Raw genomic sequence first — 57,671 nt, 5'->3', positions numbered from 1 at the left:
GAGGATCAATGCAGATTACGGAAAGTCAATTCCAATGCGGCTTTAGGAATCAGTTCACATAACTATGGAGCGGCATTCGATATCTCTTATGTTCGTTTTGATCACGTTTTGAAAGTCAATACAAAGCTCGAAAAAGAATTGGAAAAAGTACTTTTGTATTATAAAAATCTAGGGCATATTTTTTACATTAAAGAAAAACAACAAAGCTGTTATCACGTGACAGTACGCAGATATTAAATCAAATTAATGATGCTTAAAATAGAAGAACTTGTTCATAGCTTTATCAATACCAATTGTGATTTTGATAAGGAAATTGTTCTGACCAATTTTTTTCATTCGGATTGGGAAGCAGATATTTTGTCGATCAATAATGAAGGTTTCAGCCACGAAATTGAAATTAAATTATCAAAATCAGATTTCAAAAACGATTTCAGAAAGAAATATACCAATCAGAAAACCGGAGAAAAGTTCCTGAAACACGACAAAATTGGCTGCGGCGATTATATCTGTAATTCATTCAGTTTTCTTTTACCAATGGGAATGATCGATCATCAGACAATTCCTGAACATTGTGGCATTATAGAATTTTATCACGACGAGGACAACTGGGAAACCACTTTCTATAAAATCCGAGAACCGAAAACAATTCATCAGGATTCTTACTGGAAACTCTGCGACAAAGATCATTTTATGAGAAACCTTGCCAGAAGTCTGCTTTTCAAAAAGTTTGAATTAAAGGGAAAGAAGGAAGAATTAATCTTTAAAAATTTCTTCGAAGCCAAAAACAAAAAATAAATCCTGCCAATAGTATTGACAGGATTTTTAATTTTATACTGAAATTGAAATTAAGCTATTTCTTTCTTCTCGATCAAAAGATTATAGACAAACGCTGCAAAAACGCCACCTAAAATGGGAGCAGCAACGAAAAGCCAAATCTGAGAAAGCGCTTCACCTTGAGCAAAAATCGCAGGGCCAATGCTTCTTGCCGGATTTACAGAAACACCTGTGATTTTGATTCCGACAATATGAATCAAAACCAATGACAATCCAATCGCCAAACCAGCAAAACCACCGTGAATATTCTTAGTAGAAGTTGATCCAAGAATGACCAGTAAAAAGATAAATGTGAAAACAAACTCAGCAACAAAAGCCGCCAAAGTGTTGTATTGATCGAGATAACCAGTTCCCCAACCATTAGAGCCTAACGCCCAAGGTCCTAATTCCGCACCTGGATGATTTGTGAAAATGACGTAGAGAATTCCGGCACCGACAATTGCACCGACGATCTGAGCCACGATGTAATAAGCCGCTTCAGTAAGTTTCATTCGTCCTGCAGCAACCATTGCAATGGAAATCGCAGGATTGATATGACAGCCGGAAATGTGACCAATCGCATAAGCCATTGCCACCACACTCAATCCGAAAGCAAAAGAAATTCCAAGAAGTCCAACGCCAGTAGTGCCGTCAGCGCCGGCAATGACTGCACTTCCGCAGCCCATTAATACGAGAACCATAGTGCCGATCATTTCGGCAACAAATTTTGATGTTGTAGATACCATTTGTAATGTTTTTTTATAGTTTATTGCAACAAATGTAATAATTATTTCTATTGATTGTAAAAGATTGTGATTAATATCTTAAATCGTGACAAAATTTCTGACTTTTTTGCGTGTTCATCAGTGGTTTGCTTTTTGAATTAAACACTTGTATAAATCTTAAAATATGTCAATCAAATATTCAATTCTGGACCTTGCGACAATTGTCAAAGGCGACGATATCAATAAAACATTTCAAAAATCAGTAAAATCCGCGCAACACGCTGAGAAGCTCGGTTTCACGAGATATTGGTTTTCTGAACACCATAATTTTCCTAATGTTGCCAGTGCTGCAACCTCCATTTTAATTGGACACGTTGCGGGTCAGACGGAAACCCTGAGAGTTGGTTCCGGCGGCATTATGTTACCAAATCATTCGACATTGTCGGTTGCTGAGCAGTTGGGAACTTTGGACGGATTGTATCCCGGAAGAATAGATCTTGGTCTTGGCAGAGCGCCGGGAACTGACGGACTTACAGCTAGTGCTCTGAGAGGCAATAACTTCACTCCCAATTATAATTTTGAATTCCATATCAAGGAACTTCAAAAGTATATGTCCGATTCAAATTCTGAATCCAAAGTGAGAGCAATTCCCGGAGAAGGTGCAGATGTTCCGCTTTATATTTTGGGAAGTTCGACTGATTCGGCTTTTTTGGCTGCCAAATTAGGAATGCCTTATGCGTTTGCAGCACATTTTGCACCGTCGCAGTTAGAAGTGGCTTTGGAAATTTACAGAGAACATTTTCAGCCTTCCGAGTTTTTGGATGAGCCGTATGTAATGGTTTGTATCAATATTATCGGTGCAGATTCGGTAGATGAGGCTCATTATTTATCAACTTCACATTTCCAGGCTTTTGTTAATATTTTGACGGATCAAAGACAGCCGCTTTTACCGCCAGACGAGACAGATTTGGCGAATATGTCCGACGACGTTTCACTTCATCTAAATAGAATGGCCGCGAAAACTTTCGTAGGAGACAGGGAAGTGCTGAAGGAAAAACTTTCAAAGTTTGTGAAGGATTACAGACCAAATGAGATCATTGTTTCAGGAAATATTTACGACTTCGAAGCTAAGCAGAAATCTTACGGAATTGCCGCTGATGTTATTAAATCATTATAATAATTTCGAGAAAACTTATAACAAACAAAAAGCACAAACTTAGGTCTGTGCTTTTTAATTTATAATTTAGAACCTTGACAAGGCTCTTTAAATTTGTGCTTTTCTTTTTTATTTCAAGACATCAAATTCGATTGTGCTTCCGCTGGAAACTTTGATTTCAGCTTTTTCGTAATCATCCTTTGTTGCCTTGTACGGATTTTCCAGAAACTTCTGAGGATTGATTGCCATCAGCGGAAACCAAGTGCTCTGAACCTGAATCTGTATTTTGTGTCCTTTTTTGAACGTGTGGAAAACGTCCTGCAATTTTACATCTACGCTTGCGCCTTTGTTCGGAATCAGTGCTTCTGGTTTTTCAAAACTGTTGCGAAATCTTGCTGGCATTATTTCACTTCTCACCATTTGGTGGTAATTGGCGTAGACAACATTTGGTTTATCAGCGTTGGACTTTTCATCGGCAGGATAGACGTCAATTAATTTTACAATAAAATCAGCGTCAGTGGACGAAGTTGTAACTTTTAGTTTGGTTAAAATTTCTCCGGCTAATGTCACATCATTTTCCAAAACTTCGGTTGTGTAACTTAGGACATCCGATCTGTAGCCTGCAAAACGCTGGTCTTCGCTCATATAATTTTTCGGCGTGAAGCCATTCATATCCTTGTAATTCTCGCTGCTCAAAACCGGTTTGTTGGGATCAGAAACATAAGATGCAAAGGTTTTCGGATTTTCGCCTGTTGCAGAAAGAATTCCTGAACTGTTCAAATGGAAGCTCTGTTTTGCTGATTGTTTGGGCGGCCAGTTTTCAAACTGTTTCCATTCTTTTTTTCCGGTGTCAAACATATAAGCTTCGGGAAGTTTTGCTGCCGTTTTGGAATCTTCTTTTAAATAATGATGGAAGAAAGGCTGCTCTATATTTTTCTGATAATAAGTCGCAATGCTGTCCCCAAAATAGATGTCATTATGATAATGTTTGCCAGAGTCGTAATTCCAGCCACCGTGATAAAATGGTCCCATCACAATGGTGTTTTTCGCTTTCGGGCTAGACTTTTCTATGGTTTTGTAGATTTCCAAAGGTCCTCGCAAATCTTCAGAATCGAACCAGCCGCCAACAGTCATCACAGCGTGGTTGATGTTTTTAAGATGGGGAAGGAGATTTCTCTTTTGCCAGTATTTATCGTAGTTTGGATGATCCATGATTTCCTGCATAAAGAAATTATCTTTGTAATATTTGTCAACGCCATCTTTTAGTGTACCCATATTTTTATAGAAAAGATAGCCGTCCTCAGAAGTTGGCTTGATCATTTTGTCTGCAAACCAGGATTCTTTTTCAGGTTTCGTTTTATTAACACCAAAAACCGGGAAAGTTTTAAAGTAACCCATCAGAAATACGCCATTGTGATGGAAATCGTCATACCAAAAGTCAGAGATTGGCGCTTGTGGAGAAGAAGCCACCAAAGCCGGATGATTGGCTAAAGTTCCAACTGCGGTATAAAATCCAGGGTATGAAGTTCCGTACTGACCAACTTTTCCGTTGTTGTTCTGGATATTTTTTACCAGCCAGTCTACGGTGTCGTAAGTATCTGTACTTTCGTCCACATCTTTTTTGGTTTTATGATCCACTTGTGGTGTCATATTTGTGAAAGTGCCTTCGCTCATATATCTGCCGCGAACATCCTGGAATACGAAGATGTATTTTTCTTTCTCAATGAATTTATTAGGACTCAGTTTTTTTCTGAAATTGGTTTCTCCGTAAGGGGAAATGCCGTAGCAGGTTCGGTTCATAATCACCGGATATTTGTTGCTTTTCGAAATATCTTTTGGGGTGTAAATGATAGTGAACAGTTTTGTTCCGTCACGCATCGGAATATAAACTTCTTTTTTAGTGTAGTTTTCTTCGACGGAAGCAGTTTGTGAAAATCCGAAATTGAAAGCCAGAATAAATAAAAACAGAACGAATCTTTTCATTGAATTAAATATTTTGAATAAAGATAGAGTATGAAGATGATAATCGGAAATAGTTTCGAAGTTTTTTAAAGATTGATGTTATTTATTTGGAGAAAAATACCTGATATTTTCAGGACATAAATTTATTAAACAAAGCAGCAGAGCTGCGAACTGTTAGTAGAAAAAATCCTATTACAGAATTAAAGCTCCGCAGGAGCGACCTGTAGAAAACATACGCCTTTTGATATCCTATTTTTTTCGAAACTTATTTTCAATTTAATTGTGTCTTCATCGTGGGCCATATTGTTTTTTTTGATAAGGGGTTTCAAAAAAATGGTTTTTAAAAAGGTTAATTCACAAAAAAACCTGACTCGAATAGAATCAGGTTTGTATTTTGTTTTTGGAATTGAAATTTACAATCCGAATATTTTTGCAAACAAATCAGGCACAATTCCCATTGAAACCAAAGCCAAAAAGATGACTACAGAAACAATATTGTATGTAATCGTTGCTCTTTCTTTTGTGTTGAAATGATCTTCTTTGTAGAAGAACATCGCAATGATTAATCGTAAATAATAAGCAATACTTAATGCAGATCCCAGAACTGCAATCAGAATCAGGAACTCGTAATGTCCGCCAATTGCCTGGTTGAAAATTCCTAATTTCCCGATAAAACCAGCGGTTAAAGGAATCCCTGCCATTGATAGCATAGAAACTGTGGAAACGACTGCCAAAACAGGCTCTCTCTTTCCAAGTCCGTTGAATGCCGCGAATGACGTTTCTTTTTTGATTTTCTCTACCCAAAGTAAACTGATGAAAACACCAACTGTTGCTAATGAATAAGCGAACAAATAATATCCTAAAATGTATGTAGAGAAATTATTGATTCCGAAGAATATCAAAGCGATGTAACCTGCGTGGGAAACGGAAGAGTAGGCGAGCATTCTTTTCGCATTGGTCTGAACCAATCCCATCACGTTGGCAAGTAACAAAGTCAAGATGATGAAAACACCTAAAACGTTAATCCAATCTCCGGCAATGCCGTTAAATGCAATTGTCATTAATTTAAATAATGCGAAGAATCCTGAGATCTTAACCACTGACGCCATGAAAGCGGTGATCAAAGAAGGCGAACCTTGATAAACATCCGGACTCCACATATGGAAAGGTGCCAATGAAACTTTGAAAGCCAATGCACAAAGCATTAAAATAGCTCCCATGATCAGCATTAAATTCTTTGGATTGTTGATGGCAAAATCGTGAATCGTGTAAAGGTCAAAACTTCCTGCGCTTCCGTAAACCAAAGCAACTCCGAATAGTAAGAAACCTGTTGCAAATGCTCCCAAAAGGAAATATTTCATAGAAGCTTCTGTTGATCTAAGGTCTGTTTTATCTGCTCCAGCCATTACGTACAATGGAATTGATAAGATTTCGATTCCTAAGAATAAGGTTACGAGGTTTTGGAAACCGAATAATACGACGCCGCCACAAAGAGCGAACAACATCAAAGCATATAATTCTGACTGATGACTTCTGTGATTGCTGAATGCAAATCCGCCCAAAAAGAACAACAGCATAGTGACAACCACTGAAATTTTTGTGAACAAAGCGGCATTGTTTCCGTATTCGTACATCGATTTGTACTGGTCGAAAAACTCGCATTCTGGAAGGAAACTGACATATAAACCAACGATCAATCCTGCAATTCCGATATATCTTGCGTATTTGCCTTTCTCGAAAACACCCGAGAATAATACAAGAACAGCCGTAAGGAATAAAATTATTAAAACACTCATTTCTTTTATTTGTTTCGCCGGAACTCGGAAAGCCGATGTCCGTTTTGAATTTTATTATTAATTTAAATTAATACCTCAAAGAAGATATTATTAATTGATCATTGATGAATAGATGAAACTCACTGAGCTTGTCACCATTTCTATAACCGGTTGAGGATAAACCCCCAAAACAATGACGAACACTGATAAACTTGCCAAAACTGTGAATTCTACATTGCTTACATCTTTCGTAGTTGCCAAAACTGAATCGTCACCTTTTCCAAACATTGCTTTTCCGTAGAATCTCAACATATAAGCGGCACAAAGAATGATTGTCAATCCAGCCATTACAGCCATTATGTGATTGTAAGTGTAAACTGATTTTAACAAGATAAATTCTCCGATGAATCCGTTTGTTAATGGAACTCCGGTTGCACCAAGTAAGATGATCATAAACAAGATCGCAAACTTTGGAGCGACTTTCGCCAAACCTCCCATTTTTCTGATATCTCTTGTTTTGAATCTTTTATAAAGAATATCTGCACAATAGAACAATCCTACAACGTTGATTCCGTGAGCAAAACTCTGAATCATGGCACCTTGTCCGCCTTCGAAAGTCAAACCTGATCTCATTGTCACAACTGCTGAGGCAAAAATACCTGCGACAATCAATCCAACGTGGGAAAGAGATGAGAAAGCAATCAATCGTTTGCTGTCTGTGGAGATCATTGCGATCAATGCACCGTAGATAATTCCGATTACTGAAAGGATGATTACGATTTCTCCCGAAATTCCGCCGATTGCTAGTGGAGTGATTGGTAACAAATATCTTAAAACACCGTAAACTGCCATCTTCAGCATAATTCCAGACAACAACATCGATCCCTGAGTAGGAGAGTAGGTATATGTGTCAGGCTGCCAAGTATGGAAAGGGAAAACTGGCAACTTCACTGCAAATGCGAAGAAGATAAACCAGAATATTACATTTTGTTCATTGATATTAAGGTCAGCATTGTAAAGATCTGTCAAAGCGAAAGACGCCGCGTGGTTGTAAACATAGATCAAACCTATCAACATAAACAACGATCCTACGAATGTATAAACAAAGAATTTTGTTGTGAATTTGACTCTTTTATCTTCTTGTCCCCAGATTCCGGCAATTAACCAGATTGGAATCAAAGTAACTTCCCAGAAGATGTAGAAAAGTAATCCGTCCAAAGAAGTGAAAACACCCAACAATCCGAATTGCATTAATAGAATTAAAGCATAAAAAGAATTTGGATAGCCTTTCGCTTCGTTATAAGAAGACAAAACGATTAATGGAACCAAGATGTTCGTCAATAAAACCATCAGCATACTCATTCCATCGATCCCAAAATTCAAACTACTTTTGATATAGCTTGACCAGGGATAAGTGATCTCGTATTGCAATGGCGCATCAACAGTTGGATTGAAATCGAAACTTCCCAACATGTAAAATGCTAAAAACATCTGTGCAAGGGCAAAAGCCAATGCGATATATTTGCTGGAAGCATTTTTCCAGAAAAAGAGTAAACCCGAACCTACAAGAGGTAACAGTAATAATGTTAATAGTAAATAAGACATTATCTATTTATTTCAATAAAAAGTTAACAATTAATACGATACCTACAGCCAACGACATAATCAGCACATAGTTTTCTACATTTCCGTTCTGAAGGCGTTTTGCTGCTCTTCCAGAATCTGCTGCTCCAAGTCCTATGAAATTCACGATAGGATCCAGAACTGCTTTGTCAAACATCGCTGCTGCTTTACCAGCTTCCTCGAAAGGTCTTACGATGCAGGCGTTGTAGATTTCATCAACGAATAATTTCTTAGCTGATAGTTTTTCCCATCCTGTATATTGATCTTCCGGAAGTGCTCTTTTTTGTTTTTTAACGTAAGTGTTTTTAACAAAGAACCAAACGGTAAAGAACATTAATATTGTTGCTCCAAGAAGAATCATTTCTGTATTGAAACTTACGCCGGAAAGTGTATTTTCCATCTGTTTGAAACTTTCTTCCGTTAAGACAGGTTTTAGCCATTCCATTAATTTAGCATAATTTCCGTGACCAATGAAGTGAGGAAGATTGATAAAACCTCCAACTACTGAAAGGACAGCCAAAACAATTAATGGCAAAGTCATATTTGCAGGACTCTCGTGCAAGTGGTGCTTTTGATCTTCTGTCCCTCTGAACTCGCCGTGGAAAGTCAAATAGTACAATCTGAACATATAAGTTGCTGTGATAGCTGCTAAAACGAATAACATTACCCAATAGATTGGATTTTTAGCGTAAGCTGCTACCAAAATTTCGTCTTTTGAAATCATCCCTGATAATAGTGGGAATCCTGAGATTGCCAAAGTTCCGATCAGGAAAGTAATATGAGTAATTGGAATGTATTTTTTCAGTCCGCCCATAAAACGCATATCCTGCTCGTTGCTCATTGCGTGGATCACAGAACCTGCTCCCAAGAATAACAAAGCTTTGAAGAAAGCGTGCGTCATTACGTGGAACATTGCTGTGGAATAAGCGCCCAAACCTAAAGCGATGAACATAAATCCAAGTTGAGAAACTGTAGAATATGCCAATACTTTTTTGATATCGTTTTGACGAAGTGCGTAGAAACCTGCCAATGCTGCAGTCAGGAATCCAATTAATAAAATGCCGTCCTGAACTGTTGGTGCAAGGACAAATAAGAAATTAGATCGTACAACCAAATAGACACCAGCCGTAACCATTGTTGCTGCGTGGATCAAAGCAGAAACCGGTGTCGGTCCAGCCATTGCATCCGGCAACCAAGTGTATAACGGAACCTGAGCAGATTTACCTGTTGCTCCGATGAATAAACAAGCTGTGATAAAGATGATCGGTGTTCCGTCCAATTCAAAGCTTGATGCGTTTTGAGCTACAGAAAGATAATCGATAGCGTTAACGTGTGCTGCAATTGCGAAAATTCCGATCAACAATCCAAGGTCACCAATACGGTTCATAATGAAAGCTTTTCTTGCTGCTTTTCCATATTCTTCGTTCGTGTACCAGAATCCGATTAATAAATAAGAACAAAGTCCAACACCTTCCCAACCGATGAACAAGATCAGATAATTGCTTCCTAAAACCAAAAGCAACATCGAGAAAATGAAGAGATTAAGGTAGGTGAAGAATTTGTAAAATCCTTTGTCGTGGCTCATGTAACCAATCGAGTAGAGGTGAATCAATGAACCAATACCTGTGATGATCATTACCATCATTAATGATAACTGATCAATCTGAAATCCGAAGTTAACCTGAATTCCATTCACTCTAAACCATTCGAAAGCTTTGATGACAACAGGCGCGCTGTCATCATTAAAACTAAAAAATATACTTGTCGTGATAACAAACGAAGCGAAAACTACCAATGTTGCCAGACTACCAACCACTATTTTAGGAAGATTCTTCCCGAAAAGTCCGTTGATGATGAATCCAACTAAAGGTAAAAGTATAATCGCGTAAACTAAATTTTCCATTCCTTTTATTATCCTCTTAATTTATTAAAAATACTCACGTCCACAGATTTGGTATTTCTGTACATCATTGCGATGATTGCCAATCCTACAGCTACTTCCGCTGCGGCAACCACCATTATGAAGAATACCAAAAGCTGACCGTTGCCATCGCCACTGTAAGCTGAAAATGCTGCCAGTAAAAGATTTACGGAATTAAGCATCAATTCTACACATCCTAATATCACGATGGCATTTTTACGAAGCAAAACTCCCAAAACACCAAGACAAAACAGAAGTGTGCACAGAATAATGAAATATTCCAAAGGCACTTGCTGTATAAATGTATTTACGTCTCCTCCCATAATCTTATAAATCTTTTTTACCGATTAGAACAGCACCTACGATCCCTGCTAAAATCAGGATAGAAGCCAGTTCAAATGGCAATACATATTCGTTAAACAATAATCTTCCCAGATTTTTCGTCAATCCGACAGAATAATCGATGCTGCCTTCTGCTACTGTTTTTCCGCTAAGTCCTTTGTAAGCACCCAACATCCCAACAAACAAAATACAAACTGAGAAAATTCCGATGAATTTCGGAAGGTTGTCTTTTTTACTTTCGTCCTCTTTATTAAGGTTCAACATCATTAAGATATAAAGAAATAAAACCATAATGGCTCCTGTGTAAACGATAATCTGAACGATACCTAAAAACTGAGCATTAAGAAGAATGTACATTCCCGCGATGGAGAACATCGTCACAATAAGTGAAAGAATTGCGTACATTGGATTTTTTGCAAATACAAAGTAAACTGCACTTGCGATGGCTAGAAACGCTACGATAAAAAATAAAATCTGATCCATTATTTTACTGCATTTTTTTGTTTCTCAGACTGTCTTTCTGTGATGTCAACCCTTGCATTAATTTTCTCAACCAGTTTATCTTTTCCGTAGATAAAAGAATTTCTGTTTTGTTCCACATCCACCAATCTGTCAGTTAAGTAGATTGCAGATTTAGGACAAGCCTCTTCACACATACCGCAGAAGATGCATCTTAACATATTGATCTCGTAGATCTCAGCATATTTCTCTTCTCTGTAAAGGTGTTTTTCTTCCTTGGTTCTCTCGCCGGCTGTCATTGTGATCGCTTCTGCAGGACAAGCCACGGCACAAAGTCCACAAGCCGTACATCTTTCTCTGCCTTCCTCGTCTCTTTTCAAAACGTGCTGGCCTCTCCAGATTTCTGCTCTCGGTTTTTGAACCTCAGGATACGAATATACGTTTGGAGCGCGTTTTACAACGGTTCTCACAGCGTGTTTAAAAGTGATTCCCATTCCCTTGAAAATCGCCGGAAGGTAGATCTTCTCAGAAAAGGTCATTTCTTTATTCGAAACAACTTTTGATCTGTTAGTAAGTTTCATTTAATTATAGATGTTAGATGTTAGACATTAGATCTTCGACCGTTCTTGTCTTATATCTTTTATTATTATTAATTCTATTTTTGTACAATGAGTAAAATTTGCAACTTAATGTGTCTTTTATTATTCATCATATTTTTGAAGAATATTTAGAACATTTTCGTCAGAAAATCTTTCTGTATTGTTAATTATATCAACTAATTCGGGTTTTGATTTAGTAGCCTCAATCAACCTTTTTTTAGGACTTATAAATAGTCCATTAAATGTATATTCTTTTCCATTTGTATCGACCAAATAATCTGAATAAGACACTGAGCCATCATTAGCATTGACCAAAATATCTCTGACCCATTTCGTTTTTTTTCCTTCAAACATTAATTGTCCTAATGTTTTTCCAGAATTTATATAGACTCTTTGCTTTCCTTCAAAGTCAGTAAATTGTAGACTTTTGACATCGGTAGCTTTTATTTTTTCCTTTTTTTTGTCATTGTCATCAAGCAAGTTCAAAACTCTATAAAAGCTCTTCTCATCTATCAAGTTTTTATAAAAAATATTTGTTGATACTTTCATTCTAGAGTTGATTGTATCGTTATTACTTTTTATAATTACCGCATCCACATGCTTCTGAGAAAAACCAAATATAGATATTGTAATGAAAAGTATTGTTAATATTTTATTCATGCGATAGTTCTTAACAAAATTAATTTCCAAATGCCAAAATCACAGCACCTGTTACCATTAGATTTACCAAAGCCAATGGAATCAAAGTTTTCCATCCAAGGTGCATCAATTGGTCATATCTAAATCTTGGAAGTGTCCATCTGATCCACATAAAGATCAATATTCCCACGATTGTTTTTGTTAGGAAAGCCACAATACTTAAAATTCCTGCTGCATTTTCTCCCCAGTTCTGAGTTACCCAATCAATTCCAGGATAATTGTAACCTCCGAAGAAAAGAACTACGATGAATGCATTTGAAATGAACATATTCACATATTCCCCAAACATATACAATCCTAATTTCATTGATGAATACTCTGTAGAATAACCAGTTACCAATTCGGATTCACATTCTGGTAAATCGAAAGGGTGACGGTTGGTCTCCGCCAAAGCTGCAACAAAAAATATTAAGAATGCCAATGGTTGATAAAGAATATTCCAGTTGATACCGGAAATGGCAGGAATGAATCCCCAAATTTTTCCAGTAGCTTGAGTTTCAGAGATCATTTTTAGGTCCAAACTTCCTGTCATCATAATGATAGAAAGAAGCGCCAATCCCATTGCCAACTCGTAAGAGATCATTTGAGAAGAAGCTCTGATGGCGCCAAGCAATGAATATTTGTTATTCGAAGCCCAACCTCCGATCATGATTCCGTAAACACCGATGGAAGCCATTCCGATGATGAACAAAACGCCCACATCGATATTTGCAACTTGAAGATCATAAGAAACGCCTCCAAAATTTAATGTTTTACCCCAAGGAATCACTGCACCAGTGATCAATGAAATAAACATCACCAAAGAAGGTCCTAATATAAAAAGGAATTTCTCAGCGTGTTGTGGCGTAAAATCCTCTTTGAAGAAAAATTTACCACCATCTGCCAACGGTTGCAACAATCCGAAAGGTCCCGATCTGTTTGGTCCGATCCTGTCCTGCATAATAGCGGCCACTTTTCTTTCTGCCCAAGTAGAGTAGGCTGCGATCGTAAGCGCCAGAAGGAATAGGGCAAGTACCAATATGATTTTAAAAGTCAGTAATTCCATATCAATTTATTTGAGTTTTGATTCTTGAGAAATTCTCAAAATCAAATCGTCTCATTATCTAATTTTTCAATTTCTTTTTCGTCTGAAACACCAATTTCTTTGGCTTCAAAATTTTCTAAAACATTGTAGCTGTCTGTTTTTTTCTCATAATGATTAAGTGAGATCACAGAATGTCTGTCGATATGTCTTGGTCCTTCGATGTTCCAAAGTGCAGTATCTTTTTTGTGGAAACGACACTCGTCACAGATCCATTCTTCAACTTCTCCGTATTGGTCTTTTCTAGCCGTTACTCTCACCACTTCATCACCTTTCATCCAAACGACTGCTTTTCCGCTACACTTTGTACAAGAACAAGTTGCGTTGTAAGGTTTTGTGAACCAAACTCTGCTAGTGAATCTCGCCGTTCTGTCTGTCAAAGCTCCAACCGGACAAACATCGATCACGTTTCCGATGAAATCGTTGTCCAAAGCTTTGTTCAACATTGTAGAGATCTCTGCGTGGTCTCCTCTGTAAAGGATTCCGTGCTCTCTTTTCTCTGTCAATTGATTCGCAGCCAATACGCATCTTGCGCAAAGGATGCAACGGTTCATATTCAGTTTGATGTTTGGACCAATGTCATCTGCATCATAGGTATTTCTTTCGAACTCAGTTCTGGTCTCAAGGTTTCCGTGCTCGTAGCCAAGATCCTGAAGATGACATTCTCCCGCCTGATCACAAACTGGGCAATCCAAAGGGTGATTGACCAAAAGGAATTCGGTCACCGCTTTTCTACCTTCTTGTGCTTTTTCAGAACTAAGGTTTTTCACTTCCATTCCGTCCATCACTCCAGTTCTACAGCTTGCAACCAATTTAGGCATTGGTCTCGGGTCTGCTTCGGAACCTTTGGAAACTTCTACCAAACACGTTCTGCATCGGCCTCCGCTGGTTTCCAGTTTGCTATAATAGCACATAGCTGGCGGTACAGATTTTCCTCCGATTTGTCTTGCAGCTTCCAAAATGGAAGTGCCAGGCAAAACTTCAGTCGTTTGTCCGTCTATGGTAACTTTAAATTTTTTGACTTCTTCGCTCATATTTCAAGGTTTTAGATTTTCGGATTTTAGATTAAATCTTTGTCCTAGATCTTTTGTCAATTCTATTTATATTTAAAATATAACTTGATGTGTATTTTAGTTCTTTAATTTTCTATTAAAAACGTATCCGATTCCAAAATTAACTTGGTAGAATACGAAGTCCTGACTCGCTTTATCAGGTTTATTGTTAAGCGTAGTTTTGATATCCGGCATATTGATGTAACCAAATTTTCCTTCTACTCTTGCCATCCAATGATTCCAGAAAACAAGATTGATGTTGGCTCTTGCGTCCAATCCAAATCCAGCCACGTGAAATCTGTCACTTCTTTCATTTCCAAAAAGTTTCACATTGCTTTTTGGAAAAAGAACACCTGCGCCAGCTCCGTAAGCCCAATGGATATCAAAGTTCTTTCTTGATAATATATTTTTATATTTCTCAATTCCTGCGTTCACGTAGTTTAGTCCGTCCGTGTGCTCAAAGGTAAGAAACTCAGCGCTACTTAAATCTACTTGGCCATTCTGAACCATTGCTGCATAAGTCGGGTCTGAGATGTTTCCATTGAACTTTGCCGTTTGATCTTGATCCATCACGTATTTCATATGATCTGTTCCAACGACCAAAGCCAAATCATCTTTGAAAAAATATCCAAATCTGAAATTGAACTGAGGCTTGGAAATCTGTCCTGGATTGATGTAATCCCAAGTCAATTCCGAAGGTCTGTCGTGTGCTTTTACATTTTGAAGCGTAAAATCATAACCATTCCCTTTGAATCTAATATCAGAATCGCTGAATCCCGCTCTGTTCCATCCCCAAAAGCCGAACATTGTTCCTTTAGTGAATGTTGATTTATTAACTGGAAGCAAGTCCACAGAACCACTTTCAATCAAAGAATCTTTTTTTATTTTCTGTCCTACTACAAGATTTAATCCTATGATAGTTACAAAAAATGCATTTAATGTCTTCTTCATTACTCTATTTGGATACCGATATCCATTTTTTAAGAACGCTTCTCTTGTGCTTCGCACTATAAACTCTGATATGCTGGTAAAGCATTATTAATCTGTTTTTTGAAAGTTTGTTCTTTGTGTTTTTTTATTTAGCTACTGCTGGAATCGGGTCTGCATAATTTGCAATTCCATAATTTTGGGTTTGACTGAGCTCAGGGTTGTTCACGTGCCATTCAAACTCATCTCTGAAGTGTCTGATAGCAGCAGCAACCGGCCAGGCAGCAGCATCTCCCAAAGGACAAATTGTGTTTCCTTCGATTTTTCTCTGGATGTCCCAAAGCAAATCGATGTCTGCCATTTTGCCTTCTCCCTTTTCTATTTTTTTCAAGATTTTGTACATCCAACCTGTTCCTTCACGGCAAGGTGTACATTGTCCACAACTCTCGTGGTTGTAGAATCTTGCTAATGTCATAGTATGATTTACCACACACTGGTCTTCGTCCAAAACAATAAATCCACCTGAACCCATCATTGTTCCGGTAGCAAAACCACCATCAGCAAGGGATTCATAATTCATATATCTTGGTTCACCGTTGATGGTTTTCAGTAATAAGTTTGCAGGAACAATTGGAACTGAACTTCCACCAGGAATACAAGCTTTCAGCTTTTTACCATTTGGGATTCCGCCACAATATTCATCAGAATAAATAAATTCTTCGACTGTAATGGTCATATCGATTTCGTAAACGCCTGGTTTGTTGATGTTTCCACAAGCCGAAATTAATTTGGTTCCTGTTGACCTTCCAACGCCGATTTTAGCATATTCAGCGCCAGTGATATCAATGATTGGAACAACTGCCGCAATAGTTTCAACATTGTTCACCACTGTTGGTCTTTCCCAAAGTCCTTTGATAGCTGGGAAAGGTGGTTTCAATCTTGGATTTCCTCTTTTACCTTCCAGAGATTCCAGCAACGCCGTTTCTTCTCCACAAATGTAAGCTCCGGCACCTCTCTGAACATAGATTTCACAATCGAAACCAGTTCCTAAGATGTTTTTTCCAAGAAATCCAGCAGCCTTTGCTTCCTCGATTGCTTCTTCCAAAATATCCGGAATCCAGGAATATTCTCCTCTGATGTAAATGTACGAAACATTGGAACCTAAAGTGTAGGACGAAATCAACATTCCTTCAATCAAAAGATGCGGAAGAAACTCCATCAAATATCTGTCTTTGAAAGTTCCTGGCTCAGACTCATCGGCATTCACGACCAAGTGTCTTGGAACGCCTTCCGGTTTTGCAAGGAAACTCCACTTCATTCCAGTAGGGAAACCAGCGCCACCACGACCACGAAGTCCGGAAGTTTTCACTTCTTCAAGAACTGCATCGGTAGTCATTTTCAGAGCTTTCTCCGCAGCTTCATAACCACCATTTTTACGGTAAGTTTCGAAGTAACGGATTCCCTCAATATGTGCGTTTTTAAGTAAAAGTTTTTTACTCATTATATTTATAAGCTTATAGCAATTGGCTTTTGCACTTCGACAAGCTCAGTGTGACAGCTTTTGCTTAATTATTTATCTAAATTAATTCTTAACCTAAATCGATGGCGCCTTGTCTGCAAAGGTCAATTATTTCATCCACTTTTTCGATGGTCAAATGCTCGTGGTAGAATTTTCCCAACTGCATCATTGGTGCATAGCCGCAAGCGCCAAGACATTCTCCAGGTTTTAAGGTGAAAAGTCCGTCTGCTGTGGTTTCGCCGTCTTTAATATTTAATTTTGTTCTGATGTGGTCGAGAATGTTATCACTTCCATTCAACATACAAGGTCCGGTTCTGCAAACTTCCAAAACATATTTCCCAACCGGCTTCATATTGAACATTGTATAAAAAGTCGCAACTTCATATACTTCAATAGGTGTAATGCTCAATATTTCTGCAACATAATCCATCACTGGAACAGCCAGCCAGCCATCAAATTCTTTCTGTGCAATGTGCAAGACAGGAATTAACGCAGATTTTTGTCTGCCTTCCGGATATCTCGCCATAATTTTATGAACCTGCGCTAAGCTTTCAGGTTTAAAAGCAATTGTTTCGCTCATCTTATTTACTGTATTATTGTACGGTGTACAATGTACTAATGATTTATTTTGATCACTGTAAATTCGTTAATACTTTTTACAATGATACTATTTACAATGTTATGCGTCTAATTCTCCCGCAATGATGTTCATACTACACATCGTCACAATTGCATCAGATATTACTGCGCCCGTAATCATTTCCGGATAAGCTTGGTAATAAATGAAACAAGGTCTTCTGAAGTGAAGTCTGTATGGCGTTCTTCCGCCGTCGCTCACGAGATAGAATCCTAATTCTCCGTTTCCACCTTCTACAGCGTGGTAAACTTCGCCTTTAGGGACATCGGTTTCTCCCATCACGATTTTAAAATGGTAAATCAAGGCTTCCATTTTGTTGTAAACATCTGCCTTTTCAGGAAGATAGAAATCCGGAACATCCGCGTGGAATGGTCCTTCTGGAAGGTTGTCGTAAGCTTGGTTGATGATTTTCAAAGATTCCCAAATCTCCTGCTGACGAACCATAAAACGGTCGTAAGTATCGCCCGCAGTTCCAACCGGAATGATGAAATCGAAATCCTCGTAAGAAGAATAAGGCTGTGCAACTCTCACGTCATAATCAACGCCGGTCGCACGTAGGTTTGGACCTGTGAAACCGTAGCTCAAAGCACGCTCTGCTGAGATTGCGCCTGCGCCTATGGTTCTGTCCATAAAGATTCGGTTTCTTTCTAACAATTGACCAAATTCTGCAAATCTTGCCGGGAAAGTCTTCAAGAAGTCTTTCAACAACTCGTGGAACTTCGGTGTGAAGTCTCTTTCGAAACCGCCGATTCTTCCCATATTGGTCGTCATCCTTGCACCGCAAATCTGCTCATACATATCGTAGATACGCTCTCTTTCGATGAACATATAAGTCAATCCTGTAATCGCTCCGGCATCCATTCCTGTTACACCGTTACAAATCAAGTGGTCACCAATCCTTGCCAACTCCATCAAAATCACACGCATATAATCGACACGTTTTGGAACTTTGATTCCAAGTAATTTCTCAACTGTCATATGCCAACCCAAATTGTTGATTGGGGCAGAGCAGTAGTTCATTCTATCGGTAAGCGTCGTGATTTGTGCAAAGTTTCTTCTCTCAGAGATTTTTTCGAATGCTCTGTGGATATAACCTACAGTTTGCTCAGCGTGTAGAATCCTTTCTCCGTCCATTGTAAGAACGTTCTGGAAAATCCCGTGAGTTGCAGGGTGCGTAGGTCCAAGATTCAGGGTGTATAATTGCCCGTCGATTTGTTCCTTGCTGTCGTATTGGTTAAGTATATTAGATAATGAGTTATCTTTCATATTCTTTATAATTGATAATTGATAGGTGATAATCGATAATCATTTATCTATCATCATTTATCATTTATATTAATTTTATCTTCCGAACATACTATCGTTCTTGTCTGTTCTGGTTCCATCTTCCAAGCGATATTCTTTCAGCATTGGATGGTAACCCAGGTCTTCCATATTGAGGATTGGTCTCAAATCTGGGTGGCCTTTAAATTTGATTCCATAGAAATCAAAAGTTTCTCTTTCCATCCAGTTCGCACCGGCATATAATTCTGTCAAAGAATCAACTTCAACATTTTCTCTCGTCATAAAAGCTTTCAGACGAATTCTGAAATTGGTCATCATATTATGCAAATGATAAATAACGCCGATTTCCTTTTCAGGTGTTTCAGGATAATGAATTCCGCAAACATCTGTCAAAAAATTAATTTCTAAAGTTGAATCTTTCAAGTAATGAATCACCTTTTTTATATCGTCTTTCTTGATTTCAACCGTCAGCATTCCGTAAGGTTCTGAACTTGAAATCACAGACTCAGGAAATTCTCTCGTGATAGCTTCTAATACAAATTCGTTCGTCATCTTCCTTAGTTACTAATATTGTAAGAATCCAATAAATGCTGATATTCCGGCATATCTCTTCTTCTGATGCTTTCGCTTTCTGCCAAAGCCTGCACTTGCATTACACCTTCGATAATTTGTTCTGGTCTTGGCGGACATCCTGGAACGTAAACATCAACAGGAATGATTTTGTCAATTCCCTGAAGAACCGAATAAGTATCAAAAATACCACCGCTGGAAGCACAAGCGCCAACAGCAACTACCCATTTCGGCTCAGCCATTTGGGTGTAAACTTCTTTCAAAACGGGACCTAATTTCTTAGCAATCGTTCCGCAAACCATCAACATATCTGCCTGTCTTGGAGAGAAAGAGTTTCTTTCCATCCCAAATCTTGACGCATCGTAAGTTGGATTCAATGTCGCCATAAATTCGATTCCACAACAAGACGTTGCGAAAGGTAAAGGCCAAAGTGAAAACTTTCTTGCCATCCCAATCACACTGCTCAAGTTGGTTGCGAAAAATCCTTCTCCTTCAAATCCTGGAGGAGCGGGCGCATCTGTTTTTATTACTGGTTTATTATCTGACATTTTTTCTAGATTTTAAATTTTAGACTCTAATTGATTCAATTTTAAATCCAAAACGTAATTAATTTAATTTATTTGTCCCAATCCAATGCGCCTCTTTTCCAAACGTAGAAAAAAGCAACAAAGAAAATAGCAACAAATGTAAGTACGGCAACAAAGCCTTCCATTCCAAACTCTCTAAAGTTGACCGCATACGGGTAGAAGAATACAATCTCGATATCGAACAATACGAACAAAACTGCAGTCAGGAAATATTTGATGGAGAATGGTGTTCTAGCATTACCTTCACTAGGAATACCACATTCCCAAGCTTGGTTTTTTACAGAATTCCCTTTCTTCTGCTGAGGACCCAAGAAATGAGCACCTAACAAAGAAATAGCTACGAATCCAAGACCGACTGCGGCCTGAATTAGTATTGGAATATAATTTTCGGGTAAATTCATAAGGTCAAATTTAACTATGCAAAAATACTAAATAAAGATTTAATATAGTAAATTATGAGGCTTATGTAAACAAGAGAAAAGTCTGTTTTAGTAAATTTAGAACAGTTATAAATAAGAATCTATTTGTCTTTTTTGCCTATCCGCTTCAGAACGAGATAAGCAATATAAGCGATGTAGAGAAACAACACGCTGGCAAACAGAATGTTGATGGCTGTGTCCATTCTGTCGTCTTGGATAGGTTTGTAGAAATTATAAGCCACAAATAAGATTATCAGACCAACGTAGATGTATAGTTGCTTTTTCAATGGGAATTGATTTTTAAAAGATTAATGCACTTTCTCAAATTTATATTTTGCTAAACAATTGTTTGATAAATCATTTATAAACTATCACTTATCAATTATTTAGTTGTAGTGAATAAGTTCTTCTACTCTTGTGATGCACGGGATGATAATCTTGCCAAAGAACCTGTACGCTCTTGTTTTCCTCCAATTCTGGATTGGTCTCCAGATATTTGATGCCTTTATTTTTAAGGTTCATTTGGATTGCTTTAAAAATCATTGAAGTCACACCTCTTCTTTGATATTCTGGATGGATTCCTATCAAATAGAAATTTGCGCGCTCATTTTTCTTTCCAGCCTGTAAAAAGTGCCACCAGCCAAATGGGAACAATTTTCCGTTTGATTTCTGCAACGCTTTGGAATAAGAAGGCATCGTAATCGCAAACGCCACCAACTGATTATTCTCGTCGGCTACACAGGTGATGTAATCTTTGTCTATAAAACCAAAATATTTCTCTTTGTAAGTTTTGATTTGCTCGTCAGAAATCGGTGTGTAAGTAGAAAGATACTTATAGGTTTCATCAAGCAATTTGAACATCGATTCTACATAAGGCAAAATTTCCTTTTTATGCTTGAATTGTAAGGTTTTCAATTTATATTTCTGAGCAATCAATGAACTGAATTTTTCAACTTTTTCGGGCAAAATCTCAGGGAATTGCAGTTCAAATTCTACCCATTCTTTTTCTTTTACCAAACCAAGATTTTCTAGATGTTTCGGGTAATAATCGTTGTTGTAAAGTCCAATCATCGTTGCCAATTTATCAAACCCGAAAGTCAACATTCCAGCCTTATCAAGATTCGTAAATCCCATCGGACCTTCTATCTTATCGATATGATTTTCCTTAGCATAATTGATGGCGATATCAATCAAAGCTTTAGAAACGTCTGCATCATCGATGAAATCCAGCCAGCCAAATCTCACTTTCTTGATACCAAGTTCTTTTTCTTCTTTTCTATTAATCAAAACAGCAATTCTGCCAACGATTTTATCATTTTTATAAGCTAAAAACTGCTTCGCTTCAGAATAATTTAGCGCAGGATTTTCTTCCTTTTTCCAGATATTTCTTTCTTCATTAATCAATGGCGGAACGTAATTCGGGTTGTTTTTGTAAAGTTCCATCGGGAATTTGATGAAATCCATTTGGTCTTTTTCCGTAACTACTTGCTTTATATTGATATTTCCCATATTCTTGTTTATAGATTAGACAAAGATAGTTTTTAAGGAAAAAAAAGCAAGGCTTTGGTACGATTTTTACATCAAAAGATGTAATTTATTTTAATGTAAATTGAAGATATAATGACTGGTTACTATTTAATTATTGGGATTTCTACGCTGCTGAGTTGGATTGTTTCATCAAGATTGAAATCCAAATTTGAGCATTATTCAAAAGTTCATCTTAGAAATGGACTTTCAGGAAAAGAAATCGCCGAAAAAATGCTGAGAGATAATGGGATTAATGATGTTCAGGTAGTTTCCGTTCCAGGACAACTGACCGACCACTATAATCCGGAAACCAAAACAGTAAATCTTTCAGAAGCGGTTTATATGCAGAGAAATGCTGCGGCGGCTGCGGTTGCAGCTCACGAATGTGGTCACGCTGTGCAGCACGCTGTTGGCTATTCTATGTTGCAATTGCGGTCCAAAATGGTTCCGATTGTGAACATTAGCTCAAATCTATTACAGTTTGTTTTGATTGCTGGTATTGCGATTATGGCTGGTACAAGAAGTATTGATAATCCGAATGGAAATACTACCGTTTTGGCAATTGGTGTGATTTTGTTTGCTATTACAACGCTATTTGCGTTCATCACTTTGCCGGTGGAATATGATGCGAGCAATCGCGCTTTGAAATGGCTGGAAACTACAGGAACCGTTTCTCGAGAAGAGTATGCAGGCGCAGAAGATTCACTTAAGTGGGCAGCCAGAACTTATGTTGTTGCGGCTTTAGGTTCATTAGCACAACTACTTTATTTTGCATCAATGCTAATGGGAAGTAGAAGATAAAAGTTATAAAATATTAAACTCCAAAAGCATCTCGGACAACTCGTCTGAGATGCTTTCTTTTTTTGAGGATTTGAAGTTGGCTACAATCGTGCAAATATCTTCCGCTTCGAACGAAATGATTTTCGCATCGTACTTATTGAGCAAAGTGAAGATGATATTTTGCTGGGAGAATTTAAACTTCAATTCTATTTTCGATTCTAATTCTTTGGTGATGATTTTGGCTTCTTCTAAAGTAAATTTCGCAGATTCTTTGTAAGCTTTTACTAATCCACCAACGCCCAATTTTGTTCCGCCATAATATCTGATGACAACGACCAAAACATTTGTAATTTGATGCGCTAAAAGCTGATTGTAGATTGGCAGACCTGCACTTCCAGATGGTTCGCCATCGTCATTGGCGCGGTAATTTTCGCCAATGATTCCTAATCTGTAAGCGTAACAATGATGTGTAGCTTTCGGGTGAAAGTTTTGAAGATGATGGAGTCTGGACTTGACTTCAGATTCAGAATTTACAGGATAAGCAAAACCTATGAATTTGCTTCCTTTTTCCTTCATCAGAATGTCCTCGATTTCTTTATCTATGGTTTGGAATTCAAACATTTTTCAAAAATAGAAATTCTATCATAAAAAATTCAAATATCAGGTGGGAAAAGCGGAATTGATTGTCTATACTTCACATTTACAATTGATTAATTGCAAGAGTCCTAAAATTTAATAAAATAAAAATTCCAACTATTAATTTTTATGTAATTTTGCATATTAAAATTTATTAATATCAATGCCTAATACACTGATCATTGGCTCCGGATGTTACATTCCGGAAAACATAATAGAAGGTTCACATTTCAAGGATTCTGTTTTCTATGATGATAATAATCAACTGATTGAGAAACCGACGGACGAGATCATTCAGAAGTTTGTGGACATCACAGAGATCGAAAGAAGAAGATATTTGAGTCCTGAGGATTTCAATTCGGACCTTGGTCTCAGAGCTTCTTTGGAGGCAATCGAGGATGCTGGCATTGATAAAGAGGAAATTGATTATATCATCTACGCGACCAATTTTGGAGAAGTAGATGTGGATGGAATTCCTAATTTTATGCCTTCGTTGTCAGCTAGATTGAAGAACAAATTGGATATCAAAAACAGATCTTGTGTCAATTATGATATGATCTTCGGTTGTCCAGGCTGGGTAGAGTCTTTGATCCTTGCAGATTCATTGATCAAAGCTAAAAAGGCAAAGACGATACTTGTTGTCGGCGGCGAAACGTTGAGCCGGGTAACGGACGAATTCGACAGAAATAAAATGATTTTCGCAGATGGCGCTGGTGCGGTTGTAGTGACGGCGACAGAAGATACTACCGTGGGTGTTCTGGCGGACAGTACGCTTTGCGACAATGGTGAGGAGCTTAATTATCTTGCAAATGGACCAAGTCTCAATCTTGAATCCAAAGAAGCAAGACAATATATCCAAATGAAAGGCCGTAAGATCTACGAATATGCCTTGAAAAACGTTCCAGATGCGATCAAGAAAACCATTGAAAAAGCGGGTCTTGATATTTCGGACATTACAAAAATATTGATCCACCAAGCCAATGCAAAAATGGATTATGCGATGATCGGCAGGCTTTTCAAGTTGTATGGACAAAAGGATTACGACCACGCGATCTCTCCGATGACGATCCAGGAATTTGGAAATTCGTCTGTGGCAACGGTTCCAACCTTGTTTGATCTTATCAGAAAAGGGAAAATGGAAGGGCAGGAATTCATTCCAGGTTCTCACATTCTTTTCACGTCCGTTGGAGCAGGAATGAACATCAATTGTGTGATCTACAAATTCCCAGAAGGGAAACTTTAAAGTAAAATCGAAACTTAAACGTTTATAATTATAAAAGGAATAAATTTTTATTCCTTTTTGTTTTTTCAAAATATGAGTATGCAAAAGAATATTTTATTTCTTCTCGGTATTTTTCTGGTGCTGGAAGTTTATGTTTATCAGGCTTTTAAAACTGTTTATTCCAATCAAAATGCAAAATTCATCTATTGGATCCCGACGGTTCTGATCTACGGGTTTTTACTTTATTCCGTTTTCACGTTCAACAGAGCTTCGCACGAATATCTGAGGTTTCAGATCGTCTTTTCAACCATTTTGATCTTTGTTTTGCCGAAAATTCTGGTTGCCTTATTTCTTTTGGTGGAAGATGTTTTCAGGTTGTTCAACTTTGGATATCATTATGTGGCGACAGAAAACCACGATTATCCATCCAGGAGAAAGTTTGTAAGTCTTGTAGGTCTTGGTTCGGCTGCGCTTTTGGCAGGTTTGGTTTTGGATGGCATTATCTTTGGGAAATACCGTCACAGAGCAAGAATCGTAAGATTAAAGCTGAGGAATTTACCTGCAGCTTTTAAAGGTTATAAGATTGTCCAAATTTCTGATGTACACAGTGGAAGTTTCCAAAATCCAAAACATTTGCAACACGCCATTGATCTGATCAATAAGCAAGATGCTGATCTAATCTTATTTACAGGCGATATGGTCAATAATTATGCAGATGAGTTCGTGCCTTTCATAGATTTGTTTTCACAGATCAAGAGCCGAGATGGTAAATTTGCAGTCCTTGGAAATCACGATTACGGTGACTATGGCGACTTTAAAACCAAAGAAGAAAAAGCACTAAACATTCCTCAATTAATAGAATATGAGAAAAAAGCAGGCTTCGAAATGCTTCGCAACGAACATAGGATCATTGAGAAAAACGGCGAAAAACTGTACATTCTTGGTGTAGAGAACTGGGGAATCGCACCATTTCCACAATTTGGAGATCTTGACAAGGCGACCCAAAATGTGCCTGCAGACGCTGCGAAGATCCTAATGTCTCATGATCCTTCACATTTCGATGCGATTGTCAAAAACCATCCTAAAAACGTTCAACTGACGATCTCTGGACACACGCACGGAATGCAGTTCGGAATCGACCTCAAAAACTTCAAATGGTCGCCTGTGAAGTACAAGTATCCAAAGTGGGCGGATCTGTACGAAAGCGAAGGGAAATACCTCTATGTCAACCGTGGTTTCGGGGTGATAGGTTATCCTGGTAGAGTAGGTGTTTTGCCAGAAATCACTGTGTTTGAGCTGAGTTAACTAATTTGATGTTTTAATAAAATAAAGCCTGTTTATCAAATAAATGATAACAGGCTTTTCTATGTTGTTTCTATACGATCGCTATAAGGTTTGTATATGCTGACCTTATTATATCAATATTATGATTAATTTAATAAAATGAAAATTTTTTTGATTAATTTAAAATCAACAAGTTTTGAATAGTAGTGGTTTTAAAGCTGGCTTTTATAACTTTTTCGCCAATATTATGCAAGAATTTGTGAACTTTAAAATAAATAATCCTTCATTCTTGAAACGGCAATTTCGTTTTCATCTACAAATTGAAATAGTTCTTCCAAGCGGTCTTCAAAACTTCTACTTAGGCTGATCTTTTTATAAAATGGCAAAACGAATGGCAGATTGTATTTACTGAAAAGCTGCCATGCGTTTGCATAAATCATTACATATTCATTCGATTTGAGACTTTCCAAAAGCATGCTCTCGTAATACTTCATCGGCGTCACTTGGAGCACATAATCATTGAACGGAAGCTGCGAGTAAGGCGACTGACTTTCTGGAACAATTGTCATTTCGTTTTCTACATAAATCTCTGTTTTTTCGGTCAGCTTTCGCCAAAGAAAATCGATCTTAGATTCTTCTATGTTGGAGACATAAATGAACTCCATTTTCTTAATTTCGGAGTAGGGTAGACGATGTGACTTTTGTCTCAAACCTCTGATGGGTTTATCCAAAATTTGCTCCAAATTTTGTTTGGTTTTCATGACTGTTTCTGAATCAGAATCCACATTGTAAAGTCCAATTTCGTGACCGGAAAGTGACAGGGTTTTGAGTAGTTTCTGGAGCTGATCTGCAATGGATATTTCTACAAAAAATGTTGCTTTGTATTCGTGAAGCTCCAACAAATTCAAGATGATTTTAGTATTTCCTTCGATAGATGATATCAATTCTGATTGAGAAAAATTTGTTTTTTTTTCTCTGCCTTTTTCTGAAATCGCTATGTTGAATGTTAATAAAATCACTTAAAGTAAATTTTTAATTTTATTTATAATTATTTAAAAATCAAATGTTAAAACTATATTGGTTTAAATTGATGATTTAAATTTTTCTATTTTCCTAATTTCTTCTTCAGGTTATTTATCATATCTATCGACATTGATGAAATATCGAATTTGTAATCCAATCCCCAATCCTCTCTCGCAGCGGAATCATCGATACTCGCAGGCCAGGAATCTGCAATCGCCTGACGGAAATCCGGCTCGTATTTTATCTCAAAATCTGGTATTGTTTTTTTGATTTCATCTGCCAATTCTTTGGGCGTAAATCTCATTCCCCCAAGGTTGTAAGAGTAGCGAATTTTCACTTGTTCTTTTGGAACCGTCATCAGCTTGATCGTAGCATCGATGGCGTCGTCCATGTAGAGCATTGGCATTGCTGTATCTTCTTTGATGAAACTTGTATATTTTGCATTTTCGACTGCCTCGTAGAAAATCTCAACAGCGTAATCTGTCGTACCTCCACCGGCTGGCGCTTTCCAGGAAATAAGACCAGGATAGCGAATACTTCTGATGTCAACACCATACTTTTCAAAGTAATATTCGCACCATTTTTCACCTGCCATTTTGGAAATTCCGTACACCGTTGTCGGATTCAGTACCACTTCCTGTCCCACATTTTCTTTTGGAATTCCTTTTCCGAAAACAGCGATGGAACTTGGCCAGAAGATCTTTTTAAGTGTTCCTTCTTTCGCCAATTCACAAAGGTAGATCAATGGGTCAAGATTCAGTTTCCAGGCGAAAAGCGGCTGTTTTTCCGATGTTCCGGAAAGCAAAGATGCCAAATGATAAACAGTTGTAATGTTGTGTTCTTTGATTACTTCTGTAACAGCTTGAAAATTAGTGACATCAAGTCTTTCGTAGTAGCCAGCCTCTGTGATGCCTTCTTTCCATTTGTCAAGTCCCGAAGCGATGACGTTTTCTTTGCCATACATTTCGCAAAGCCTTACTGTAAGTTCTGTTCCGATCTGTCCAAGTGCGCCCGTGATGAGGATTTTTTCTGTTGGTGTTTCCATTTTTTACTTTTATTGATTCGCAAATCTAATTAATTTAAAGATTTGGCTAAAATTAAAGTCTGAAAAGATTTCGACTGCATTGATTGCTGAAATAAAAACTACTAGAATACTTTGTGAGATTGTGGTATTAATGTAATTTTATAATTCTAAGCTTTACAATTTCAGTTCCAATTTTTACCAAATATTATGAAAACGAATTCCATAATCAATACTGACGAACTTTATCAAATCTCAAATGATGAAGATCTAAGAATTTTTGATGTCCGAACAGGTCCAAATGCAAATCAAGCATATGAAAACAAGCATTTGAAGAATGCAGTTTTTGTAGATCTGAATGATGATCTGGCGGAAATTGATGATCCAAAAAATGGCGGAAGACATCCACTTCCAAAATTTTCAAATTTCATTATGACATTGGGAAAATTGGGAATCGATAAAGATTCTGAAGTTGTGATATATGATGATAAAAATGGCGCAAATGCCGGCGCAAGATTCTGGTGGATGTTGAAAGCGGCTGGTCATCAAAACGTACGTGTCTTGAATGGCGGTTTGCAGTTTGCCGAAAGTCAAAATTATCCTATAAGTTCTGGCAATAAAACTTATCCCGAAACCGAATACATTTCAGAATTTAAAGACTGGCAATTGCCACAAGTTTGGATTAATGATGTGAAGATAGCAACAGAAAATCCCGAATTTCTGATTGTGGATGTCCGTGAATCTCAGCGTTACCAAGGAATTACCGAACCAATCGACTTGATCGCCGGACATATTTCCAACGCAGAAAATTTCCCTTTTTCTGATAACCTAGATGAAAATGGCCTATTCAAATCGCCTGAAATCCTGCACGAAAAATATACGGAGTTCTTTAAGAATAGAAACTCTGACAGAATAATTTTTCATTGCGGAAGCGGTGTTACAGCTTGTCATTCTTTATTAGCCTTAGACTACGCTGGTTTCGAGATTCCAAATCTGTACGTTGGTAGCTGGAGTGAGTGGAGCAGGAATTGAGTTTGAGAGTGGGTGAGTTTGAGAGTTTGAGCCTGTGAGATTTGAATTTTGGAATATCCCAATTTACAATTTTATCTATAAACTACTGTAATACTCATTCGCTCCAACTATATTACTTTAAAACTCTCAAACTCCCGACACTCCAACTTAAAAACTCGCCCTAATCTGCATACTTCCAATATGGATAGTTCTTTCGCCGGAGTTTCTGCCTTCATAATTGACATTAAGCTGAATGAAAGAATTAATGGATTGCTGGATAAATAGCGACCAAACCTGATTTTTCCCAACTTTCAAACCTTCCAGCATCTGATTTCCGACAATGCTGAAATTGTTGCCGGTAAAATCATTGTTAATAAAAGAAAAATTAGCTCTGACTGATGTTTTTGAACGCTCCCACTGCAAAGTTCCTGAGATTTCATAAGTTTTCAGCAATTCCTCGCCGTCCGTTCTTTTCTTTTGTCTGAGTGCTCCGAAGAGTTCTGTCTGCAGAGTTTCTGTGAGTTTATAAGTTGCTTTTGGTTTCGTTTCCCAGTTTTCAAGAAGGTAATTTCTTGTGTTGTAAACCTGCGAACTGTTGGTCACATTCTGCAGGGAATTTTCCCAGTCTGTACGGAATGATTTTGTGAAAGAATAACCGACATTCAAGAAGTGTGATTTCTGTCCGTGCGCTTCATTGCTGAAATTGGCATTGACCAAATTATCATTATCGGTATATCGGTAGCTTCCATTCCAGCCCGATTTGTCATTAGAATTAAAAATAGCCGAGGCTAAAATATTCTGTGTTCTTAGCAATTGATCTGATTCTTTTTTGAACGGATTCCAAACCAAAACCTGATCATTTTTAAGATAAGAATTCTGAGAAAGCAATGACAGATTGAAGTTCCAGCGTTTCAGGAATTCGTTTTGAGAACTGATGATGACGGATGGATTGACAAATAATGCCAGTTGAAGTTTGTTTTTATTCGAAGCCAGATAATTCACGCTGTTGGTGTAAACCCTGATAAACTGAGCCAAATCTGCATATTCCGCCACTTCAAACTCGTCCAGTTGCTGCACGCCGTCATTGTTGTAATCTGTCCATTTGTAAACGCCTTGTCCATCTGTCACTTTGATGTACTGGAATTCCCGCTGCGCTTCCTGTCCATTCCCGAGTTCGTAGAAAAACTGAAGCCGCATTCCGTTTTTAAAAAGCTGCTGGTTGTACAAAACATTTCCCACCACAAAATCCTGATTCTGATCGGTTGCCAAATTTTGATTCTCATAAAAGAATTTTCTGTAATGCACCAAAGTGGACAATTGGGTCTTTTCTGTTTTGATGATCTGGCTTTCTGCCATTATGCCCAAAATATTGTTCATCTTCTGCAAACTGTTTTCCTGCACGGAATCGTTGCTGCGGAAATACACTTTGGTCAATAATTTGGTTCTGACAGAGTCTGCAATCTTTTTCTGAATAAAGAGTTCTTTCCAGCTGAAACTCGTCACATCCAAAGTCTGTGTCAGATTGTATTTTTTCTCATTTTTTTCCATAGATCCGCCCAGCATCCAGCTTCCTTTCTTGCCGGCTAATTCTGTAGAAACTGCGCCACGGATGAAGGTTGTATTGAGATCGGTAGATTTGGTGTCAAGGTAAGAAATCGCTGCAAGATTGTTGAATTTTCCAATTTTCCAGAGCGCATCCAGATCATTTTTGATGCCTTTATAAGAATCTTTTTCTTCGAGGTAATTAATCTTATAATTGATTTTTGAAGTTTTGTTGAAGTCATTCAGGAAAGAGAAAATGAAACGGTTTTGAGTAATCTGATTAAACTCATTAGTTAAATTAAAATCCCTCCAAAAATCAACATTGTTAATGCGATCCAAAATGTGGAAATTCTTCTGAATCATCTGATATTCTACCATCGGAGTTCCTGTCCAAGTGTTTTTCCGGAATGTTTTGTTGGCATAGATTCTTGCTGCATAACCGAGGTTCTGATCATTATCTTTTGAAGAAAATGCGTTGAGGTCATAATTACTTAAAGACACATCTGTTCCGATGACACCTTCATTCAAAGCATATTCTACATTTGCGGAATAAACCTGCGATTTTTCCGGCGCCGGCAACTTCCGAACCGCCAGATAATCGCCCAAGCCAGTTCCGACGTACTGAAAAACACGACCGTTGTTCGTAGTCTGCTGCAATTGATAATCGCCTTTTCCGCTTCCGAAGTAAGTGAATGAAACCTGATAAAGCACCTGAGTCTGATCCGTCGAAAATTCATAATAAAAGGAATTGCCGGAGAATATCTTTTTGTACAGGATTTTGTTGACGTCATATTCCGTTTCCACACCAGATTGCGAGTACATCAATGTTGGATCATTTCCGGCGCTTACAAGCTGTTGCTGATCTTCTTCACTAAGGTTGAGGGAAAGTGGTGCGTTCTTGTTGTCATTTTCCATAAACCAGCTAAATCCGGCTTTCAACTTCTCACGCTGATGTTTGATGTTTCCTGTAATTAAGAATCTTGTATAATTACGGTTGGTATAATTATAAGAAACGTTGATAAAATTCTGTTTATAGATCGGTCTGAAACTTGTGAACGTGATTTCTCCGGTGTTATAATTAATGATATAATCCTGATTCTCGCCGCGTTTCATTAATATGCCATCAATGAAAACCTGTTCTGATCCTGAGATGATTGTAATAAAAAGTTCACCATTTTTTCCTGTCAATCTGTAGGGTCCCTGATTTCCTTCAATTCCTTGGAAACGCATCCGGAAAAATTCACTTCTGGCAACGCCACCGGAAACATCTACTGAGGTTTTGTTACCATTTTTTTCCCAGGCAGTGAGGAATTGCAAACCCATACTTCGCCTTTGATAACGCCCAAAATAGGTGGTTTCATCATTAAGATCCAGATGTCCGGCGCGGATGATGCTGTGATTTTTGATATTGAGCTGAAGGTATATTTTATCGAATTCCTGCAAAGTTTGCGTGTAACCATCCGCCTGCACGGGAAGATTATGATCCGAAATTGATGCCAGAATAGACACATCAGGACTCAGTTTTCCCGAGATCTGCATATCCATAGAACTTTGAACCGATGATCCCTGATTGTTTCCAAATGTAATTCCTCTGATGATAGAACCTTTGGAATTGAGTTCGCCCAGGATTCTTTTCTTGTCATTTTTCACCAGTACTTCTTCATCATAAATCACTTTATTCTGTTTTTTGATGAAGTCAAGCGTGTCTTTGGTGAAAAAATCCTGATTCAGTTTTGAAACCAGTACGCTGTCTTTTTTAAGGGAATCTTGCAGGATATTGGGGTTTTTCCAACTGAAAATCTGTGCGTTAAAGGGATTTAACGCAAAAAAAATCAATATTAACAGAAAAATTTTGTTTATCTTGTGCACCCTTTTGTTATGATCTGTAAAAGTACTAATAATAGGCTATCGGACGAATTAACAATTATTTAAAACGGGAAATCACCTTCTAAAATTGTAGTCCGATATAAAATTTTATATTTGCGACAAGTTAAACGAAACAAAAAACGATAACAATTTAATTTTATATTATGACAAAATTTTATTCTCTATTAGCAGCAGTTGCTTTAACTGCAACTGTAAGCGCTCAAAGCGAAAACATGGGAACTGGAGCTACTGGTAATCCATTAGTATCTGCATATGCTGGTTTTCAAAATTCAGGAACTTGGACTTACGCAGGAACTGCTGACCTAAGAACTTCAAATGCATCTGCTGCTGCAGACTACACTGGTGCATCTGGAAGTAACAACGTAATGGTAAATGCAGTAGGAGAGACTTTCATTATCTCTAACATCAATACAAGCGCTATTTCTGCAGGTAATGTAAGACTTTCTTTCGGACAGAGAAAAGGTGGAAACGCTGCAAACAACGAATTGACTGTAGAAGTAAGTTCAAACGGAACAACTTGGACACCTCTTACTTACACCAGAGCTACTGGTACAGGTACTTCAATCTGGGCATTGGTAACGCCAACAGGAACTATCCCTTCGACTTCAACATTATCAATCAGATTCACTGGTACAACAACTACAGAGTGGAGAATCGATGATGTAAAAGTTTATGATGGCGCTACAATGGCTGTTGTAGATGCTACAAAAGGAAAAGCTAACCTGGTAAAAAATACAATCGTAGCAAACGAATTAATTTTCGGAGCTTCTGCAAAAGTGTCAGTTTACAATACAGCTGGTCAAATTGTAAAGACTGCTGAGGTTTCTGACAACTCTAGAGTAGACGTTTCTGCTTTGCCAAAAGGTACTTATGTAGTTACAGGTCTTGTAAACGGACAAACTGTTTCTCAGAAAATTATCAAAAAATAATAATAAAAAATGTTAAAAAATTGCTCTTTATATATTAGAGCAATTTTTTCCTTATTTTTGTCAACTAATTTTTAAACTTTAATAAAATGAAAAAAATCTTTACAATTTTAAGTATTGCTTCACTGGCAATCTTTTCTAATGCTCAAACTTTTACAGCTACTTATGACTTTACAGAAGCTCCAGCTCCTGATAACGGTGATTTAGTAGGAAGTAACCTAACTATCTCTCCTTTTACAGCAAGTGGTCTTGAAGCTACAACTACTGGAAACAGATTTGCTTGGACTAATGGAACAATTGCTACGGCTCCTGATTTGACTAAGTATTTCCAAGTTACATTAACACCTTCAGCAACCAATACAATATCTGTTGCTTCTATTACATTCAGATCACAAAGGTCTGGAACAGGTCCAAGAAACTATGTTGTAAGATCTAGTGTAGACAATTATGCAACAAATTTGGCAGCATCTATCAGCCCTGCAAATGCAGAACTTGAAGTTGTTCCAACTAATTCATTTCATTTTGTAAATGATATTTCTTTAGGACAAAACGGAAGTACAGTATCTCCAGGAAGTTCTTTTACTCCTGGTGCTGTAACTTTTAGAATCTATTTCTATGGTGCTGAGGCTACAACAGGAACTTTCAGTGTGGATGATGTAGTTCTTACAGGAACAGTAGCTCCAGGTCTTGCTGTTGCTGATTTTACAAAAGCTAACTCTACTTTGGTAAAAAATACTTCAGTAAATGAGTCTATCGCTTTCGCTAAGACTGCAGATATCCAAATCATCAACGCTGCTGGACAAGTTGTGAAAACTGCTAAAGTAACAGAAGGTTCTACACTTAACGTGTCTTCTCTTGCAAAAGGTATGTACATCGTAACTGGTACAGTAAACGGAGAAAAAGTATCTCAAAAAGTAATTAAAAACTAATCTGAGTTTTTATTAAAAATAGAAGGCTTCCTGATTTAGGAAGCCTTTTTTGTATTCAATTTCAATTCAATCTTTCCGACCAATTGATTTCCTCAGGCAATTCGATATTGGAAAACTCAATGTGGATGACTCTGCGTTTTTGATTGTTGGTGGTTTTGTTCGAGCCGTGAAGAATTAATGGTTTCATAATCATAATTACGCCTTTGTTTACGGAGCAGATTTCCTCGGTTTCCACATTCCAGTCGATGGTTTCCGGTCGGTAGATTTCTTTGCTGTGGGAATTTGGAACAACTTTCAACGCGCCGTTATTCTCATCAGTGTCATCCAAATGGATTCTAATCGTGAAGATATTTTTCAAATAATCAATTGGCGGTTGAACAGCAAATTGATTCTGCTTCGTTGTCCAAGGTCCAAAACCATTTAATTCTAATTTCTTATCGACCGAAATCGTCAAATCCTGATGATAGGAAACGTACCAATTGGATTTTTCAGGTTTATCAAAATAGATACTTTTGACAACGAAATAATCATTCCCAAAAACTTCATTAATGATTTGCTTAATGTTATCATTAAAGATAAATCGATGACTTTCCGGAACTTCCTTCAAGAATTGTCTGATAGCAAAAAGGTCTTCCGATTTCCTGAAAGTTTCCTTTGAAGTATCGATGGAATCAATGACATTAATGATTTGATTGATTTCTTGCTCAAAAGAAACGTCGTTTATAATTGTGAATCCTTTGTCTGTGATTTCTTTTTTGTGGTTTTGTAAAAACATCAAGTGGATAATTTTTCATTTACGATATTTGCTTTTTCTCAAATTCAAATAGTATTATTGCCAACTTTTGTCTCTCCATATCAGTTATTGAATAATCTAAATCATCAAGAACTTCCTTAATAATATAATACTCAGTTACATTTTTTATAATCCCTCTACTAAGAATTTTCGCAGGAAGATTTTTTATTTGTGATGTTAATATTTCAATCGTAGGTAGTTTGTAGGAAGTTAATTTTAAATTTAATTCTATCAATAATTCGTTGGGCAAATCTTTGATACCAGTCAAAACATCAATTAATCCTTCACGTAATCCTCTTCTTGCTTTAGCTTCACTTTCTTTTTCCCACTGGTTTAAAATACTGATTGGAGAATATTCAGGATTTAAATCTATATTCATCAAATTAACTTGAAATTCCCAAATAACTGTGAAGATAAATTTATAATTATCGTAATTGTCCTTATTAATTTTAAACATTTTTATAATCTCAATTCTAATTAATCTTCTTCAAATCCAAATCCTCAAAATCAAAACTAAAATCCGTCACATCGGAGATTGGTTTCATCTTCGCAGAAACGGCTTTTCCATTTTCATCAAAATTTAAAATGAAAAAAGAATCAGCATCATAGCTTCTATCATCCCACTTCACCACAAAAGAATTGGCAGAATATGGAATCAAATCGCCTTTCAGTCTTGGCGAAGATTTAGAGATAATTCTGTAGCCTTTTCCAACTTTGGATACCTCAACAATCCCAAACCATTCGTCTTTGTACCAACCGATGAATTGGTCATCTTTCAACTCAGATTTGAACTTCGAAGCTTTGTCGTAAATCTCTTTCTTCTGCTTTGCAAAAAGCTCGTCATTTTTCTTGCTTCTCTCGCCATAAAGCTTCAGCCAATCACGGTTTTCAACTTTCAAATAAGCGTCTTTCACCGAGTTTGTAATCGTAGAAAAAGCGGCACCAGATTGTTGATTGGTCAAAACCACGATTCCCAGTTTCATATCCGGAATCAAGGTAAAATGCGTTACCGTTCCAATCAAACCACCGCTGTGCTGAACTTGCAAATGGCCTTTCACATCGCTCAGAAACCAACCCAATCCATAACCGTAAAACTTCGTATCGTAAGGCGAAGTCGCTCCAACTTTGTCAGCAATCTGAAGGCTCCAAAGTTCGTGCGCGTTTTTCTCGGAAACCAAGCGTTTTCCATCTTTGGTCACAAAACCATTCAGAAGGAAATCTGCCCAGGTCGTCATATCTTTGATGTTGCTCATAATCCCGCCTGCCGCATTCGCAGTTTCGTTCCAATCGTGTGGAACCGCAATCGCTTTTCCATCCACTGGTGCGTGTGCATCGATGATATTTTGGGAATTTTTTGCTCGGTTGTAAGAGCCGAAACTTGCAGTCATTCCGACAGGTTTCAGAATTCTTTGCTCGATGAAATCTGCCCATTGCAAACCAGAAACCCTGTGAATTACTTCACCAGCAACGATGAACATTATATTATTGTAATCCAAAGTCGTTCTGAAAGGATTTTCAGGTTTCAAATATCGAACATTATGGACGATATCATTCACGGTCAAACTTCCGCCTTCTGGAAAAAACATCAAATCACCTTGTCCTAAACCAAGCCCAGCTCTGTGCGTTATCAAATCTTTGATGGTCACATTTTGAGAAACGTAAGGATCCGCCATTTGAAATTCCGGAATATATTTGCTGACTTTGTCGTCCCAGTTGATCTTGCCTTCATCTGCCAAAATCGCCAAAGCGGTGCAAGTGAAACCTTTACTGTTAGACGCAATTCCGACCAAAGTATTCTCGTCCATTGGCTGATTATTTTTAAGCGAACGAACACCGAAACCTTTGGCATAAATCACTTTTCCATCTTTCACAATCCCAACCGACATTCCTGGAACGTCAAATGTTTTAAGAGAGTTTTGAATCAGTTCGTCGAGTTTTTTCTCCTCGATTTGAGCATTGAACAAGACGAAAGAGAAAAGGAAAAAGGAAGAAAATAGTGATTTGTACATTTTAAAAAAGCTTTGGACGAAGATAAGGATTTTAAGAAAATGGAACTTAAATCCATCAATTTTGTTTGTATTTTTGTTTTAAATAATTACAAAAATGACAAATGATAATTTTAATGAAATCATAGAACGGTCAATCAAAATCCGTAAATCATACCACGAGCTGGAACTGAAACAAAACGGAAAAGTCTGGACAATAGAACAGGACGCTTTGGGATTTTTGTCCGATGCAGGATTGGTTGGAAGAAATACAATGTCTCACGAGAAAACTTGGTCCAAAGCTAATTCTGATGAAGAATTGGAACATAAACTTGCTGAATCAATTTGGTGGATCATCAACCTTTCCGACAGAATGGACATCGATATCAAAGTAACAATGGACAAGTTCCTTAATAAAACTGAAAACCTATTCAAATAAATCTAATTTCTAAAACCTAACATCTAACATCTCATAAAATGTCATATTGCGCCGCCATAGAAACAATGCAACCGGAAGAAAGAAAAGCATTGCACAAAAATTACCACGACAACCATTATGGTTTTCCGATTCATAATGATGATGAACTTTTCGGAAGATTAATAATGGAAATCAACCAAGCTGGATTGAGCTGGGAAACGATTTTGAAAAAGGAAGATTCTTTCCGAAAAGCTTACAGCAATTTCAGTATCGAAAAAATTGCGGCTTACACGGAAAAAGACCGCGAAAGATTGTTGTCCGACCCTGGAATCATCCGAAATAAATTAAAAGTAAACGCTGCCATTGAAAATGCGAAAACCATTTTGGAATTGAAAAAGGAATTTGGTTCTTTCGAAAAATGGCTGGAACATCACCATCCGAAAACCAAGGAAGAATGGGTAAAATTGTTCAAAAAAACTTTCAAGTTTACAGGTGGTGAAATTGTTGGAGAATTCCTGATGAGCATTGGTTTTTTGAAAGGTGCGCATTCTGAGAAGTGTAAAATCAATGAAAAGATTTTTGCCGTGAATCCGAAGTGGAAAGAAATTTAAACCACAAAAGTCACAATAGAAAATTTAAAATGCAAAACTTTTAAGAGAGCAAAAAAGCTGACTTGCAAAACCTTTTGCTTTTTTGCACTTTTGATAAACTTAGAAATAACTATAGCTTTTGTGCCTTTTGTGGTTTAAAAAATAGCCTTAAATTTGTAGAAATCTAAGAAAAGTAAATGGAAAGTAAAAAAGAATTCTTCCTCGAGTGTTACAAACTTGGGATCATCAAATTTGGGCGTTTCACACTGAAAAGCGGGATTGAAAGTCCGTTTTACGTGGATCTTCGTCCGCTCGCGTCTGACCCAAAGATCTTGAAAAAATTGGCCAATTATCTTTTGGAAATGCTTCCTTTGGATAATTTTGATATCATTTGTGGTGTTCCTTACGCTGCACTTCCAATGGCGACAGCAATGTCTTTGGAAAGTTTTATCCCATTGATAATCAAAAGAAAAGAAGCTAAAGCTTACGGCACCAAAAAACTGATTGAAGGCATTTATGAGAAAGGACAAAACTGCTTATTAGTAGAGGATGTTATTACTTCCGGAAAATCACTTGTAGAAACCATTGACGAGGTAGAAAATGAAGGTATCAAAGTTTCCGACATCGTTGTGGTTTTGGACAGACAACAAGGCGGAAAAGAAAAATTGGAAGCCAAAGGTTACAAAGTGCATTCACTCTTCAATATTACTGAAGTCGTTGAAATCTTGAGAGAAGTGAATTATATCGATGAGGATGAAGTGGCTAGAATCCAGGATTTTGTGAGTGGAAATCAAGTAGTTTTCGAAGAGAAAAAACGATTGTCCTACGAGCAAAAATTGGAAGTTGCCGAACATTCTTTCGCCAAGAAAATCCTTGAAATTGCGATTGAAAAAAGGTCAAACCTCATTGCGTCTGCAGATTTCATTACTACAAAAGAATTATTGGAGTTCGCAGATTTTGTTGGTCCTCACATTGTGGCCTTGAAAACGCACATCGATATTCTGAATGATTTTGATGCCGACGAAACCATTCTTCCATTGAAGGATTTGGCAACGAAACACAACTTCCTCTTGATGGAAGACCGCAAGTTTGCTGACATCGGAAACACGCAGGAACTGCAATTTTCTTATGGAACTTACAAGATCTCCAATTGGGCAGATCTCGTAACTTCTCACGTTATCGGCGGAAGCAAGAGTTTGGATTGCTTTATGAATGTTGGCGTCGTCGCAATCTTAGGAATGTCTTCCAAAGGAACTTTGACCGATTCTCATTACCGCGAAGAAGCGCTTAAAGTGATTGAAAGTCATCCAAGCATTATCGGTTGCGTGGCTCAAAATGAGATTTCTGACCAACTTTTATTGTTTACGCCTGGCGTCAATCTTGGAGAAACTGGGGATGACAAAGGTCAGCAATACAATTCTCCGGAACACGTCATCAAAAATTACGGAACCGATTTTATCATCGTTGGACGTGGCATTTACAAATCCGAAGAACCGGAGCAGGAAGCTTTGCGTTATAAAAACGAAGGTTGGAAGGCGTATTTGGAAACGCTGTAAAAAAATATAAATATTCTTATTATAACCCTTTCAGTGTTTTGAACTCTGAAAGGGTTTTTCCATTTTTTTCAGTCTGAGATTGTACATTTGCAATTATCTTTTTTATAAACTCGACATAATACATTTATAAAGAAAAAGCGTTGCTTCCATTATTATATCTCTTCGAAAACCTCAGATTGACAACGTTAGTAGGAACAAAAAACTTTAACAATTATAAATCGCATTACATCAAGAAAAAATTAGTAGTTTTGATAAGTACTGATTGTTCCTGATGAAGCGTCTTTTTTGTGTCCTGGTTTCGTTTTTCTTTAATTTCTGGGCGATGGCTCAGCAAGACAGCATTCGGTTGAATGTCAAACTGAATGACGATCAGAAATCGATTTCGGTAGAACAGACCTTGGTTTATCATAATCCGCATCAGAAATCCATTAATCAAATCAAGCTTTTGAATTGGGTTTCGGCATATCAGAAAAGGAAAACGCCACTTCTTAAACGCAAGATTGAAGACCGTAAAAGTGATCTTTACTTTGCTAAAGACGATCAGCTGGGAAAACTGGAAAGTCTGCAATACTCTTACAACAACAACTTTTCCGAAATCCTGAACACAAAGCAGGAAAATATCTTCATTCCGCTTTCTGAAAGTTTGAAACCAGGCGAAAGTATTACCATTAATTTAAAATATCAGATTAAGCTTCCTGACGCAAGATTTACGGGATATGGAATCAACACCAATCATATTCTTTTGAAATACTTTTTCCTGGTTCCAGAGACTTTTGAGGATGAAAATCAAAGCAATTCTTTCTATCGTGATACTGAGGAAACTGCCAACGCAGGCTCATTTTGGAAGGTTAATTTTGAAATCCCCGAGAATTGGAAAATCTATTCCAATCTTCCTCAGAACAATGAGTTTCAATTTGAAGGAAAATCTGTCAACGATCCCGAATTTCAAATCTCAAGAGAAATATATCCTGATTTTTCGTTAAATATCGACGGACAAAATGTGAAAGTCGATTTGGGCTATCAACCTACGGAATATCAACGTCAGATATTGAATTCTGTTTTGACGAACAATCTCACATTCATCAAATCAAAAACCGGAAATCTTCCCGAAAAGCTTTTCATCACTGATAAGTTTATGAAGAAGGAGGAGTTTATCGGCATTGATGATATCAAATTCTGGAAATTCAAATTCCAGATGTTTACGGATTATGAAAAGACAGATTTGGATTATTTCAGCACCATTTCCAAAAAAGTGATGGATGAATATTTTGTGATTGATAAAACAAAAGATCACTGGCTGAAAAATGGATTGAAGTCGTATCTGGAAATCCAATATCTCAAACAAAATTATCCAAACCACAAACTCATTGGAAATCTTGCAGATAATGCCAATATCTTCGGAATCAAACCATTAAAAATATTTCACGCTTCAAAACTTAAACTGAATGAACGTTATGGATTGGCGTATCATTATATTTATACTCAGAATCTGGATCAGAAAATCGACACGCCTTTCTATGAGTTGAGCAACTTCAATACGACGGCTATCAGTCAGTTTGAGACAGGAAGTCTCCTAAATTACATTTCCGAATATCAGGGAACGGATTCTTTTGATACTTTTTTAAAACAATATTTTTCTTCAAATTATCAAAACAAAATAGCCGGCAATGACTTCCTGAAAGCCCTTGAAAATCAGAGTCAGGGAAAGTCAGTTTTTCTGAAACAAATGATGGCCGAGAAACACAGAATCAATTTCAATCTTAAAAATTTTGATAATGAAAAAGAAAATTATCTGGTTAATATTCATAAAAACAACAACCAGATTATTCCTTTAAAAATTGAAACAGAAACCAAAGCAAGCGAGAAAACGACTTATTGGAAGGATGGAAATGACCGAAAGAAAGACACTATTTCCGTCCCATCAAACCAGGTTGACAAAATTGTTTTGAATGATGATTATATCTTTCCTGAAACCAACTTTAGAGATAATTACATATACACAAAAGGGATTTTTTCCAATATGAAAAAGATCCGTTTCAAGCTGATCAAAGACATTCAGAATCCGGAATACAATGAGATTTTCATTACGCCAAGACTTACTTTCAATGCGTATGACAAAGTTCTATTTGGAATGAATTTTAAAAATCAGGGAATATTTGATCAGAAATTTGACTATTCCGTGACGCCCTATTACAGTTCCGGAACAGGAAAACTGACTGGTTCTGCCGGTTTGGGATATTCAATTTTACCGCCTGACAGTTTTTTCAGAAGTTGGAATTTCGGCGTGTCGGGATCTTATTTTCATTATGATAATGATTTGGCTTATAAGAAATTTGGGGCATCAACTTCATTGAACTTTAATAAAAATCCAAGAAGTGCGATTGGCAGAAGTCTTTATTTTTCTTACAATTATTATGAGCGTGAACTGTCGCCGATCAGAATTCTCAATAACGAATATGAAAAATACAACCTTTGGAATGTCGGTTATGCGTACTCGGACAACCGACTGATCCACGAGAAATACATCAGCACCAATATCCAGTGGATGGAAGATTTCCAGAAGATTTCTGCCGAAGCCTTTTACCGCTGGGAATTTGCTAAAAATAAAAAGATCAGTTTTCGCTGGTTTGCAGGCTATTTTGTAAAAAACGAAACGAAAAATAATCTTTTCAATTACGGGATTTCGCGCGTTTCCAATTACTCATTTTCTTACGGATTGCTGGGACAAAGTGCCACTTCAGGGATTCTTTCGCAGCAGTTTATTTTGGCAGAAGGTGGTTTTAAATCATTATTCAATACTTCGGTCAATCAATTCATCACGAGTGTGAATGTCGATTCTCATCTTTGGAAATGGTTCAATCTGTACGCAGATGGTGGTGTTTACAAGAACAAAAATCACGCAGCAAAGTTCATTTGGGATTCCGGCATCAAGGTAAAAGTCGTCCCTGATTTCTTAGAAGTGTATTTTCCAATTGCATCCAGTTTAGGCTTTGAGCCATCGTTCAAAGATTATGGTTACAGAATCCGTTACACTTTGGTCCTGAATCTTGGGGCGTTGATTAATAATCTGCGACGTGGGGTTTTTTGATTTTAAGAATGATCAAATTGCAATTTTGATAATATTAATAAAACTAAAATTATAATTGTTTCCGCAAAAGATTTTACCCTCTTACCTGATAAGTAAAGCAACTTGTACAGGTTTATCTATTATATTCTGGATCCTATCTTTTTGTTTATAAAATCTACTACCGATAGTAAAAAAATTTTTTTTAAATTTTGTTCCAATCGCATCATAATACTGATTTTTAGTGAATCATCTTATCAATAGTAAATCAAAAAGCCTTTCAAAGTTTTAACTCCGAAAGGCTTTTGTTATGTTGAATTTAAGAGTTTTAAATCTCTTTAAACTGCAAGTTCTGTTCTTTCATTTGCTGGTCTGCCAAATCTTTGTAGTAACCGTTTGCTAGTTTTTCATAAATAGCTTCGAAAGCGGTCAAAGTTTCATTGATCTCAGCATCGGTGTGAGATGCAGTTGGAATCAACCTTAGCAGGATCATTCCTTTTGGAATCACGGGATAAGAAACAACGGATGTGAAAATACCATAATTTTCTCTCAAATCTTTCGCCAAATGCATAGCCTCTACAGGACCTCCCTGGATGAAAACAGGCGTTACACAAGTGTTTGTATCTCCAAGATTGTATCCGATCTTCTTAAGTCCACCTTGAAGTTTTTCAACATTTTCCCAAAGTTTTGCTTTGATTTCTGGTCTTGATCTCAGAAGTTCCAATCTCTTCAAACCTCCAATCACCATTGGCATTGTCAAAGATTTTGCAAAGATCTGAGATCTAAGGTTGAATTTCAGATAACGAATAATTTCTTTGTTTCCTGCAAGGAACGCTCCGAAACCAGCCATAGATTTAGCGAAAGTAGAGAAATAAACATCGATCTCGTCTTGGCAACCTTGCTCTTCTCCAGCACCAGCGCCAGTTGCGCCAAGTGTCCCAAATCCGTGCGCATCATCCACCAAAATTCTGAAACCATATTTTTCTTTAAGCGCAATGATCTCTTTCAATTTCCCTTGCTGACCTCTCATCCCGAAAACACCTTCGGTAATTACAAGAATTCCACCTCCAGTTTCTTCAGTCACTTTTTGAGCTCTCTGAAGGTTTTTTTCAAGACTAGCGATATCGTTGTGTCTGTAAGTGAAACGTTTTCCAGAGTGCAATCTTACGCCGTCAACAATACAAGCGTGAGAATCTACATCGTAAACGATCACGTCATTTCTGGAAACCAAAGCATCGATGCAAGACACCATTCCTTGATAACCGAAATTCAATAGATAAGCTGATTCTTTCTGAACAAATTCTGCCAATTCTCTCTCCAACTGCAAATGCTGATCGGTCTCGCCAGACATTGCTCTAGCGCCCATTGGATAAAACATACCGTACTCTGCAGCGGCTTTCGCATCGGCTTCAAGAACTTCCGGATGGTTGCAAAGTCCTAAATAATCATTTGCGCTCCAGAAGATCACTTCCTTACCTTGGAACTTCATTCTCGGACCAATTGGGCCTTCCAATCGTGGGAAAATATAATAGCCTTCTGCATAATCTGCAAATTGTCCCAAAGGACCTGGATTCTGTTTTATTCTTTCAAAAATGTCCATTTTTCTAACTGATATTTTTTGATTTACTGAAAAAACCTTTTGTCTTTCCAAAAGGTTTATTAATATTTTGAATTGTTATTTGATAATTTCTGTTTTGAAGATCTCATCGTAATTGTGGAAACAATTGTTGATGAAGCCTTGTTCTTCCATCCATTTGTCGCTGTAAACTTTGGTAATGTAGCGTGAACCGTGATCTGGGAATATTAGCACAACCAAATCATCACTTTTAAACTCGTGGGAATTGGCGTATTGGATCAAAGCTTGAGTAACAGCTCCGGTTGTGTAACCGCCCATAATTGCTTCTTTCAATGCAATTTCGCGGGTTCTGTAAGCGGACATTTCGTCATTTACTCTTACATATTCATCGATTTTATCGAAAAGAAGGGCACCTGGAATCAAGTTTTTTCCAAGACCTTCGATTTGATAAGGGTGAATTTCAGTTTTATTAATTTTTCCTGTCTCGTGGTAAGTTTTCAGGATAGATCCGTCTGCATCTACACCAATTACTTTGATGTCAGGATTTTGTTCTTTTAAGAATTTTGCGGTTCCGGAAAGTGTGCCTCCGGTTCCTGTACAAGCGAAAACGTGCGTAATTTTTCCGTCCGTTTGGTTCCAAAGTTCAGGTCCAGTGGTTTGGTAATGCGCATCAATATTGAGTTCGTTGAAATACTGATTGATGTAAACCGAGTTAGGTGTTTCTCTTGCAATTCTTTTTGCAACTTCATAGTAAGACCTTGGGTCATCTGCCGGAACAGAAGCTGGGCAAACATAAACGGTTGCGCCTAAAGCTTTCAGATAAGCGATCTTCTCAGCCTTTGTTTTATCACTTACGGCAAGGATGCATTTGTAACCTTTTACGATACAAACCATCGCTATAGAAAATCCGGTGTTGCCGGACGTGGTTTCTACTATGACAGAATCTGGTTTGATCAAACCTTTCTTTTCTGCATTTTCTATGATGTGAAGGGCAATTCTGTCTTTTGTAGAATGGCCTGGATTATAAGACTCCAACTTAGCGTATACTGTCGCAGGAATGTCCTTGGTAACGTGATTCAATTTGACCAACGGGGTGTTGCCAATCAAACCAAGAATATTATCGTATACATTCGTCATTTTATATCATTTTTTCTCTCAAAAACTGTCTGCAAAAATAAAAAAAAAATTGCAATGTTTTTTAGTTTTGACATACTAATATGTTATAAGTCTGATATATTGTAATTTAATCTTTGAAAAATCTGAATTTTATATAAATTTCTAAAGTTTAATTTTTGTTAAAAGCATCGATAACTAATTCAAAAATGTTAATTTCGCCGATATTTCTTGTTATAATATGAAGAACTGGACTTTTAAACAATGGAACACCATTCTAGGATGGGTCGTTTTCGCAATTGCATTCATTATCTATTTATCAACCATCGAACCTAATTTCAGTTTTTGGGATTGTGGAGAATATATTTCCTCAGCCGTAAAACTTGAGGTAACTCACGCACCTGGAGCAGCTTTGTTTCAATTGGTGGGCGCTGTTGTTGCACTATTTGCTTTCGGTGATGGGCAAAATTATTCATTGGTCATCAATGCAATGTCAGCTTTGTGCAGTGCATTTACAATCCTATTTTTATTCTGGACAATTACACATCTTGTAAGAAGATTATTAAACAGAGAATTCGAAAATATCACGATTGCAGAAGAGATTGCAACATTGTTTGCCGGAGCCGTTGGTGCTTTGTGTTTTACATTTTCAGATTCATTCTGGTTTTCAGCTGTTGAAGGCGAAGTTTATGCAATGGCAAGTATGTTTATCGCATTAATTGTCTGGCTGATTACCAAGTGGGAAAACGAATATCTCGAAAAAGATAATGAACGTTGGATAATCCTATTGTTCTTCATCATTGGATTGTCAGTAGGTGTTCACATGATGTGTATGTTGGCTCTACCAGCTGTTTGTCTGATTTATTACACAAGAAATTACAAGTTCACCTGGAAGTCATTTTTGATTGCCAATGCGGTGACTTTATTAATATTGATCATTGTTTTCAAAATCATTTTCCCTGTGATTATGACATTGTTCGGGAAATCTGAAGTGTTCTTTGTGAACGGTTTAGGATTACCTTTCCACTCAGGGACAGTTTTCGCTTTTGTTATTTTAATTGTCCTTTGTTATTTATTAATTACTTATACAAGAAAAACCGGAAAATCACTTTATCAGACGATTGCTTTATCAATTGTTTATATGATGATCGGGTTCTCCTGCTGGTTGGTCATTCCGATCCGTGCGATCGCCAATCCACCAATGAACCTGAATGATCCCGACAATGCTTTGGGAATGCTAGATTATTACAACCGTGAACAATACGGAGACTGGCCAACGATCTATGGACAAAATTACACAGCTTATCTTGATCCAAACGGAATTCAGAAAAACGAAGACGGCAGTTACAAGACAGTAAAGACAGGCGATACTTACGAGAAAGATCCTGTAACTGGGCGTTATCGTTTGGTAGGCGAAAAATTCAATTATGTTTTCAGTCCGGAACACGTGAGTTTGTTTCCAAGGATGTTTAGCGAAGATAAATCTGTGATGCCAAATTATATTTCAATGTACGGCGCACCGGATTTCACCTTTAATTATGGAAATGAAGAAGTTTCTGAAAGTCCAGAAGCAAAGCAGTTCTTCGATGAGCTTCGTCAGAAATACGAGAACGGAACCATCAAAATGGACGATTATCTGAAGGCAAAACAGTTCGGATTGATCAATGTTCAGCGTCCTTCTTTGGCTCAGAATATCGATTACTTTATTACCTTTCAGAACTATTTCTACTTTGTAAGATACTTACTCTGGAACTATTCCGGACGTCAGAATGATGTGGAAGGTCATATGGAAAACACGAATGGAAACTTCATCACAGGAATTCCATTTATCGATAATAATCTTTGGGGCGATCAGGGCGAAATGCCTGCAAAATTCCAGAATGAAAGCACCGTAAAATTCTTTATGCTGCCGTTGATCTTAGGAATGATCGGATTTTTCTTCCAGCTGAACAGAGACTTTGGAAGATTCTATGCGATATTGTCATTGTTTATTTTAACGAGTGTAATGATTGTTTTCTACACAGGAATGAAACCGTTTGAGCCTCGTGAAAGAGATTATGCGATGGTTGGTTCCTTCTACGCTTTTGCGATTTGGATTGGGCTGGGCGTTGCCGCAATCTATTGGCTGCTTCAGAAAAAAGTGAAAACCAAAGGTGCTCAGATTATTACCGGCGTTATTTTGCTCGGAATTCCATTGATGATGGGCTTCCAGAATTACAATGTTCATGACAGAAGCGAGCGATATGCCGCTTACGATTACGCTTATTCAAGTTTGAAATCACTTCCGAAAAACGATATAATGTTCGTTTACGGTGATAATGATACGTATCCGGTTTGGGCCATTCAGGAGACTGAGGAGTTCCGTCCGGATGTGAAAGTGGTCAATTTCACATTGCTTTCCACACCTTGGAATATTGATCAGGTGAAAAGAAGAACATACAATTCAATGCCTGTTCCTTCGACTTTGGCGCACGAAGATTACCGTGAAGGTTCCAACGATCAGGTATTCCTGATGGGAAAACAGGAATGGGAAAATATTTTTGCCAACATGAAAGATCAGGGTATTCCGGATACTGAGATGGCAGGATTCAGAAAATACCTCACGCAGGATTCTATGACTCTGAAAGAAGCGGTTAACTTCCTGAAAATGAAGTCGCCTGAGAAAGACGAAATCATCAAAATGATCTTTGGAGAAGAACGATACGAGAAATTCAATTTCCTTCCGGTTTCTAAATTTGTACTTCCTGTAAACATTAATAATGCCATTAAAGCCGGAATTATTACACCATCAGAAGCTCAGAAAGCAGAGAAGCAAATCGTCATCAATTACAAAGGATCCAGTATGTTCAAGAATAATTTGCTGATGATGGACATCCTTGCGAACTTCGACTGGAAACGTCCGATTAACTTTTCAAGCGGCGGAATCTACGACGGAAGCAACCTGTTTTTCCTTTCCAATTATCTGAAATTTGACGGATTCAGCTACAGATTGGTTCCGATCAAAACTGAGGAATCCGTAGATGGAGAACTTGGATTTGTAAATCCGGACGAACTTTATAAAACCGTAAAAAATTACAGATGGGGTAATTTCAAAAACCTGAAAACCCATTTTGATGAAACCTGTACGCAGAATATCGTGGGCTACAGATCTTCCGCAAGCCGTGCTGCCGAAGCATTGGTGTTGAAAGGCGAGAAGAAAAAAGCCATCGAAATTCTGGATCTGGCAAGCCGCGAAATTCCGGTTTCCAAATATGATGATCCAAGATCGCTGAGTTCCATTGTTTATGCTTACATCGTAGCCGGACAGGAGCAAAAAGGTCTCAAACTGGCAGAAGATCTCAAAAAAGGAATCTTCAACGAGTACGATTATTACACCAAGTTATCGCCGAAATTCCAGGTGTATGCAGGCCGTCAGATGAAAACCAAACCAATGGAATATTCACTGGTCGTAGGCGCTGTCTCCGATGCTTACAACAAAATCGGGCAAAAAGATAAAGGTTATGCGTACCTCGTAAACTCACTCAATGTCATCGACAAAAGATTCGATGGTTTCATCAGGGATCTTCACGAGATGGGCAAGGAGAAAGCTTTCAAAAAGGCAGATGATGTGCAGCAAGTCACGTCGTTCTACTCCTATCTCTTTGATATTATGAAAGATTACGATACCACTTACGAAGCAGAAAAGATGGATCAAATCACGAAAAAACTGATGAAGGTCACACAATAAATCAATCAAACGTCTCGGAATCTTCGGGACGTTTTTGTTTTACTGTCAAAGTTTCAGATCTTAGACAAAGTTTTATTACACATTTACTTTAACTTTGATAAAGTTTATTTGGAGCTTAATCCCGCTTTCCGCTATATCTTTTTTGTCATCGCGATCGGCATTTGCATATTGATTCACGCTTCTGGCGCAATGCCAAAAAAGGATGCCGCTGCAATCGGGGCTATGGGTTTCGCATCTCTATTAAAACTTTGTCAACATATAGAAATTTTCCAGAAATAAGAATTAATTTCACTATCAACTATCAACTATCAACTATCAACCATCAACCATCAACTATGAAATACTGCGCTTTTCTACGTGGCGTCAACGTCAAAGGAACCAATATGAAAATGGCGGACGTCTGCAAAGTTTTCTCAGACGCTGGTGTGGAAAATGTGTCTTCCGTTTTGGCTTCCGGAAACATTCTTTTTCAATCAGATAAAAACAATGCAGATCTGAAGAAAATTTTAGAAAAAGCAATGTCTGACCATTTCAGTTACGATGCCTTTCTCTTCATCAAAAATGAAAAAGAAATCAATGAGATCTTCAAAAATGATCCGTTTCCAGCGAAAGAAAATTTTCACAATTACGTCTTTCTAGGCAGTGAAAAAGTAGAAGAAACTTTATTGGAAGAATTTGAAAAAGCGACGAAGGAAGAAGGCGAGCAGGGAAAAATTGTCAACGAAATCTTCTATTGGCAAGTTCCAAAAGGTCAAACCCTGGATTCTACTTTCGGGAAAATCCTTGGCAGAAAAAGCCTGAAAGATAAAATGACTAGCAGAAATATTAATACTTTTGAAAGGATTATAAAGAAATTTTGATAATGTTCAGTTTGTCATTCTGAAATGAATCATAACAGCAAATAAAACATTGCTGAGATTGACTCTGTTGAAAAATGCATTGTGTCTCCAACCGGAGTTACAAAAATCGACTAATCTTGTAATTAACGAAGTGTTTCCAAGATCCAAAACTATGCAAAGGATTCCTCTGAAATCCGTATATTTGCACTTTGATTTTTAGATTAAAAATTACATCTAAAATCTAATTTCTAACCTCTAATTTCTACAAATAAATGATACAATATCTAGATAACATTCATCACAAAGATTCCAAAAACTTCTTCCTGATTGCTGGTCCTTGCGCGATTGAAGACGAAACAATGGCATTGCAGATTGCAGAACAGATAGTGAAGCTTTCTGATAAATACAATATTCCTTACATCTTCAAAGGCTCATTCAGAAAAGCGAACAGAAGTCGTGTGGATTCTTTCACAGGAATCGGCGACGAGAAAGCTTTGAAAATTTTGAGAAAAGTAGGAGAGACGTTCAATGTTCCTACAACTACTGATATCCACGAGAATGCGCACGCAGCTTTGGCGGCAGAATATGTGGACGTTTTGCAGATTCCTGCATTTTTAGTTAGACAAACTGACCTTTTGATCGCAGCGGCAGAAACGGGAAAAGCGGTAAGTCTTAAAAAAGGACAATTTCTTTCTCCCGAAGCCATGAAATTTGCAGTTCAAAAAGTGAGAGATTCCGGAAACGATAAAACGGCGATCATCGAAAGAGGAAATACATTTGGCTACAGCGATTTGGTGGTAGATTTCCGTGGAATCCCGACGATGAGAGAATATTCGCCGGTGATTTTAGATGTGACGCATTCACTTCAACAGCCGAATCAGAATTCAGGAATTACAGGCGGAAGACCAGAATTGATAGAAACCATTGCAAAAGCTGGAATCGCAGTTGGAGCAGATGGTCTCTTTATCGAGACACATCCAGATCCTTCGATTGCAAAATCTGATGGTGCCAATATGCTGAAACTTGATCTTCTCGATGACTTGCTTGGTAAGCTGACGAGAATCAGAGAAGCGATATTATAAAAAATACAGTCCGGTTTTGCCGGACTTTTTTATTGGGATTAGCTGATTAATTTTAGATAATTACTTAATTTTTCATAATTCTCAAGCGAATCTTCTGAAACTAATCAATTTTCTGCATAACAATTATAAATATTCTTTCGTTCTTTAGATTAATTGTTATTTTTGCCTTTCCCAAGATTCAATTTTTAAAAATATAAATCGAAAAAAAATTACAACTTTGAAAAACTATATTCTCTTAATCCTTTTCTTCCTGCCTGTTCTGGCATTTTCTCAAATCAATTTAAAAGTTCTGGACGAAGACGGAAAAGCTGTTTCCGAGGCTGACGTAATTTACAACAGTCAAACTTATAAAACCGACGGCAATGGTTTCATCAAAGTGCCGCTTGCAGATTCTGAACAGACTTTGAGCGTGCAGAAAGAAAACTTCAAAGGTTTTTCAAAAGTCATCAAAACTTCTCCCAGAACGCAGAATGTAAATGTTCTTTTCCTACCTGTAGCTAAGGAAAATGAAATCCAGGAAGTTGTTTTTCAGAAAAAAGCTAAAAATAAAACGAACGATATTACTTCCATCGAGATTTCTGCAAAAGAAGCGAGAGAAGTGGCGTCTTTGGCTGGCGGTGTGGAAGGCCTTTTGAAAAGTTTACCTTCCGTGAATTCCAATGCAGAGCTTAGCTCACAATATATGGTTAGAGGTGGGAGTTATGATGAGAACTTGATTTACATTAATGATATTGAGCTTTACAGACCGTTCTTAATCAGAAATTCTCTACAAGAAGGGATGAGTATTGTGAATCCGGATATGGTTTCCACAATCAACTTTTCTGCCGGCGGATTTGAACCAAGATATGGTGATAAAATGTCGTCTGCGCTTAATATTTATTACAGACAACCCGAGAAATTCGAAGTTTCTGGTGAAGCAAGTTTGATTGGTGGAAGACTGACGACTGGATTTGCATCAAAGGATAAAAAATTCACTGGTTTGGTTTCCGGCCGGTACAGAAATACGAATTTGGTTCTTAATACTTTGAATGAAGATACAGATTTCAATCCGCGCTATATGGATGTGCAGACTTATCTTAATTATCAGTTTAATGAAAAATGGTCTTTATCGTTTTTAGGTTATTATGCAAAGAACGATTATCAGATGGTTCCAAAAGAAAAAGAAGTGGATTTTGGAAGTATTCTTCAGCCATTGAAACTGACAGTTTTCTACAACGGACAGGAAGATGACCAGTACAAAAATATGATGGGAACGGTTAGTGTAAACTTCAAGCCAAGTAAAAAGTGGCATTTTTCCCTGGATAATTTCGCTTATCAAAACAGAGAAAGAGAATATTACTCGATTGCATCAGGCTACATTTTGGAAGCGTTTGATGAGGAAGGAAATCCTGTTGCCGGATACGATGCTGGCGGACAGATCGATCACGCAAGAAATGACCTGTTAGTGCGAGTGGCAGGTTCCCAATTCAGAACCAAATTCTCTCCGGATGTGAATACAGACTTTGAAGTTGGTGTGAAGTACGAAAGAGAAACCATCAAAGATTTTACTAATGAATGGCAGTTTGTGGATTCTATCGGGTACAGCAATCCACGAGATTTTGTGATTCCGGGAAATCTGGACACGTCTGCGCTTAATCTTAAATATTACATTGCAGGACAAAACGACATCAATCCGACAAGAATTTCTGCTTATGCACAGTTCTCCAAAAAGTTCTATTGGGGAAGCAACAGAATCTTCGTAAATGGTGGTGCGAGAGTTCAAAACTGGAGTTTCAATAAGGAAACATTATTCAGCCCGAGAGCACAGTTTGCGATCAAGCCGAATTGGGATATGGATATGTTGTTCCGACTTGCCGGAGGAATTTATTATCAGGCGCCATTTTATAAAGAAATTAAGGATTTGACAGGCGCTTTCAATTCTGATATCAAGGCTCAGAAATCTTATCAGATCATTCTTGCCAATGACTATGAATTTAAAATTAAAGAAAGAAATTTCAAGTTGACAACCGAGGCTTACTATAAAAAAATGGAAAACCTGATCCCTTATTATATGGATAATGTGAGAGTTAGGTATTCCGGAAAAAATAATTCCGAAGGTTATGCTTACGGTTTGGATGCGAGATTATTCGGACAGTTTGTTCCTGGTATTGATTCTTGGGTATCTGCAAGTTACGCCAGAGTTTACGAGAATATTGAAGGAATGGGCTACATCCCGAGACCAACGGATCAGCGTTTCCGTTTCTCGATGTTCTATCAGGATTATATGCCAAAATTCCCAAGTATGAGAGTGAATTTGACGCTGACTTACGCAAGCGGATTGCCATCTGGAACGCCTGTTTTGTTTGATGCCAACGGATTGCCGGATTATTTGGCGGCTTACCGTTATCAGAAAACTTTGCCTGCGTACAAGAGAGTTGATATTGGTTTGACCAAAGTTTTCATCGATCAAAAGGAGAACAAAGCGAGCGGAAATTTCTGGGGTAAATTTAAGGAACTGACTTTGGGTGTTCAGATCTTCAATGCATTCAATATCAACAATACAATTGCGAACCAATGGATTAGCGATGTGAATTCTTCGCCGCAATTGTATTATCCGGTTCCGGTAAGACTGACAGGAAGATTCTTCAATGTGAAGCTTGAATTTAAACTTTAATTCATGAAAGATTCAGAAAGCTTATCACATTTGAGCGATGAACAACTTATCAAAAGTTACAATACAGCAAAAGGTATTTTTATTGGATTTATCATCGTTTTTATCTTGTTGATTGGCACTGCAGTTTTTATTACACTTAAAAAGGGTTTTGGTGTGTTTTCAGTCTTACCAATCGTTTTTGTTTCGATTTTAATTGCCAATATTACAAACTTCAAAAAGCTGAAAGCAGAAATGAAAAGCAGGAATCTGCTGAATTAATTTTTACCTGAGATATTAATGAAAGCTTCCTGTTTGGAAGCTTTTTTGGTTTCAATAATTAATCATTCCGAGACTCAATCAAAACACATTGATTTAAAGTTGGACTTCAAATTGTAATACACAGATAAATATTTCAAAATGAAAAAGTCAGACAACCTATCACAGCTATCAAATGAAGAATTATTAAAAACTCTTAAAAATGCAAAAGCGCAGTTTATTGGCTTTATGATATTTTTTGTCCTACTGGTAATTGGTTGTAATTATTTCACATTTACCAGAGGAGTTGGTATTTACACAATGATTCCTGTCATTTTCATTCCCATTATCATTGCTAATATTTTCAGTCATGGAAAGATTAAGCAGGAGGCAAAAATCAGAGAATTGCTATGATAATTTACTTTTAAACAATCAAAGTTTTCATTTTTATTCAGTCACAAATTCTTTATACATTATATCCTGCATTTTCTTATTAGTTTTCTGCCACACTTCATCGTCCCAGGCATTAATGACAGTATATTTATCTTTATCCGTTTCAATCGTTATTTCCATATCAGTGCCATCTACAGGTTGCCGGCTTTCTCCATCTTTAACTCTGGAAAAACGAACGATATTGTCTGGATTTATAAGATCTTCCAGTTTATAGACAATATTTGGCTTCTCGATATGTTTTCTTTTGGTAGAATCCATCGCAATATTGAAGTCATAATACAGAGAATCTTTGGTAATTTTCATAGATATAGAATAGCCCATTTGCCCGCCAAAAGTCGCTATTGAAACTGACTTCACAGGGTTTTGATTATTCATGATTTTTTGATTTTCAGTTTTCTGAGAACAACTGATTAATATAAGAGCAAACAGAATTAGATATTTCATTATTCATTATTAGTTTAAATATTAATCAAGACTTTATTCTTTTTCAATTTTTATATTTCGTCGCAGGTTAACTAAGTCATCTTTAAATGACAACCTCGCCATTTGCGAGTTCATTCAGCAGAATAATGAGAGATGGGACAAACTCAGAGCAATGTGACGGTACAATATGCGTTTTTCCGCCTGCAACAATATTGTCCTTCTTTTCTCCAATAACTGCGGGATTAATTTGGATCTCCTGCCAGGAACTTGCAAAACTGTCTTCCATCAGATCTCGGCTTACAATTCCCGTTTTTGTGATGACTAAACCGTAAACACCGCCAAACAAAGGCTTATCTACCATTCCGAATTGAATGCCGGAAATGCTATACTTTTCTGCAAACTTTGCCATTTTTTTCTCGTCTTGCTCGTAGCTTTTCAGTGCAGACTGCAAGCCTAGATCCCGGATTCTGTCATTTATGCGATTCGATTTTACAATTTCGTTTGGCAGATAGTTTAATTGCTGCAACTGAGGAAGGACAATTTCCAGAACATCCTGCAATGCCGTTTTGATTGCGGCTAATTGTTCGTGAGGAATGGACAGTGTATTTTTCTTGATAAAGTTGTTCCAAACTTCGATCATCAGGTCATCTTCATCTTGTTTTTGCGTGAATGGATTAACATCCGCCAATTCCGCAGTTCCAATCACCGAAAAATCGGTTTGAGTCAGAATCCTGAAATTCGTAATCAGAAAACCAATGCTGTCTCTTTTTCCTGTAAATAGGGTTTTGGAGTGCATTCCTATGAAAGCGAAGACTTGTTCGTCTGGAAGACTTCCAACTGGTCTTAGGATTTGCTGTTCTGCCAATTCCAAAATCTCTGCATTGTCTTCCCAAACCGGATGAATATCAGCGGGAACAAACAAAATCTGCTGAACAGTTTCGTCGGCATTTTCTAAATAATTGGCTAAATTTCTTTTAATATTTTCCATATTTGATTTTTTTTAAATTATAATTTCTGATCAAAAAATCTAAGGCAAAGCCGATTTGATTTTCAAAATATCCGACTGAAAAACGTCCAGATCTTTCTCCAAAACCACCGAATTATTCGATTTATATCTCACAACAAAATAAGAGTACGTTTTTCTCCAAAGAAAAAAAATGGGGCGATCTTTCAGCGCAAGATGTCTCTGCTCAATCTCGAAATTGTAACTTGAGGCTGGATATTCTTCCTTCCCGATTTTGATTTTGTCTGGGTAAATTTCACAAACGTTTTGGCGATAAGTACTGATCAACAAAATTGGCATAAGAATGAATCCAAACATACTTAAAGCACCATAAAAATTAATTTCATTTTTGTTGAGAATGATGCCATTAATCAAATTATAAAGCGACCCAAACATAATGAAAGGCGAAATAATCGAATAAAAAATAAGCGCCGTTTTTGAAAGACAGATTTTCAGTTTCATAGTTTTATTTTTGATTAATTATATTCGAACGACTGGTTCTCAAAATTCTTCCCAACCGTCATTTTGCGGATCGTATTTCGCAAATTCATCCGTATCAGTAAATTCCGAAGCCGTCATTCCAGCCTCGAAAATGCTGTCGTCATCAAATCCTGAAGTAAAATACAAACCTCGATCCGTCAACAATATGTTGATATTATAATCTGGATGAGCGAACTGCAAATCTCTTTTATCTCCGTGGTTTAAAATATAATTATATTTCAACAATCTATCTTTCAAATTATTGTATTGTTCTTCTGTGAAAGGCTCAAGATTGTTTTCGTCATCGAAAAAATTTTCATCGCCAGATTTTTTCTCACGATCTTTGGTTTCTGTTCTGTATAGTTGAATATCGTAGCTCATAAGATTGATCATTAACTTAAACCTTTAACTTCCACACGCGATATAGCACAATGGCAAACCATCAATTATGTCTGGATCCTCATCGGTACCTTCAAAGAAAATGTGGTCACCAAGTTCCTTGTTGGCTTGCTGGTTGTGGGTCTTGAAAAGAAGCTCCAAGGCTGTGAAATTTTCTCCATTATCAGCTTTCAGATGCGATGTGATTTCTGCCTGAAACATTCCTTCGTCGCTGTTGTCTTCGTCAAATACATCTTCTTCGCCAAGTAAAGTTTCGTTGTCCAAAAGTTGTGAAGCGTCAGTGATCCACGCTTCGTACTGGATCTGGAGTTCTGGAAAATCGAAGACAATTTCATTCGGTTTCCATTTTTCATCGGTTTTATAAATGGCTTTTTGGTAATCGATGATCTCTTGATTGAATTCTTCTTGGTTGGTGTAGGTTTTGTTTGAAAAGCTCCACGCAATTTCGTTTAGTGTCATGATCTGGTTGTATTTAATGGATTATTTTCTTGAAAGGTCAGTGATCAAAAGTTCGTTGTTGGCTTTTAGTTTTTCGATGGTTTTTTCGGTTTCATAAGTCTTCGGATTTTCTTTCAGAAGTTCATATTCTTCTGTCGTCAAGCCTACCATTTGCAGAAAGGTGACTTCGCCGTGTGGCGTTTGGATCTTACCAAGCTCAGGATCCTGCACAAATGGCAGAGCCGTAATGTCGGTTTCAAAGTCACTTCGGATAGGACCATTGGCCGGAATGAAATGAAATTCTTCAAACCATTTTCCGGAGGTGAACACATATTTTGCAATATTCTGAAGCAAATTACAGACCCAGTTGATATTGTCATCATCACTTTCTTTTTTGAGTCTGAAGGTCAGTTCAAAACCACACTTACTAAAGTCGCCACCTGCAGATTTTTCGTTGTAATAAAGTTCTGAAAAGCCATACGTTACAAAATGAAAATGAGAGGTCTGCTTATCACTTTTGTAGACGCTGATCCCATCCAAAGGTTCTCCGCCTCCCAATGCATAATGAAGGATCGGTGCAAAATGTTTTGGTTTCTGATCAGGATAGACCTTCAGCAATTCTGCATCTATGGCATCCCAACCAACAGCATCTTCTTCGGTAAATTGTTTTTGATAATCTGTGATATTCATTGATAGCGTTTTATTTCATTCATCAATTTTATTTCCATTTTTCGAACCATTTTTTTTCTTCTGGCGTCAGGTGATTTACGTCAGGAATATACTTTGGGTCAGGAATGTACCAATCCAAATTTTCAAAATAGGCTTTCAGTTCTGGATTTTGAAAAACGTAACCGCGTCTGGCAAACGGTAGATTTTTAAGAATTTTCCTTTGAAGCTCATTTTTTGG

General features: G+C 37.4%; 55 protein-coding genes (2 of these 55 running past the window's edge). 19 read left to right on the top strand and 36 right to left on the bottom strand.

The window, feature by feature from the left end:
• A protein-coding gene (locus tag LUD75_RS09575; RefSeq protein ID WP_232705446.1) for a DUF5715 family protein crosses the window boundary here: on the top strand, positions 1-237 show its 3' portion. It extends 462 nt beyond the left edge of the window; the window shows 237 of its 699 coding nt (coding positions 463-699); its start codon lies beyond the left edge, outside the window; it ends in the stop codon at positions 235-237.
• Between the two features lie 9 nt (positions 238-246).
• On the top strand, positions 247-795 hold the full coding sequence (locus LUD75_RS09570; protein WP_232705445.1) for a hypothetical protein: 549 nt from the start codon (positions 247-249) through the stop codon (positions 793-795).
• Positions 796-845: 50 nt separating this feature from the next.
• Here the strand turns inward: LUD75_RS09570 and aqpZ are convergent, their stop codons facing one another.
• Entirely contained in the window at positions 846-1,559 is a 714-nt protein-coding gene (gene aqpZ / locus LUD75_RS09565) for an aquaporin Z (RefSeq protein WP_232705444.1), read from the bottom strand.
• A gap of 163 nt (positions 1,560-1,722) precedes the next feature.
• On the opposite strand from aqpZ, the gene LUD75_RS09560 reads away from it, so the two are divergent.
• A complete protein-coding gene (locus LUD75_RS09560) occupies positions 1,723-2,715 on the top strand; it encodes an LLM class flavin-dependent oxidoreductase (RefSeq protein WP_232705443.1) in 993 nt (330 codons plus the stop codon).
• Between the two features lie 108 nt (positions 2,716-2,823).
• On the opposite strand, the gene LUD75_RS09555 is transcribed toward LUD75_RS09560, so the two are convergent.
• The 19 genes from LUD75_RS09555 to LUD75_RS09465 form a co-directional block, all read right to left on the bottom strand.
• Positions 2,824-4,677: a CocE/NonD family hydrolase gene (locus tag LUD75_RS09555; protein WP_232705442.1), complete on the bottom strand. Its 1,854-nt coding sequence runs from the start codon at positions 4,675-4,677 to the stop codon at positions 2,824-2,826.
• Between the two features lie 392 nt (positions 4,678-5,069).
• Entirely contained in the window at positions 5,070-6,452 is a 1,383-nt protein-coding gene (locus LUD75_RS09550) for an NADH-quinone oxidoreductase subunit N (RefSeq protein WP_232705441.1), read from the bottom strand.
• A 90-nt stretch (positions 6,453-6,542) separates the two neighbouring features.
• On the bottom strand, positions 6,543-8,036 hold the full coding sequence (locus tag LUD75_RS09545; protein WP_232705440.1) for an NADH-quinone oxidoreductase subunit M: 1,494 nt from the start codon (positions 8,034-8,036) through the stop codon (positions 6,543-6,545).
• 7 nt (positions 8,037-8,043) lie between these two features.
• Complete coding sequence (gene nuoL, locus LUD75_RS09540; RefSeq protein ID WP_232705439.1) at positions 8,044-9,957, bottom strand: NADH-quinone oxidoreductase subunit L; 1,914 nt, start codon at positions 9,955-9,957, stop codon at positions 8,044-8,046.
• A gap of 8 nt (positions 9,958-9,965) precedes the next feature.
• Positions 9,966-10,298 carry an NADH-quinone oxidoreductase subunit NuoK gene (nuoK, locus tag LUD75_RS09535; RefSeq protein ID WP_063969013.1) on the bottom strand — a complete coding sequence of 111 codons (333 nt, stop codon included), beginning with the start codon at positions 10,296-10,298 and terminating at the stop codon, positions 9,966-9,968.
• A gap of 4 nt (positions 10,299-10,302) precedes the next feature.
• Positions 10,303-10,800 carry an NADH-quinone oxidoreductase subunit J gene (locus LUD75_RS09530; RefSeq protein ID WP_232705438.1) on the bottom strand — a complete coding sequence of 166 codons (498 nt, stop codon included), beginning with the start codon at positions 10,798-10,800 and terminating at the stop codon, positions 10,303-10,305.
• Complete coding sequence (locus tag LUD75_RS09525; RefSeq protein ID WP_232705437.1) at positions 10,800-11,357, bottom strand: NADH-quinone oxidoreductase subunit I; 558 nt, start codon at positions 11,355-11,357, stop codon at positions 10,800-10,802. The genes LUD75_RS09530 and LUD75_RS09525 overlap by 1 nt, the downstream gene beginning before the upstream one ends.
• 120 nt (positions 11,358-11,477) lie before the next feature.
• Positions 11,478-12,035, bottom strand: a complete 558-nt coding sequence (locus LUD75_RS09520; RefSeq protein WP_232705436.1) for a hypothetical protein — start codon at positions 12,033-12,035, stop codon at positions 11,478-11,480.
• Between the two features lie 19 nt (positions 12,036-12,054).
• Positions 12,055-13,119, bottom strand: a complete 1,065-nt coding sequence (gene nuoH, locus LUD75_RS09515) for an NADH-quinone oxidoreductase subunit NuoH (RefSeq protein ID WP_232705435.1) — start codon at positions 13,117-13,119, stop codon at positions 12,055-12,057.
• A gap of 41 nt (positions 13,120-13,160) precedes the next feature.
• The gene (locus LUD75_RS09510; RefSeq protein WP_034967037.1) at positions 13,161-14,189 is read right to left on the bottom strand and encodes a 2Fe-2S iron-sulfur cluster-binding protein; all 1,029 of its coding nucleotides are present in this window, start codon (positions 14,187-14,189) and stop codon (positions 13,161-13,163) included.
• A gap of 96 nt (positions 14,190-14,285) precedes the next feature.
• Entirely contained in the window at positions 14,286-15,014 is a 729-nt protein-coding gene (locus tag LUD75_RS09505) for a hypothetical protein (protein WP_076768792.1), read from the bottom strand.
• Positions 15,015-15,282: 268 nt separating this feature from the next.
• Positions 15,283-16,635, bottom strand: a complete 1,353-nt coding sequence (nuoF, locus tag LUD75_RS09500; protein ID WP_232705434.1) for an NADH-quinone oxidoreductase subunit NuoF — start codon at positions 16,633-16,635, stop codon at positions 15,283-15,285.
• Between the two features lie 88 nt (positions 16,636-16,723).
• On the bottom strand, positions 16,724-17,233 hold the full coding sequence (locus LUD75_RS09495; RefSeq protein WP_232705433.1) for an NAD(P)H-dependent oxidoreductase subunit E: 510 nt from the start codon (positions 17,231-17,233) through the stop codon (positions 16,724-16,726).
• Between the two features lie 99 nt (positions 17,234-17,332).
• Positions 17,333-18,556, bottom strand: coding sequence for an NADH-quinone oxidoreductase subunit D (locus LUD75_RS09490; RefSeq protein ID WP_034967044.1), 1,224 nt, complete (start codon positions 18,554-18,556; stop codon positions 17,333-17,335).
• A 75-nt stretch (positions 18,557-18,631) separates the two neighbouring features.
• Positions 18,632-19,126 (bottom strand): NADH-quinone oxidoreductase subunit C, encoded by a 495-nt coding sequence (locus LUD75_RS09485; protein WP_232705432.1) that lies wholly within the window; start codon positions 19,124-19,126, stop codon positions 18,632-18,634.
• Between the two features lie 5 nt (positions 19,127-19,131).
• Complete coding sequence (locus LUD75_RS09480; RefSeq protein WP_034975445.1) at positions 19,132-19,692, bottom strand: NADH-quinone oxidoreductase subunit B; 561 nt, start codon at positions 19,690-19,692, stop codon at positions 19,132-19,134.
• Positions 19,693-19,760: 68 nt separating this feature from the next.
• Complete coding sequence (locus LUD75_RS09475) at positions 19,761-20,132, bottom strand: NADH-quinone oxidoreductase subunit A (RefSeq protein ID WP_034975442.1); 372 nt, start codon at positions 20,130-20,132, stop codon at positions 19,761-19,763.
• A 119-nt stretch (positions 20,133-20,251) separates the two neighbouring features.
• Positions 20,252-20,437 (bottom strand): hypothetical protein, encoded by a 186-nt coding sequence (locus tag LUD75_RS09470; RefSeq protein ID WP_232705431.1) that lies wholly within the window; start codon positions 20,435-20,437, stop codon positions 20,252-20,254.
• Positions 20,438-20,528: 91 nt separating this feature from the next.
• Positions 20,529-21,659 (bottom strand): GNAT family N-acetyltransferase, encoded by a 1,131-nt coding sequence (locus tag LUD75_RS09465; RefSeq protein ID WP_232705430.1) that lies wholly within the window; start codon positions 21,657-21,659, stop codon positions 20,529-20,531.
• Between the two features lie 111 nt (positions 21,660-21,770).
• Between LUD75_RS09465 and LUD75_RS09460 the strand changes: the two genes are divergently transcribed.
• On the top strand, positions 21,771-22,478 hold the full coding sequence (locus LUD75_RS09460; protein WP_232705429.1) for a zinc metallopeptidase: 708 nt from the start codon (positions 21,771-21,773) through the stop codon (positions 22,476-22,478).
• Between the two features lie 3 nt (positions 22,479-22,481).
• Here the strand turns inward: LUD75_RS09460 and LUD75_RS09455 are convergent, their stop codons facing one another.
• The gene (locus LUD75_RS09455; protein WP_232705428.1) at positions 22,482-23,078 is read right to left on the bottom strand and encodes a YigZ family protein; all 597 of its coding nucleotides are present in this window, start codon (positions 23,076-23,078) and stop codon (positions 22,482-22,484) included.
• A 178-nt stretch (positions 23,079-23,256) separates the two neighbouring features.
• Here LUD75_RS09455 and LUD75_RS09450 point away from each other — a divergent pair, with 178 nt between their 5' ends.
• Together LUD75_RS09450 and LUD75_RS09445 are read left to right on the top strand one after the other, a co-directional pair.
• Entirely contained in the window at positions 23,257-24,336 is a 1,080-nt protein-coding gene (locus LUD75_RS09450) for a 3-oxoacyl-ACP synthase III family protein (RefSeq protein WP_232705427.1), read from the top strand.
• Between the two features lie 78 nt (positions 24,337-24,414).
• A complete protein-coding gene (locus LUD75_RS09445) occupies positions 24,415-25,620 on the top strand; it encodes a metallophosphoesterase (protein ID WP_232705426.1) in 1,206 nt (401 codons plus the stop codon).
• 245 nt (positions 25,621-25,865) lie between these two features.
• Here the strand turns inward: LUD75_RS09445 and LUD75_RS09440 are convergent, their stop codons facing one another.
• Both LUD75_RS09440 and LUD75_RS09435 read right to left on the bottom strand, forming a co-directional pair.
• A complete protein-coding gene (locus LUD75_RS09440) occupies positions 25,866-26,618 on the bottom strand; it encodes a polysaccharide deacetylase family protein (protein ID WP_232705425.1) in 753 nt (250 codons plus the stop codon).
• 86 nt (positions 26,619-26,704) lie between these two features.
• The gene (locus LUD75_RS09435) at positions 26,705-27,667 is read right to left on the bottom strand and encodes an NAD-dependent epimerase/dehydratase family protein (RefSeq protein ID WP_232705424.1); all 963 of its coding nucleotides are present in this window, start codon (positions 27,665-27,667) and stop codon (positions 26,705-26,707) included.
• Between the two features lie 186 nt (positions 27,668-27,853).
• On the opposite strand from LUD75_RS09435, the gene LUD75_RS09430 reads away from it, so the two are divergent.
• Positions 27,854-28,675, top strand: a complete 822-nt coding sequence (locus tag LUD75_RS09430; protein WP_232705423.1) for a sulfurtransferase — start codon at positions 27,854-27,856, stop codon at positions 28,673-28,675.
• A 147-nt stretch (positions 28,676-28,822) separates the two neighbouring features.
• Here the strand turns inward: LUD75_RS09430 and LUD75_RS09425 are convergent, their stop codons facing one another.
• Positions 28,823-32,032, bottom strand: a complete 3,210-nt coding sequence (locus LUD75_RS09425) for a hypothetical protein (protein WP_232705422.1) — start codon at positions 32,030-32,032, stop codon at positions 28,823-28,825.
• Between the two features lie 194 nt (positions 32,033-32,226).
• On the opposite strand from LUD75_RS09425, the gene LUD75_RS09420 reads away from it, so the two are divergent.
• Together LUD75_RS09420 and LUD75_RS09415 are read left to right on the top strand one after the other, a co-directional pair.
• Positions 32,227-33,012, top strand: a complete 786-nt coding sequence (locus LUD75_RS09420) for a T9SS type A sorting domain-containing protein (protein WP_232705421.1) — start codon at positions 32,227-32,229, stop codon at positions 33,010-33,012.
• A gap of 86 nt (positions 33,013-33,098) precedes the next feature.
• Positions 33,099-33,938 (top strand): T9SS type A sorting domain-containing protein, encoded by an 840-nt coding sequence (locus tag LUD75_RS09415; protein ID WP_232705420.1) that lies wholly within the window; start codon positions 33,099-33,101, stop codon positions 33,936-33,938.
• A gap of 61 nt (positions 33,939-33,999) precedes the next feature.
• Here the strand turns inward: LUD75_RS09415 and LUD75_RS09410 are convergent, their stop codons facing one another.
• The 3 genes from LUD75_RS09410 to LUD75_RS09400 are packed head-to-tail and all read right to left on the bottom strand — an operon-like array spanning position 34,000 to position 36,740.
• Complete coding sequence (locus tag LUD75_RS09410) at positions 34,000-34,713, bottom strand: phytanoyl-CoA dioxygenase family protein (RefSeq protein WP_232705419.1); 714 nt, start codon at positions 34,711-34,713, stop codon at positions 34,000-34,002.
• Between the two features lie 19 nt (positions 34,714-34,732).
• Complete coding sequence (locus tag LUD75_RS09405; protein WP_232705418.1) at positions 34,733-35,188, bottom strand: hypothetical protein; 456 nt, start codon at positions 35,186-35,188, stop codon at positions 34,733-34,735.
• 16 nt (positions 35,189-35,204) lie between these two features.
• A complete protein-coding gene (locus tag LUD75_RS09400) occupies positions 35,205-36,740 on the bottom strand; it encodes a serine hydrolase (protein ID WP_232705417.1) in 1,536 nt (511 codons plus the stop codon).
• A 94-nt stretch (positions 36,741-36,834) separates the two neighbouring features.
• On the opposite strand from LUD75_RS09400, the gene LUD75_RS09395 reads away from it, so the two are divergent.
• From LUD75_RS09395 to LUD75_RS09380, 4 genes are all read left to right on the top strand, one after another.
• Positions 36,835-37,155, top strand: a complete 321-nt coding sequence (locus tag LUD75_RS09395) for a MazG-like protein (protein WP_232705416.1) — start codon at positions 36,835-36,837, stop codon at positions 37,153-37,155.
• Positions 37,156-37,193: 38 nt separating this feature from the next.
• Positions 37,194-37,745: a DNA-3-methyladenine glycosylase I gene (locus tag LUD75_RS09390; protein WP_232705415.1), complete on the top strand. Its 552-nt coding sequence runs from the start codon at positions 37,194-37,196 to the stop codon at positions 37,743-37,745.
• 176 nt (positions 37,746-37,921) lie between these two features.
• Complete coding sequence (pyrF, locus tag LUD75_RS09385) at positions 37,922-39,280, top strand: orotidine-5'-phosphate decarboxylase (protein ID WP_232705414.1); 1,359 nt, start codon at positions 37,922-37,924, stop codon at positions 39,278-39,280.
• Between the two features lie 271 nt (positions 39,281-39,551).
• Positions 39,552-42,368 carry an aminopeptidase gene (locus LUD75_RS09380; protein ID WP_232705413.1) on the top strand — a complete coding sequence of 939 codons (2,817 nt, stop codon included), beginning with the start codon at positions 39,552-39,554 and terminating at the stop codon, positions 42,366-42,368.
• A 304-nt stretch (positions 42,369-42,672) separates the two neighbouring features.
• Here the strand turns inward: LUD75_RS09380 and LUD75_RS09375 are convergent, their stop codons facing one another.
• Together LUD75_RS09375 and LUD75_RS09370 are read right to left on the bottom strand one after the other, a co-directional pair.
• Positions 42,673-43,944, bottom strand: coding sequence for a pyridoxal phosphate-dependent aminotransferase family protein (locus LUD75_RS09375; RefSeq protein WP_232705412.1), 1,272 nt, complete (start codon positions 43,942-43,944; stop codon positions 42,673-42,675).
• Between the two features lie 75 nt (positions 43,945-44,019).
• Positions 44,020-45,057 (bottom strand): cysteine synthase family protein, encoded by a 1,038-nt coding sequence (locus tag LUD75_RS09370; protein WP_232705411.1) that lies wholly within the window; start codon positions 45,055-45,057, stop codon positions 44,020-44,022.
• Positions 45,058-45,274: 217 nt separating this feature from the next.
• Here LUD75_RS09370 and LUD75_RS09365 point away from each other — a divergent pair, with 217 nt between their 5' ends.
• From LUD75_RS09365 to LUD75_RS09340, 6 genes are all read left to right on the top strand, one after another.
• Positions 45,275-48,760, top strand: coding sequence for a DUF2723 domain-containing protein (locus LUD75_RS09365; protein ID WP_232705410.1), 3,486 nt, complete (start codon positions 45,275-45,277; stop codon positions 48,758-48,760).
• A 335-nt stretch (positions 48,761-49,095) separates the two neighbouring features.
• Entirely contained in the window at positions 49,096-49,620 is a 525-nt protein-coding gene (locus LUD75_RS09360; RefSeq protein WP_232705409.1) for a DUF1697 domain-containing protein, read from the top strand.
• 251 nt (positions 49,621-49,871) lie between these two features.
• Positions 49,872-50,681 carry a 3-deoxy-8-phosphooctulonate synthase gene (kdsA, locus tag LUD75_RS09355; RefSeq protein ID WP_232705408.1) on the top strand — a complete coding sequence of 270 codons (810 nt, stop codon included), beginning with the start codon at positions 49,872-49,874 and terminating at the stop codon, positions 50,679-50,681.
• Positions 50,682-51,126: 445 nt separating this feature from the next.
• The gene (locus LUD75_RS09350; protein WP_232705640.1) at positions 51,127-53,334 is read left to right on the top strand and encodes a TonB-dependent receptor plug domain-containing protein; all 2,208 of its coding nucleotides are present in this window, start codon (positions 51,127-51,129) and stop codon (positions 53,332-53,334) included.
• Between the two features lie 3 nt (positions 53,335-53,337).
• Entirely contained in the window at positions 53,338-53,592 is a 255-nt protein-coding gene (locus tag LUD75_RS09345; protein ID WP_232705407.1) for a hypothetical protein, read from the top strand.
• 138 nt (positions 53,593-53,730) lie between these two features.
• Positions 53,731-53,982, top strand: coding sequence for a hypothetical protein (locus tag LUD75_RS09340; protein WP_232705406.1), 252 nt, complete (start codon positions 53,731-53,733; stop codon positions 53,980-53,982).
• Between the two features lie 33 nt (positions 53,983-54,015).
• On the opposite strand, the gene LUD75_RS09335 is transcribed toward LUD75_RS09340, so the two are convergent.
• From LUD75_RS09335 to LUD75_RS09305, 7 genes are all read right to left on the bottom strand, one after another.
• On the bottom strand, positions 54,016-54,396 hold the full coding sequence (locus tag LUD75_RS09335; protein ID WP_232705405.1) for a hypothetical protein: 381 nt from the start codon (positions 54,394-54,396) through the stop codon (positions 54,016-54,018).
• Positions 54,397-54,547: 151 nt separating this feature from the next.
• A complete protein-coding gene (locus LUD75_RS09330; protein ID WP_232705404.1) occupies positions 54,548-55,432 on the bottom strand; it encodes a hypothetical protein in 885 nt (294 codons plus the stop codon).
• Positions 55,433-55,471: 39 nt separating this feature from the next.
• The gene (locus LUD75_RS09325) at positions 55,472-55,909 is read right to left on the bottom strand and encodes a hypothetical protein (protein ID WP_232705403.1); all 438 of its coding nucleotides are present in this window, start codon (positions 55,907-55,909) and stop codon (positions 55,472-55,474) included.
• Between the two features lie 39 nt (positions 55,910-55,948).
• Entirely contained in the window at positions 55,949-56,308 is a 360-nt protein-coding gene (locus LUD75_RS09320; protein ID WP_232705402.1) for a hypothetical protein, read from the bottom strand.
• Positions 56,309-56,332: 24 nt separating this feature from the next.
• Complete coding sequence (locus LUD75_RS09315) at positions 56,333-56,785, bottom strand: hypothetical protein (protein WP_232705401.1); 453 nt, start codon at positions 56,783-56,785, stop codon at positions 56,333-56,335.
• A 21-nt stretch (positions 56,786-56,806) separates the two neighbouring features.
• Positions 56,807-57,454 (bottom strand): suppressor of fused domain protein, encoded by a 648-nt coding sequence (locus LUD75_RS09310; RefSeq protein WP_232705400.1) that lies wholly within the window; start codon positions 57,452-57,454, stop codon positions 56,807-56,809.
• A 28-nt stretch (positions 57,455-57,482) separates the two neighbouring features.
• Positions 57,483-57,671, bottom strand: the final stretch of a protein-coding gene (locus LUD75_RS09305) for a YARHG domain-containing protein (protein WP_232705399.1). The gene runs 897 nt beyond the window's last position; 189 of the gene's 1,086 nt are visible here — the last part of the coding sequence; the start codon falls outside the window, past its right edge; it ends in the stop codon at positions 57,483-57,485.

This window comes from Epilithonimonas sp. JDS (assembly GCF_021261315.1).
GTDB lineage: Bacteria > Bacteroidota > Bacteroidia > Flavobacteriales > Weeksellaceae > Epilithonimonas.
The sequence above is the reverse complement of the archived record's forward strand: the minus strand, read 5'-3'. Positions and strand labels throughout refer to the sequence as shown.

What these genes read in the sequence shown, in the direction of transcription:
- pyrF (WP_232705414.1), top strand. Translation starts at nt 37,922, where the DNA reads ATGGAAAGTAAAAAAGAATTCTTCCTCGAGTGTTACAAACTTGGGATC.
- nuoF (WP_232705434.1), bottom strand. Translation starts at nt 16,635, where the DNA reads ATGAGTAAAAAACTTTTACTTAAAAACGCACATATTGAGGGAATCCGT.
- LUD75_RS09345 (WP_232705407.1), top strand. Translation starts at nt 53,338, where the DNA reads ATGAAAGATTCAGAAAGCTTATCACATTTGAGCGATGAACAACTTATC.
- LUD75_RS09430 (WP_232705423.1), top strand. Translation starts at nt 27,854, where the DNA reads ATGAAAACGAATTCCATAATCAATACTGACGAACTTTATCAAATCTCA.
- LUD75_RS09380 (WP_232705413.1), top strand. Translation starts at nt 39,552, where the DNA reads ATGAAGCGTCTTTTTTGTGTCCTGGTTTCGTTTTTCTTTAATTTCTGG.
- LUD75_RS09525 (WP_232705437.1), bottom strand. Translation starts at nt 11,357, where the DNA reads ATGAAACTTACTAACAGATCAAAAGTTGTTTCGAATAAAGAAATGACC.
- LUD75_RS09555 (WP_232705442.1), bottom strand. Translation starts at nt 4,677, where the DNA reads ATGAAAAGATTCGTTCTGTTTTTATTTATTCTGGCTTTCAATTTCGGA.
- LUD75_RS09460 (WP_232705429.1), top strand. Translation starts at nt 21,771, where the DNA reads ATGACTGGTTACTATTTAATTATTGGGATTTCTACGCTGCTGAGTTGG.
- LUD75_RS09360 (WP_232705409.1), top strand. Translation starts at nt 49,096, where the DNA reads ATGAAATACTGCGCTTTTCTACGTGGCGTCAACGTCAAAGGAACCAAT.
- LUD75_RS09365 (WP_232705410.1), top strand. Translation starts at nt 45,275, where the DNA reads ATGAAGAACTGGACTTTTAAACAATGGAACACCATTCTAGGATGGGTC.
- LUD75_RS09395 (WP_232705416.1), top strand. Translation starts at nt 36,835, where the DNA reads ATGACAAATGATAATTTTAATGAAATCATAGAACGGTCAATCAAAATC.
- LUD75_RS09325 (WP_232705403.1), bottom strand. Translation starts at nt 55,909, where the DNA reads ATGAAACTGAAAATCTGTCTTTCAAAAACGGCGCTTATTTTTTATTCG.
- LUD75_RS09420 (WP_232705421.1), top strand. Translation starts at nt 32,227, where the DNA reads ATGACAAAATTTTATTCTCTATTAGCAGCAGTTGCTTTAACTGCAACT.
- LUD75_RS09335 (WP_232705405.1), bottom strand. Translation starts at nt 54,396, where the DNA reads ATGAATAATCAAAACCCTGTGAAGTCAGTTTCAATAGCGACTTTTGGC.
- LUD75_RS09405 (WP_232705418.1), bottom strand. Translation starts at nt 35,188, where the DNA reads ATGTTTAAAATTAATAAGGACAATTACGATAATTATAAATTTATCTTC.
- nuoH (WP_232705435.1), bottom strand. Translation starts at nt 13,119, where the DNA reads ATGGAATTACTGACTTTTAAAATCATATTGGTACTTGCCCTATTCCTT.
- LUD75_RS09495 (WP_232705433.1), bottom strand. Translation starts at nt 17,233, where the DNA reads ATGAGCGAAACAATTGCTTTTAAACCTGAAAGCTTAGCGCAGGTTCAT.
- LUD75_RS09315 (WP_232705401.1), bottom strand. Translation starts at nt 56,785, where the DNA reads ATGACACTAAACGAAATTGCGTGGAGCTTTTCAAACAAAACCTACACC.
- LUD75_RS09560 (WP_232705443.1), top strand. Translation starts at nt 1,723, where the DNA reads ATGTCAATCAAATATTCAATTCTGGACCTTGCGACAATTGTCAAAGGC.
- LUD75_RS09520 (WP_232705436.1), bottom strand. Translation starts at nt 12,035, where the DNA reads ATGAATAAAATATTAACAATACTTTTCATTACAATATCTATATTTGGT.
- nuoL (WP_232705439.1), bottom strand. Translation starts at nt 9,957, where the DNA reads ATGGAAAATTTAGTTTACGCGATTATACTTTTACCTTTAGTTGGATTC.
- LUD75_RS09545 (WP_232705440.1), bottom strand. Translation starts at nt 8,036, where the DNA reads ATGTCTTATTTACTATTAACATTATTACTGTTACCTCTTGTAGGTTCG.
- LUD75_RS09570 (WP_232705445.1), top strand. Translation starts at nt 247, where the DNA reads ATGATGCTTAAAATAGAAGAACTTGTTCATAGCTTTATCAATACCAAT.
- LUD75_RS09465 (WP_232705430.1), bottom strand. Translation starts at nt 21,659, where the DNA reads ATGGGAAATATCAATATAAAGCAAGTAGTTACGGAAAAAGACCAAATG.
- LUD75_RS09475 (WP_034975442.1), bottom strand. Translation starts at nt 20,132, where the DNA reads ATGAATTTACCCGAAAATTATATTCCAATACTAATTCAGGCCGCAGTC.
- nuoK (WP_063969013.1), bottom strand. Translation starts at nt 10,298, where the DNA reads ATGGGAGGAGACGTAAATACATTTATACAGCAAGTGCCTTTGGAATAT.
- LUD75_RS09485 (WP_232705432.1), bottom strand. Translation starts at nt 19,126, where the DNA reads ATGACGAACGAATTTGTATTAGAAGCTATCACGAGAGAATTTCCTGAG.
- kdsA (WP_232705408.1), top strand. Translation starts at nt 49,872, where the DNA reads ATGATACAATATCTAGATAACATTCATCACAAAGATTCCAAAAACTTC.
- aqpZ (WP_232705444.1), bottom strand. Translation starts at nt 1,559, where the DNA reads ATGGTATCTACAACATCAAAATTTGTTGCCGAAATGATCGGCACTATG.
- LUD75_RS09435 (WP_232705424.1), bottom strand. Translation starts at nt 27,667, where the DNA reads ATGGAAACACCAACAGAAAAAATCCTCATCACGGGCGCACTTGGACAG.
- LUD75_RS09445 (WP_232705426.1), top strand. Translation starts at nt 24,415, where the DNA reads ATGCAAAAGAATATTTTATTTCTTCTCGGTATTTTTCTGGTGCTGGAA.
- LUD75_RS09550 (WP_232705441.1), bottom strand. Translation starts at nt 6,452, where the DNA reads ATGAGTGTTTTAATAATTTTATTCCTTACGGCTGTTCTTGTATTATTC.
- LUD75_RS09340 (WP_232705406.1), top strand. Translation starts at nt 53,731, where the DNA reads ATGAAAAAGTCAGACAACCTATCACAGCTATCAAATGAAGAATTATTA.
- LUD75_RS09410 (WP_232705419.1), bottom strand. Translation starts at nt 34,713, where the DNA reads ATGTTTTTACAAAACCACAAAAAAGAAATCACAGACAAAGGATTCACA.
- LUD75_RS09505 (WP_076768792.1), bottom strand. Translation starts at nt 15,014, where the DNA reads ATGTTCGGCTTTTGGGGATGGAACAGAGCGGGATTCAGCGATTCTGAT.
- LUD75_RS09320 (WP_232705402.1), bottom strand. Translation starts at nt 56,308, where the DNA reads ATGAGCTACGATATTCAACTATACAGAACAGAAACCAAAGATCGTGAG.
- LUD75_RS09390 (WP_232705415.1), top strand. Translation starts at nt 37,194, where the DNA reads ATGTCATATTGCGCCGCCATAGAAACAATGCAACCGGAAGAAAGAAAA.
- LUD75_RS09400 (WP_232705417.1), bottom strand. Translation starts at nt 36,740, where the DNA reads ATGTACAAATCACTATTTTCTTCCTTTTTCCTTTTCTCTTTCGTCTTG.
- LUD75_RS09510 (WP_034967037.1), bottom strand. Translation starts at nt 14,189, where the DNA reads ATGAGCGAAGAAGTCAAAAAATTTAAAGTTACCATAGACGGACAAACG.
- LUD75_RS09490 (WP_034967044.1), bottom strand. Translation starts at nt 18,556, where the DNA reads ATGAAAGATAACTCATTATCTAATATACTTAACCAATACGACAGCAAG.
- LUD75_RS09375 (WP_232705412.1), bottom strand. Translation starts at nt 43,944, where the DNA reads ATGGACATTTTTGAAAGAATAAAACAGAATCCAGGTCCTTTGGGACAA.
- LUD75_RS09330 (WP_232705404.1), bottom strand. Translation starts at nt 55,432, where the DNA reads ATGGAAAATATTAAAAGAAATTTAGCCAATTATTTAGAAAATGCCGAC.
- LUD75_RS09450 (WP_232705427.1), top strand. Translation starts at nt 23,257, where the DNA reads ATGCCTAATACACTGATCATTGGCTCCGGATGTTACATTCCGGAAAAC.
- LUD75_RS09530 (WP_232705438.1), bottom strand. Translation starts at nt 10,800, where the DNA reads ATGGATCAGATTTTATTTTTTATCGTAGCGTTTCTAGCCATCGCAAGT.
- LUD75_RS09415 (WP_232705420.1), top strand. Translation starts at nt 33,099, where the DNA reads ATGAAAAAAATCTTTACAATTTTAAGTATTGCTTCACTGGCAATCTTT.
- LUD75_RS09480 (WP_034975445.1), bottom strand. Translation starts at nt 19,692, where the DNA reads ATGTCAGATAATAAACCAGTAATAAAAACAGATGCGCCCGCTCCTCCA.
- LUD75_RS09455 (WP_232705428.1), bottom strand. Translation starts at nt 23,078, where the DNA reads ATGTTTGAATTCCAAACCATAGATAAAGAAATCGAGGACATTCTGATG.
- LUD75_RS09310 (WP_232705400.1), bottom strand. Translation starts at nt 57,454, where the DNA reads ATGAATATCACAGATTATCAAAAACAATTTACCGAAGAAGATGCTGTT.
- LUD75_RS09370 (WP_232705411.1), bottom strand. Translation starts at nt 45,057, where the DNA reads ATGACGAATGTATACGATAATATTCTTGGTTTGATTGGCAACACCCCG.